The 57280-nt window shown below is 76.3% G+C and carries 51 protein-coding genes, 1 pseudogene and 2 riboswitches (1 of these 54 cut by a window edge); of the genes and pseudogenes, 15 read left to right on the forward strand and 37 right to left on the reverse strand.

Annotation, left to right across the window (positions count from 1 at the left end; translation table 11 throughout):
• Positions 1-192: 192 nt before the first annotated feature.
• Together rsmH and mraZ are read right to left on the reverse strand one after the other, a co-directional pair.
• Positions 193-1161, reverse strand: a complete 969-nt coding sequence (gene rsmH, locus LG943_RS13595) for a 16S rRNA (cytosine(1402)-N(4))-methyltransferase RsmH (protein WP_270072628.1) — start codon at positions 1159-1161, stop codon at positions 193-195.
• A 389-nt stretch (positions 1162-1550) separates the two neighbouring features.
• A complete protein-coding gene (gene mraZ, locus LG943_RS13600; RefSeq protein ID WP_179766484.1) occupies positions 1551-1982 on the reverse strand; it encodes a division/cell wall cluster transcriptional repressor MraZ in 432 nt (143 codons plus the stop codon).
• Between the two features lie 372 nt (positions 1983-2354).
• Between mraZ and LG943_RS13605 the strand changes: the two genes are divergently transcribed.
• From LG943_RS13605 to LG943_RS13615, 3 genes are all read left to right on the forward strand, one after another.
• Positions 2355-3344, forward strand: a complete 990-nt coding sequence (locus tag LG943_RS13605) for an AAA family ATPase (RefSeq protein WP_270072629.1) — start codon at positions 2355-2357, stop codon at positions 3342-3344.
• A 17-nt stretch (positions 3345-3361) separates the two neighbouring features.
• Positions 3362-4597, forward strand: coding sequence for a DUF58 domain-containing protein (locus LG943_RS13610; protein WP_270072630.1), 1236 nt, complete (start codon positions 3362-3364; stop codon positions 4595-4597).
• 159 nt (positions 4598-4756) lie between these two features.
• Positions 4757-7099: a transglutaminase family protein gene (locus LG943_RS13615; RefSeq protein ID WP_270072631.1), complete on the forward strand. Its 2343-nt coding sequence runs from the start codon at positions 4757-4759 to the stop codon at positions 7097-7099.
• 124 nt (positions 7100-7223) lie between these two features.
• Here LG943_RS13615 and LG943_RS13620 read toward each other — a convergent pair whose 3' ends face one another.
• From LG943_RS13620 to aroC, 8 genes are all read right to left on the reverse strand, one after another.
• Positions 7224-7625 carry a DUF3040 domain-containing protein gene (locus LG943_RS13620; protein ID WP_270072632.1) on the reverse strand — a complete coding sequence of 134 codons (402 nt, stop codon included), beginning with the start codon at positions 7623-7625 and terminating at the stop codon, positions 7224-7226.
• 299 nt (positions 7626-7924) lie between these two features.
• Positions 7925-9199, reverse strand: coding sequence for a DNA polymerase IV (locus tag LG943_RS13625; protein ID WP_408648590.1), 1275 nt, complete (start codon positions 9197-9199; stop codon positions 7925-7927).
• Between the two features lie 319 nt (positions 9200-9518).
• Complete coding sequence (locus LG943_RS13630) at positions 9519-10340, reverse strand: methyltransferase domain-containing protein (protein WP_270072633.1); 822 nt, start codon at positions 10338-10340, stop codon at positions 9519-9521.
• An 82-nt stretch (positions 10341-10422) separates the two neighbouring features.
• Positions 10423-10839 carry a transcription antitermination factor NusB gene (gene nusB, locus LG943_RS13635; protein WP_270072634.1) on the reverse strand — a complete coding sequence of 139 codons (417 nt, stop codon included), beginning with the start codon at positions 10837-10839 and terminating at the stop codon, positions 10423-10425.
• A gap of 55 nt (positions 10840-10894) precedes the next feature.
• Positions 10895-11458: an elongation factor P gene (gene efp / locus LG943_RS13640; protein ID WP_270072635.1), complete on the reverse strand. Its 564-nt coding sequence runs from the start codon at positions 11456-11458 to the stop codon at positions 10895-10897.
• 258 nt (positions 11459-11716) lie between these two features.
• Positions 11717-12796, reverse strand: a complete 1080-nt coding sequence (gene aroB, locus LG943_RS13645) for a 3-dehydroquinate synthase (protein ID WP_270072636.1) — start codon at positions 12794-12796, stop codon at positions 11717-11719.
• Positions 12793-13317, reverse strand: a complete 525-nt coding sequence (locus LG943_RS13650; protein ID WP_270072637.1) for a shikimate kinase — start codon at positions 13315-13317, stop codon at positions 12793-12795. The genes aroB and LG943_RS13650 overlap by 4 nt, the downstream gene beginning before the upstream one ends.
• Positions 13318-13427: 110 nt before the next feature.
• The gene (aroC, locus tag LG943_RS13655; protein WP_270072638.1) at positions 13428-14606 is read right to left on the reverse strand and encodes a chorismate synthase; all 1179 of its coding nucleotides are present in this window, start codon (positions 14604-14606) and stop codon (positions 13428-13430) included.
• Between the two features lie 346 nt (positions 14607-14952).
• Here aroC and LG943_RS13660 point away from each other — a divergent pair.
• A pseudogene (locus LG943_RS13660) lies at positions 14953-15354 on the forward strand (DedA family protein); the annotation flags it as partial.
• Between the two features lie 156 nt (positions 15355-15510).
• Here the strand turns inward: LG943_RS13660 and LG943_RS13665 are convergent.
• Positions 15511-16416: a prepilin peptidase gene (locus LG943_RS13665; protein ID WP_270072639.1), complete on the reverse strand. Its 906-nt coding sequence runs from the start codon at positions 16414-16416 to the stop codon at positions 15511-15513.
• Positions 16417-16517: 101 nt separating this feature from the next.
• Positions 16518-17222, reverse strand: coding sequence for an SseB family protein (locus tag LG943_RS13670; RefSeq protein ID WP_270072640.1), 705 nt, complete (start codon positions 17220-17222; stop codon positions 16518-16520).
• Between the two features lie 214 nt (positions 17223-17436).
• Between LG943_RS13670 and LG943_RS13675 the strand changes: the two genes are divergently transcribed.
• The 4 genes from LG943_RS13675 (at position 17437) to LG943_RS13690 (ending at position 22359) form a co-directional block, all read left to right on the forward strand.
• On the forward strand, positions 17437-17982 hold the full coding sequence (locus LG943_RS13675) for a YceI family protein (RefSeq protein WP_270072641.1): 546 nt from the start codon (positions 17437-17439) through the stop codon (positions 17980-17982).
• Positions 17983-18093: 111 nt separating this feature from the next.
• The gene (locus LG943_RS13680) at positions 18094-18423 is read left to right on the forward strand and encodes a DUF2470 domain-containing protein (protein ID WP_270072642.1); all 330 of its coding nucleotides are present in this window, start codon (positions 18094-18096) and stop codon (positions 18421-18423) included.
• Positions 18424-18610: 187 nt separating this feature from the next.
• Positions 18611-21310: a protein kinase domain-containing protein gene (locus tag LG943_RS13685; protein WP_270072643.1), complete on the forward strand. Its 2700-nt coding sequence runs from the start codon at positions 18611-18613 to the stop codon at positions 21308-21310.
• A gap of 134 nt (positions 21311-21444) precedes the next feature.
• Entirely contained in the window at positions 21445-22359 is a 915-nt protein-coding gene (locus LG943_RS13690) for an aldose 1-epimerase family protein (RefSeq protein WP_270072644.1), read from the forward strand.
• A 116-nt stretch (positions 22360-22475) separates the two neighbouring features.
• Here LG943_RS13690 and LG943_RS13695 read toward each other — a convergent pair whose 3' ends face one another.
• The 12 genes from LG943_RS13695 to fmt all read right to left on the reverse strand — a co-directional run bounded on the left by LG943_RS13695 (position 22476) and on the right by fmt (position 34605).
• Positions 22476-23117: a nucleotidyltransferase family protein gene (locus LG943_RS13695; RefSeq protein WP_270072645.1), complete on the reverse strand. Its 642-nt coding sequence runs from the start codon at positions 23115-23117 to the stop codon at positions 22476-22478.
• A 231-nt stretch (positions 23118-23348) separates the two neighbouring features.
• Complete coding sequence (locus LG943_RS13700) at positions 23349-24515, reverse strand: XdhC family protein (protein ID WP_270072646.1); 1167 nt, start codon at positions 24513-24515, stop codon at positions 23349-23351.
• Positions 24516-24853: 338 nt separating this feature from the next.
• The gene (locus tag LG943_RS13705; RefSeq protein WP_270072647.1) at positions 24854-25606 is read right to left on the reverse strand and encodes a hypothetical protein; all 753 of its coding nucleotides are present in this window, start codon (positions 25604-25606) and stop codon (positions 24854-24856) included.
• Positions 25607-25726: 120 nt separating this feature from the next.
• Positions 25727-26146, reverse strand: coding sequence for a hypothetical protein (locus LG943_RS13710; protein WP_270072648.1), 420 nt, complete (start codon positions 26144-26146; stop codon positions 25727-25729).
• A 403-nt stretch (positions 26147-26549) separates the two neighbouring features.
• The gene (locus LG943_RS13715; RefSeq protein ID WP_270072649.1) at positions 26550-27023 is read right to left on the reverse strand and encodes a PH domain-containing protein; all 474 of its coding nucleotides are present in this window, start codon (positions 27021-27023) and stop codon (positions 26550-26552) included.
• A gap of 76 nt (positions 27024-27099) precedes the next feature.
• Positions 27100-27597 carry a 6,7-dimethyl-8-ribityllumazine synthase gene (ribH, locus tag LG943_RS13720; protein WP_270072650.1) on the reverse strand — a complete coding sequence of 166 codons (498 nt, stop codon included), beginning with the start codon at positions 27595-27597 and terminating at the stop codon, positions 27100-27102.
• Between the two features lie 134 nt (positions 27598-27731).
• Positions 27732-29030, reverse strand: coding sequence for a bifunctional 3,4-dihydroxy-2-butanone-4-phosphate synthase/GTP cyclohydrolase II (locus tag LG943_RS13725; protein ID WP_270072651.1), 1299 nt, complete (start codon positions 29028-29030; stop codon positions 27732-27734).
• A 116-nt stretch (positions 29031-29146) separates the two neighbouring features.
• Entirely contained in the window at positions 29147-29761 is a 615-nt protein-coding gene (locus LG943_RS13730) for a riboflavin synthase (RefSeq protein WP_270072652.1), read from the reverse strand.
• A 120-nt stretch (positions 29762-29881) separates the two neighbouring features.
• A riboswitch (FMN riboswitch) is annotated at positions 29882-30012 on the reverse strand.
• Positions 30013-30049: 37 nt separating this feature from the next.
• Positions 30050-31069, reverse strand: coding sequence for a phosphatase PAP2 family protein (locus LG943_RS13735; RefSeq protein ID WP_270072653.1), 1020 nt, complete (start codon positions 31067-31069; stop codon positions 30050-30052).
• Positions 31070-31295: 226 nt separating this feature from the next.
• Positions 31296-31970 (reverse strand): ribulose-phosphate 3-epimerase, encoded by a 675-nt coding sequence (gene rpe / locus LG943_RS13740; RefSeq protein ID WP_270072654.1) that lies wholly within the window; start codon positions 31968-31970, stop codon positions 31296-31298.
• Positions 31971-32045: 75 nt separating this feature from the next.
• Entirely contained in the window at positions 32046-33503 is a 1458-nt protein-coding gene (locus LG943_RS13745) for an RsmB/NOP family class I SAM-dependent RNA methyltransferase (RefSeq protein ID WP_270072655.1), read from the reverse strand.
• Positions 33504-33675: 172 nt separating this feature from the next.
• Positions 33676-34605: a methionyl-tRNA formyltransferase gene (gene fmt / locus LG943_RS13750; RefSeq protein WP_270072656.1), complete on the reverse strand. Its 930-nt coding sequence runs from the start codon at positions 34603-34605 to the stop codon at positions 33676-33678.
• 135 nt (positions 34606-34740) lie between these two features.
• On the opposite strand from fmt, the gene LG943_RS13755 reads away from it, so the two are divergent.
• Together LG943_RS13755 and LG943_RS13760 are read left to right on the forward strand one after the other, a co-directional pair.
• Positions 34741-37515 carry a primosomal protein N' family DNA-binding protein gene (locus tag LG943_RS13755; protein ID WP_270072657.1) on the forward strand — a complete coding sequence of 925 codons (2775 nt, stop codon included), beginning with the start codon at positions 34741-34743 and terminating at the stop codon, positions 37513-37515.
• A gap of 156 nt (positions 37516-37671) precedes the next feature.
• Positions 37672-38250, forward strand: coding sequence for a Uma2 family endonuclease (locus LG943_RS13760; RefSeq protein WP_270072658.1), 579 nt, complete (start codon positions 37672-37674; stop codon positions 38248-38250).
• A gap of 16 nt (positions 38251-38266) precedes the next feature.
• Here the strand turns inward: LG943_RS13760 and LG943_RS13765 are convergent, their stop codons facing one another.
• From LG943_RS13765 to LG943_RS13775, 3 genes are all read right to left on the reverse strand, one after another.
• Complete coding sequence (locus tag LG943_RS13765) at positions 38267-38833, reverse strand: DinB family protein (RefSeq protein WP_270072659.1); 567 nt, start codon at positions 38831-38833, stop codon at positions 38267-38269.
• A 62-nt stretch (positions 38834-38895) separates the two neighbouring features.
• A complete protein-coding gene (locus tag LG943_RS13770) occupies positions 38896-39654 on the reverse strand; it encodes an SAM-dependent methyltransferase (RefSeq protein ID WP_270072660.1) in 759 nt (252 codons plus the stop codon).
• A gap of 186 nt (positions 39655-39840) precedes the next feature.
• Complete coding sequence (locus tag LG943_RS13775) at positions 39841-41193, reverse strand: aminotransferase class V-fold PLP-dependent enzyme (protein ID WP_408648591.1); 1353 nt, start codon at positions 41191-41193, stop codon at positions 39841-39843.
• 84 nt (positions 41194-41277) lie between these two features.
• Positions 41278-41401, reverse strand: a riboswitch (SAM riboswitch).
• 799 nt (positions 41402-42200) lie between these two features.
• Here LG943_RS13775 and LG943_RS13780 point away from each other — a divergent pair.
• The 5 genes from LG943_RS13780 to LG943_RS13800 all read left to right on the forward strand — a co-directional run bounded on the left by LG943_RS13780 (position 42201) and on the right by LG943_RS13800 (position 47397).
• On the forward strand, positions 42201-42629 hold the full coding sequence (locus LG943_RS13780; RefSeq protein WP_408648592.1) for a DUF3870 domain-containing protein: 429 nt from the start codon (positions 42201-42203) through the stop codon (positions 42627-42629).
• 77 nt (positions 42630-42706) lie between these two features.
• A complete protein-coding gene (locus LG943_RS13785; RefSeq protein ID WP_270072661.1) occupies positions 42707-44050 on the forward strand; it encodes a CaiB/BaiF CoA transferase family protein in 1344 nt (447 codons plus the stop codon).
• Positions 44051-44143: 93 nt separating this feature from the next.
• Positions 44144-45334 (forward strand): acyl-CoA dehydrogenase family protein, encoded by a 1191-nt coding sequence (locus LG943_RS13790; protein WP_270072662.1) that lies wholly within the window; start codon positions 44144-44146, stop codon positions 45332-45334.
• A gap of 66 nt (positions 45335-45400) precedes the next feature.
• Positions 45401-45865 carry a nitroreductase/quinone reductase family protein gene (locus LG943_RS13795; RefSeq protein ID WP_270072663.1) on the forward strand — a complete coding sequence of 155 codons (465 nt, stop codon included), beginning with the start codon at positions 45401-45403 and terminating at the stop codon, positions 45863-45865.
• Positions 45866-46023: 158 nt separating this feature from the next.
• Positions 46024-47397 carry a DUF418 domain-containing protein gene (locus LG943_RS13800; RefSeq protein WP_270072664.1) on the forward strand — a complete coding sequence of 458 codons (1374 nt, stop codon included), beginning with the start codon at positions 46024-46026 and terminating at the stop codon, positions 47395-47397.
• Between the two features lie 53 nt (positions 47398-47450).
• On the opposite strand, the gene LG943_RS13805 is transcribed toward LG943_RS13800, so the two are convergent.
• From LG943_RS13805 to LG943_RS13850, 10 genes are all read right to left on the reverse strand, one after another.
• Complete coding sequence (locus tag LG943_RS13805; RefSeq protein ID WP_270072665.1) at positions 47451-49016, reverse strand: OFA family MFS transporter; 1566 nt, start codon at positions 49014-49016, stop codon at positions 47451-47453.
• A gap of 109 nt (positions 49017-49125) precedes the next feature.
• A complete protein-coding gene (locus LG943_RS13810) occupies positions 49126-49764 on the reverse strand; it encodes a Uma2 family endonuclease (RefSeq protein ID WP_270072666.1) in 639 nt (212 codons plus the stop codon).
• Positions 49765-49966: 202 nt separating this feature from the next.
• The gene (gene metK / locus LG943_RS13815) at positions 49967-51160 is read right to left on the reverse strand and encodes a methionine adenosyltransferase (protein ID WP_270072667.1); all 1194 of its coding nucleotides are present in this window, start codon (positions 51158-51160) and stop codon (positions 49967-49969) included.
• Positions 51161-51589: 429 nt separating this feature from the next.
• Positions 51590-52816, reverse strand: a complete 1227-nt coding sequence (gene coaBC / locus LG943_RS13820) for a bifunctional phosphopantothenoylcysteine decarboxylase/phosphopantothenate--cysteine ligase CoaBC (RefSeq protein WP_270072668.1) — start codon at positions 52814-52816, stop codon at positions 51590-51592.
• Between the two features lie 65 nt (positions 52817-52881).
• On the reverse strand, positions 52882-53148 hold the full coding sequence (rpoZ, locus tag LG943_RS13825) for a DNA-directed RNA polymerase subunit omega (RefSeq protein WP_270072669.1): 267 nt from the start codon (positions 53146-53148) through the stop codon (positions 52882-52884).
• Positions 53149-53269: 121 nt separating this feature from the next.
• Positions 53270-53878 (reverse strand): guanylate kinase, encoded by a 609-nt coding sequence (gmk, locus tag LG943_RS13830; RefSeq protein ID WP_270072670.1) that lies wholly within the window; start codon positions 53876-53878, stop codon positions 53270-53272.
• A 548-nt stretch (positions 53879-54426) separates the two neighbouring features.
• Positions 54427-54747 (reverse strand): integration host factor, actinobacterial type, encoded by a 321-nt coding sequence (gene mihF, locus LG943_RS13835; RefSeq protein ID WP_179766524.1) that lies wholly within the window; start codon positions 54745-54747, stop codon positions 54427-54429.
• 500 nt (positions 54748-55247) lie between these two features.
• On the reverse strand, positions 55248-55949 hold the full coding sequence (gene pyrF, locus LG943_RS13840) for an orotidine-5'-phosphate decarboxylase (protein ID WP_270072671.1): 702 nt from the start codon (positions 55947-55949) through the stop codon (positions 55248-55250).
• A gap of 283 nt (positions 55950-56232) precedes the next feature.
• On the reverse strand, positions 56233-57192 hold the full coding sequence (locus LG943_RS13845; protein ID WP_270072672.1) for a dihydroorotate dehydrogenase: 960 nt from the start codon (positions 57190-57192) through the stop codon (positions 56233-56235).
• A protein-coding gene (locus LG943_RS13850) for a dihydroorotate dehydrogenase electron transfer subunit (protein WP_270072673.1) crosses the window boundary here: on the reverse strand, positions 57192-57280 show its 3' end. Its footprint extends 823 nt past the window's final position; only the last 89 of its 912 coding nucleotides appear in the window; its start codon lies beyond the right edge, outside the window — the gene reads right to left on this strand; the stop codon is at positions 57192-57194. Before LG943_RS13850 ends, LG943_RS13845 begins: the two co-directional genes overlap by 1 nt.

Consider the following 57280-nt stretch of genomic DNA (forward strand, 5'->3'; position numbering starts at 1 on the left):
GCCGGGCGCGCGGCGGCGCCGCCCGCGGGGGCCCTGCGGGCCGGGGCGGGCCGGGTGCGCGCGGGCGTGCGCGCCGGCGGGGCCTTGGCCGCTGCCCTGGCACCGCGGGTGCCGGGCTCGTGGGTGCCGGTGCTCATCTGGGTCCTCCCCGCTCGTGCGGTGCGCCGGTCGGTGCGGATGTCCGGGCGGCGGTCATGGTCGGCGGATGCGCTCGGCGGCCCGCAGCCGGGCCGAGGCCGCGCGCGGGTTGCGCTGGGTCTCGTCGTCGGAGGGGGATTCGGCGCCCCGGGTGAGCAGCCGGAACTCGGGGCTGGCGTCGGGCAGGGGCACGGGCAGGCCGGGGGGCGTGGTGTCGGTGCTCAGCGCGGCCAGGTGGCGCTTGGTCATGCGGTCCTCCAGGGAGTGGTAGGACAGCACGGCCAGGCGCCCGCCCACGGCCAGCCGGCCGGTGGCGGCGGGCAGGGTGCGGCGCAGGATGTCGAGTTCGGCGTTGACCTCGATGCGCAGCGCCTGGAAGGTGCGCTTGGCGGGGTTGCCGCCGGTGCGGCGGGTGGCCGCGGGGATGGCCTCGCGCACGAGGTCGGCGAGTTCGCGGGTGGAGGACAGCGGCCGCTGGGCGCGGCGGCGCACGATCGCCTGGGCGACGCGGCCGGCGAAGCGCTCCTCGCCGTAGTCGCGCAGGATGCGGGTGAGGTCGGCCGCGGAGTAGGTGTTGAGGACGTCGGCGGCGGTGCGCGGCTGGGAGCGGTCCATGCGCATGTCGAGCGGGGCGTCGTGGGAGTAGGCGAAGCCGCGCTCGGTCTCGTCCAACTGGGGGGAGGACACGCCGAGGTCGAGCAGGACGGCGTCGGCCTCGGTGCGGCCGAGGCGGTCGAGGGCGCCGGGGATGTCGTCGTACTCGGCGTGGACGAGGTCGAGCCGGTCGGCGAAGGGCGCGAGCCGGCGCCGGCTGCGGTCCAGGGCGGTGGTGTCGCGGTCGATGCCGATGGCGTGCAGGCCGGGGTGGGCGGCCAGCAGGGCCTCGGTGTGCCCGCCCAGGCCCAGGGTGCCGTCGACGAACACGGCGCCGGGGCGGGAGAGCGCGGGGGACAGCAGTTCGACCACGCGGTCGAGCATGACCGGGATGTGGGCCGCCCCGGCCTGGCTTTCGGTGTCCCCCATGAGCACTGCTGCCCTCTGCTTCCTGCTGTCGGCGGCGTGCCGGCGCGGCCGGGCCGGGTGGGCTCCGGACGCGTCCGGCCGTGGTGCGGCGTGGCCGCCGGATGGTCGGCCCGCCGGCGGCGGCACCCCCTCGCGCCGCCGCGCTCCGCGCGGTGCGCGGCCGTGTGCGGTGTCTGCTGCCGCCCCGCGCCCCGCCCGCGCGGGGCGGGGGCGTCGCGCTGTGCTGTCCGGACTGGCCTCCAGACGCGGCGGCCACCTGGCGCCGGGGAAGATGCGTCAGCTGGCTGCGGTCCGCGTCTGAAGGCCGGCGTCCGAACAGGGCTTAGACGGCGGTGGCTCGGCGGACCGGTGTGCGCGGGTGTCGGTTCCGGCACGTCGGTCGCGCGAAGTCACAGCACCCCCGGCAACACCTCCTCCGACAGATCCGCGAATGCCTGCTCCTGTTGGGCTTCGTAGTCGGCCCAGGCCGCGGCGGCCCAGATCTCCAGCCGGGTGTTGGCCCCGATCACGACGCAGTCCCGGTCGAGGCCCGCGTACCTGCGCAGGCCCGGCGGAATGGTGATGCGGCCCTGCTTGTCGGGGACCTCATCGGACGCGCTCGCGAAGAAGACGCGGCTGTAGTCGCGGACCGCCTTGGCGGTGACCGGTGCCGAGCGGAGGGCGTCGGTGATGCGCTGGAACTCGTCCATGGGAAAGACGTAGAGGCAGCGCTCCTGTCCCTTCGTGATCACCAGCCCCCCCGACAGTTCGTCGCGGTACTTCGCCGGAAGGAACAGGCGTCCCTTCTCGTCGAGGCGTGGCTCGTGGGTGCCGAGAAACATCGGCCCCACCTCCCCAGCCCCCAGTGGCGCGGTCTCCCGCTCCACGTTGCTCCACTCTACTCCACTCTTCCCCACGGTCAACAGTTTGAATCGCTGCTCGGGGGCGGTATCGGCCGGAAAACCGCAGGTCAACGATGGTGGTGTGGAGTGGAGCGCGCGGGGGGCCGCCGGGGACGGCCCGCGCCGCGCGCGGGAGCACAGGCCGCCGGCCGCTGTCAAGTCCGCGGGGCGCGTGCGGGCGCCGGAGGGGCCGCCGGGGCGCCGCCCGCCGCACCGCCGGGCACGTGCCGCACTTTCCCGGTTTTGATTTGCAATCGCCTGCTTTGGCCCTAGCCTCGAATCCGTCAGGTCCGGCTCCGGGAGAGGAAACACGTGTCACTGGGCACGCGCCACAGCACGCAGGGAGAAGACCTCCCCGAGGACGGCGGGGTCATCGCCGTGGCGGACCGGATCCGCCGGGCCGTCGAGACCGTCATCGAGGGCAAGCCGGAGGTCGTGCGGATCGCCCTGACCGTCCTGCTGGCCGAGGGCCACCTGCTCATCGAGGACATCCCGGGTGTGGGAAAGACCATGCTGGCCAAGTCGCTGGGCCGGGCGGTCGACTGCTCGGTGCAGCGGATCCAGTTCACGCCCGACCTGCTGCCCGCCGACATCACCGGGGTCAGCGTCTACCACCAGGACCGCCGGGAGTTCGAGTTCAACCCCGGCCCGGTGTTCGCCAACATCGTGCTGGGCGACGAGATCAACCGCGCCTCCCCCAAGACCCAGTCGGCGCTGCTGGAGTGCATGGAGGAGATGCAGGTCAGCGTCGACGGCCAGACCCGGCCGCTGGAGCGCCCCTTCATGGTGGTGGCCACGCAGAACCCCGCCGACATGGAGGGCACCTACCCGCTGCCCGAGGCCCAGCGCGACCGCTTCATGGCGCGCATCTCGGTGGGCTACCCCACCGCCCAGGCCGAACTCGACATGATCGACACCCACAGCGCCCGCTCGCCGCTGGCCGACCTGGCGCCGGTGGCCACCGCCGCCGACGTGCGCGCCATGGTCGAGCACGTGCACACCGTGCACGTGGCGCCCGGGGTGCGGCGCTACGCCGTGGACCTGGTGGGCGCCACCCGCACCTCCCCCGCGCTGCGGCTGGGCGCCTCGCCGCGCGCCACCCTGCACCTGGTCCGCGCCGCCCGCGCCTACGCCGCCCTGGAGGGCCGCGCCTACGTGGTGCCCGACGACCTCCAGACGCTGGCCGTGCCGGTGCTGGCGCACCGGCTGCTGCCCAGCCCCGAGGCCCGCATGGAGCGCCGCACCCCGGAGCAGGTCGTCTCCGAGATCGTCGCGCGGCTGCCGATCCCCAGCCCCCGCTGAGAACGGGGGGCACCGCCATGAGTCTGCTGCCGGCCTTCACCGTCCGGGGCTGGGGACTGCTCAGCGGCGGCGCCAGCCTGGCGGCCAGCGGGGTGATCATCGGCGAGCGCGACCTGGTGGCCCTGGGCGTGCTCGTCGTCGCGCTGCCGCTGCTGGCCGCCGCCACCCTGCTGGGCGCGCCCGGCCGCGTCGTCCACAGCCGCGCGCTGGAGCCCGCCCGCGCCGCCGCCGGCAGCGACGCCCGGGTGCTGGTGCGGGTGGCCAACGCCGCCACCGCACTGCCGGTCGCCGGCCTGCGCGTGGCCGACGAACTCCCCGACGACCTCGGCATCGCCCCCACGTTCAACGTGGGCTTCCTGGGGCCGCGCGCGGTGCGCGACGTCACCTACCGGGTGCGCCCCCGGATGCGCGGCGCCTACCCCATCGGCCCGCTGACCGCCTCCTTCGCCGACCCGCTGGACTGCCTGCGGGTGAGCCGGCGGGTGGGCGCGCCCATGACCCTGCTGGTCACCCCGCAGGTGGTGGCGCTGCCGACCGGGCCGCTGCCCGGCGCCGCCGCCGAGGGCGGCGACAGCACGGTGCGCACGCTCTCGGGCGGCACCGACGACGACCCGGTGCCGCGCGCCTACCGCCACGGCGACGACCTGCGGCGCGTGCACTGGCGCAGCACCGCCCGCCACGGCGAGCTGATGGTGCGCCGCGAGGAGCACCGCGTCAGCGACCGCAGCGCCGTGCTGGTGGACATGCGCGCCGCCGCGCACGCCGGCGCGGGCCCGGAGTCCTCCCAGGAGGTCGCGGTGAGCGCCGCCGCCTCGGTGGCGCTGCACCTCATCGGCCGGGGGCACGAGACCCGGCTGCACACCGAGAGCGGCGAGGTCGCCGCCTCGCGCCGCGACGCCCTGCTGGACGCGCTGGCGCTGGCCCGCTCCTCCGACGTCGCCGGGCTGGCCGGCGCGGCGGTGTCGGCGCGCGCCGCCGCCGTCAGCGGCCGGGGCCTGCTCGTGGCGGTGCTGGGCGCGCTGTCGGCCGCCGACGTGGCCGCGCTGAGCGCGCTGAGCGGCGCCCGCGACCACGCCTGCGTGGCCGTGCTGTGCCGGGGCGCCGCCTGGCCGGCCGCCGCGCCCGCCGCCGCCGGCGCCGCCGCGCTGCGCGGGGCCGGCTGGTCGGTGCTGGAGATCGGCACGCCCGACGACCTGCCGGCGGCCTGGCAGCACCTGGGCGCCGGCCGCGCGCACCCCGAGGCGCACCGGTGAGCACCGCACGCCCCGGGCGGGCCGGGCTGCCCGCCGCGGCCGCCGGCCACCACTCCCCCGCCGCGGCCCCCGTGGCCGCCCGTCGTCCGCTACCCCGGTAAGGAGGCAGGCCCGCACCCCCGCCGCCCCGCGCGGGCGCGGCGAGCGGGCCGACACCCGATGATCGCAAAGGCCGCGCTCACCCTGGCCTCGGCGGCGGCGCTGCTGCTGGCGATGCCGGCCCTGGGATCGGTGATCGCCGGGGGTGCCTGGTGGGGTCCCGCCGTCGTCGCCGTGGTGGCGGTCGCGCTGACCGGGCTCGGCCTGCGCGCCGCCCGGCTGACCGTCGTGGTGATCCCGCTGGTCCAGGCCCTGGTGCTGGTGTGCGTGCTGACGGGCGCGTTCGCCGCCCACGCCGCGCCGCTGGGGTTCGTGCCCACGCCCGCCGCGCTCGGCGAGCTGCTGCGGGTCTTCGCGGAGGGGCGCGGCCAGATCGGCCAGGAGACGACCCCCATCCCGGCCACCCCGGCGCTGGCGCTGATCGTGGCGGCCGCCCTGGGCGCGCTGGCGGTCGTCGGCGACTTCCTCACCGTCACGGCGCGCACGGCGGCGCTGATGGCGCTGCCGGTGGCCGGGCTGCTGGTGGTGCCGCTGCTGGTGGACGACCAGGGGCTGGACGCGTTCGCGTTCGCCGCGGCGGCGGTGGGCTACGTCGTGGTGCTGGCGGTGGACGGCGGGGTGCGCGCCGCCGGGTGGGGCGCGCCGGTGGCCCCGGGCGCCGACTCCGCCGCCCCGGTGCTGGGCGGGTTCCAGCGGGTGCTCACCACAGCGGGGGTGGCGGCGGTCGCCGTGGTGCTGGCGCTGCTGGTGCCGCTGGCGATCCCCGGGCTGTCCTCCAACGCGCTCTACGCGCTGGCCGACGGCAGCCGGCTGGGCGGCGACACCATCACCACCACCCACCCCCTGGTGACGCTGCGCCGCAACCTGAACTCCCCCTCCGACCGGCCGGTGCTCACCTACACCGCCGACACGGCCGACCCCGGCTACCTGCGGATGTACTCGCTGGACGTGTTCGACGGGCAGAACTGGACGATGTCGCGGCTGCGCGCCGAGGGCGACGGCGGCCTGGGCGGCGAACTGCTGCCCTCCCCGCCGGGGCAGACCGACATCGGCAGCGAGCGCGTGGTCACCGAGGTCGAACTGGCCGACGAGTTCGCCGCCGACTTCCTGCCGGCGCCCTACCCGCCGCACGAGGTCGACGTCTCCGGCCGGTGGTTCGCCGACGCCGACTCGCTGATGCTGTTCACCACCGGCTCCCCGGCCTCGGGCACCTCCTATGCGGTCACCAGCTTGGCGCCGCGCGCCGACGCCGACCTGCTCGTGGCCGACCTGCCGCCCGGCTCCGACCTGGACCAGCGCTACCTGGCCGTGCCCGACGGCGTGGACGAGCGCACGCGGGAGCTGGCCGAGGAGATCACCGCCGGCGCCGACACCGCCTACGAGCGCGCCCTGGCGCTCCAGGACTGGTTCGCGACCGAGGGGAGGTTCACCTACGACCTGACCCCGCCGCCGGTGCCCGAGGGCACCGACCCGCTGGCCTTCTTCCTGTTCGAGGACCGGGTGGGCTACTGCGAGCAGTTCGCGGCGGCCATGGCGCTGCTGGCCCGCCAGGCGGGGGTGCCCGCGCGGGTGGCCACCGGGTTCACCTCCGGCAGCCGGCTGCCCGACGGCACTTGGGAGGTCACCGAGTCCGACGCCCACGCCTGGCCGGAGCTGTACTTCGAGGGGGTGGGCTGGCTGCGGTTCGAGCCGACCCCCGCCGCCGAGGGCGGCCAGGGCACCGCCACCGTGCCCGACTACGCGCAGTCGCCCGTCCAGGCGCCTGCGGAACGCCCGGCGGGTGCGCAGCCCTCGCCCCAGGAGGACGGGACGCGGCCCTCCGGCGGCGCCGAGGCGCCCCAGGAGCCCAGCGCCGACCCGGAGAGCGCCGAGCCCAGCGCCGCGGAGGAGGCGGGCGGCGCGGCCGGCGGCGCCGGCGGCGTGCCCTGGCGGGGGCTGCTGGCGGGCGCCGCCGCGGTGGCGGCCGCCGTGGCGCTGGCGGTGGCGCTGCCGGCGCTGGCCCGGGTGCTGGTGCGGCGCGGGCGGTGGCTGCGCGCGGGCTCGGCGGCAGAGCGGGCGCACGCGGCCTGGCGGGAACTGCGGGACGACTGCCGCGACCTGGGGCTGGCCTGGAACCCGGCGGAGTCGCCGCGCGCGGTGGCCACGCGGCTGCCCGAGGAGCTGGGGCTGGCCGAGGACGCGCGGACGGCGCTGTGGCGGCTGGCGATGGCCGAGGAGAGCGCCCGCTACGCGCCCCGGCCGGGCGAGGCGGCGGCGCCCGAGGACGGCCGCCGGGTGCGCGCGGCCCTGCGGGCGGCCCGGGGGCGCGGGGCGGCGCTGCGGGCGGTGCTGCTGCCGAGGTCGCTGCTGCGCGCGCCGGCCGCCGCGCGGCGGGCCTACCGCCCCGACCCGGCGGCGGGGTAGCACCCGCCCGCGCACACGAGAACGCGCCCATCGGGAGGGATCCGGTGGGCGCGTTCTCGTGTGTGTGCCGTCGGGCCGCGCCCCGAGGGAGGCGGGCCGCCCGGCCGCAGGGCCGGGCAGGGTGTTAGCTGTTCTCGCCCTCCTGGCGACGGCGCCACCGCTCCTCGAAGCGGTGCATCATTCCGGGGCGCTGCTGCCGGCGCTGCTTGGGCCGCGCGGCCTGCTGGGCGGGCGCGGGCTCGCCGCCGCTGCCGCCGGCGACCCGCCGCCACGCCGACAGCCCCCACAGCAGGCAGGCCAGCATGACGATGAAGCCGATGACACCGACCACGACCTGCTGGAAGATCGCGCCGCCCATGAGGAGTGAGATCCCGATGACGAACCCGATGGACGCCTTGACGATCCAGCGCTTGTAGTGGACGGCCGGGTTCGTCTGGCGCACGGTGTTGGCGAACTTCGGATCCTCGGCATACAGCGCCTGCTCGATCTGGTCGAGCATTCGCTGCTCGTGTTCAGAGAGCGGCACGGCGCCTCCCAATGACAGTCCCCGAGTGGGGTGACGGGTACTGAACAACAATCTGATGCCCAGTGATATGCCCAGAATAAGGTGCCTTAGCGCCTACTGAAAAGAAAAGATGCAAGTGCAGCTGGCCCACATGGGCCACATTACCCTCACCGTCTGACCGCAACACCGCTCGCTCGCCTTCTCCTGTCCCCTGCTCTGCCGGGGGCCGCGATCCGCGCGGGAGCGCGCCGCCCGTGCGGGGTGGGACGGGCGCGGAACCCCGTGGCTACAACGGACCGGGCGTCCGGAAAGTTGCCGTACTATACGTCATTCTCCGCACGCTTGGCCAAAGCCGCCGGACGGATGGCATCCGGGCCGAACCGCCGGGTGACCGCGTCCATGGCGCGCTCGGCCTCGCGCCAGCCCGTCTCGGGTTCGCCGATGCTGAGCTGGCGGTGCGCCTCGGCGGCCGGCAGCAGCCCCTCCACCCGCACGCCCACCAGCCGCAGCCGCACCCGCTCCAGGCCGGCGGCGGCGTAGAGCCCGCGCGCGGCGGCGTTGATCTCGCGGGCGACGTCGGTGGGCTCGGGCAGGGTGCGCGAGCGGGTGATGGTGGTGAAGTCGGCCCGCCGCAGCTTCACCACGACCGTGCGGCCGGCCTGCCCCGAGGCGCGCAGGCGCCGCGCCACCTTCTCCGACAGGCGCAGCAGCTCGCGGTGGATGAGGCCGGGGTCGTCGACGTCGCGGGGGAAGGTCTCCTCGGCGCCGATGCTCTTGTCGGGTGTGGTGGGCACCACGGGGCGGTCGTCGCGGCCGTGGGAGAGCGCGGCCAGGCGGTCGCCCAGAGCGGCGCCGAACTCGTGGCGCAGGGTCTGCGGCGAGATCCGGGCGACGTCGCCGACCGTGCGCAGGCCCAGCCGGGTCAGCGCCTGCTCGGTCTTGTCGCCGACCCCCCACAGCGCGCCCACCGGCAGCGGGTGCAGGAACGCGGTCACCTGGGCGGTGGGCACCAGCAGCAGGCCGTCGGGCTTGCACTGGGTGGAGGCGAGCTTGGCGACGAACTTGGTCGCGGCCACGCCCACCGAGCAGGTCAGCCGCTGCTCCTCGCGCACCCGGCGGCGGATCAGCTCGGCGATGCGCACGGGGCTGCCCAGCCGCCGCCGCGCGCCGGAGACGTCGAGGAACGCCTCGTCCAGCGACACCGGCTCCACCTCGGGGGTGACCGAGCGCAGGATGTCCATGACGGCCTCGGAGACCCTGCGGTAGGCGGGGCCGTCGGGCGGGAAGACCACGGCGTCGGGGCACAGCCGCAGCGCCCGCACCATGGGCATGGCCGAGTGCACGCCGTAGGAGCGGGCGATGTAGTCGGCCGAGGAGACCACCCCGCGCGGGCCGGTGCCGCCGACGATGATGGGCTTGCCTCGGGTTTCGGGGTGCTCCAGGCGCTCGACGCCGGCGAAGAACGCGTCCATGTCGATGTGCAGCACGGCGCAGTCGCGGTCGGCGTCGGAGTCGGGGCCGGGCAGCGGCTCGACCCCCCGGGGCCCGATCATCCCGCGCAGCGCCGCACCGCGCTCAAGCTGGCGTCGGCTCATGCCCCCAGTCTGCCGCCCCCGCCCCCACCTGCGCCAATCGGACCGACCGGGCCGACCCGCGCGGGCGTACCGATGGATCGGGGTGAGGGCGGGCGCTGGGGCCGGGTCGGGGTGAGCGGTCAACGGTTCCCAGGGCGAACGGCTGAGGCAGGCGACGGGACGGCGACGGCGGCGGCGGAACCCCACCCGACCTCGGTGCCTCGACGCCACCTCAGCCATCCGCCGCGCGCACCGATGAACGGGCGCCCCGGCCCGGCGCGGTGTTTCACCGCGCCTTCACCGCGTGCTTCCGGCTGCCCGTCAAGCAGAGCGGGGCGGCTCAGGCGGGGCGGCGGGCCAGCAGGTGGATCTGGGTGGCGATGCCTGACAGGGCGGGGTGCTCGGCGGCGGCGCGCTCCAGCTCCACCAGGTCGGCGCCGATCTGGGCGTCGCCGTCGATGACGCGGCCGGGCAGCAGGTCGGCGAACACCCGGACGCCCCGGATGGCGGTGTCGGTGAGCCCGGCGCCCTCGGCCAGCGCCACGAGCTGGTCGGCGGTGAAGCGGCGCGGCATGGGGTCGTTGGCGCCCCACCGGCCCTCGGGGTCGCCCAGCAGGCGGCGGGCCTCGGCGAGGTGGCCGCTCAGGGCGCGGTGCAGCACGCCGGCCACGGCGTTGGTGGCCAGCACGCTCACCGCGCCGCCGGGGCGGGTGAGCGCGGCGACCTCGGCGAGGGCCACGGCGGGGTCCTCGACGTACTCCAGCACGTTGTGCACCAGCACCAGGTGGGCGTGCTCGGGCGGCAGCAGGCCGGCGAGGTCGCCGGTCTCGCCCTGGAGGGCGCGCACCCGCACCCCGGCCTCGGCGGCGCGCCGCTCCAGCGCGGCCAGGGAGTCGGGGCTGGGGTCCACCACGGTGACGCGGTGGCCGAGTGCGGCCAGCGGCACGGCGGCGCCACCGGTGCCCCCGCCGGCGTCCACGATGTCCAGTGCGGTGTCGACGCCGTCGGCGCCCTGCCCGCCGGCCGGCGCCAGCTCCGCCAGCGCGCCGCGCAGGACGTCCCACACGACCTCGGTGCGCGCGGCGGTGGCCGCGCGGTGCGGGGCGCCCGTGCCGCCGGACGCGGGGCGCGGCGGGGTGGCGGGGTCGGAGGTGTCGCTCACACCGGTTCCCTTCGTGGTCGGCCCGGTGCCGGGACCGCCCGGCGCGGGCGCGCGGACGGCGCCCGTCGGGCGGGGCCTGGCCCTACAGCGCCAGCTCGGCCTTGTTCTCCATCAGCCGCGACAGCAGGCCGTTGATGAAGGACGGCGACTCGTCGGTGGACAGCTCCTTGGCGACCGCGACGGCCTCGGAGATCGCCACGCCGTCGGGGATGTCGTCGGCCCACAGCAGCTCGTAGGCGCCCATCCGCAGGATGTTGCGGTCCACGACCGGCATCCGCTCCAGGGTCCACCCGATGGCGAAGCGGTCGAGCAGTTCGTCGATGCGGTCGCGGCGCTCGTCGACGGCGAACGCGAGGTGCTCGGTGAACTCGTTGATGGGCGGCTCGGGCTGGGCGCGCCGGCGTTCGATCACCCGCTCGACGGTCACACCGCGGAGTTCGGACTCGTACAGGACCTCGACGGCGCGTCTGCGCGCCTTGCGCCGCGCGCCGCCGCTCACCGGGACCTCCGCCGGGCGCGGACCCGCCGGGACTGCTGAAGCGCGGTGTTCGCCATCAGTTGACGCGGCCGAGGTAGTCGCCGGTGCGGGTGTCGACCTTGACGCGCTCGCCGGTGGTGATGAACAGCGGGACCTGGATGGTGGCGCCGGTCTCGATGGTGGCGGGCTTGGTGCCGCCGGTGGAGCGGTCGCCCTGCACGCCGGGGTCGGTCTGGGAGATCTCGACCTCGACGGCGGCGGGCAGCTCGATGTAGAGCGGGTTGCCGTCGTTGACGGCCACGGTGACCATGGCCGACTCCAGGAGGTAGTCGGCGTTCTTGCCGACGACCTGGCTGGGCACCGAGAGCTGGTCGTAGGTCTGGGTGTCCATGAAGATGTAGGAGTCGCCGTCGGAGTAGAGGTACTGCATCTCGCGGCGGTCGACGTTGGCGAACTCGACCTTGGCGCCGGCGTTGAAGGTCTTGTCGACGACCTTGCCCGAGGTGACGTTCTTCAGCTTGGTGCGGACGAACGCGCCGCCCTTGCCGGGCTTGACGTGCTGGAACTCAACGACGCTCCAGAGTTCACCGCCGTCGAGCTTCAGGGTCGTGCCGTTTTTGAGGTCGTTCGTCGTGGCCACTTCGGTCGTCTCTCCCAGAGGTTCCGGCTCGGTCGGTGACGGTCGCGGCGCGGCGGGTGGGCCGCTGGTGTGCCGCGGGCCGCCGGGTGGGTGCGGCACCGCCGTCGTATCCGCAGTCTAGTGGGTCTGGCCGGTGCGGGCGTTCAGGTGCCGGGCGGGTGCCCAGCCGCCGCACGGTCGTTCACGTGCCGCTCGGGCACGCATGCACCGCTGGGGCGCTCACGTACCCGCCCGGCCGGTCCCGCGCCGCGCGGCCGCTCACGTGCTGACGGCGGCGTAGGCGGCGCCGAGCAGGTCGGCGGAGGGGCCGGTGAGGACGGCCGGCGCGGCCAGGGAGTCGAGCACGATGAACCGCAGGGTGGCGCCGCGGGCCTTCTTGTCCACGCGCATGGCCTCGTGCAGGCCGGGCCAGGCTTCGGCGGCGTAGCCGGTGGGCAGCCCGACCGAGGTGAGGATGTCGCGGTGGCGCGCCACGAGCGCGGTGTCGATGCGGCCGTCGAGGCGGGCGAGTTCGGCGGCGAAGACCATGCCGATGGCCACCGCGTAGCCGTGCCGGAAGGTGTAGTTCTCGGCGCGCTCGATGGCGTGGCCCAGGGTGTGGCCGTAGTTGAGGATCTCGCGGCGCCCGCTCTCGCGCAGGTCGGAGGAGACGACCTCGGCCTTGACGGCGATGGCGCGCTCGATCAGCTCGCGGGTGTGGGCGCCCTCGGGGCGGGTGGCGCCCTCGGGGTCGGCCTCGACCAGGTCGAGGATGGCTGGGTCGGCGATGAACCCGGCCTTGATGATCTCGGCCAGGCCGCCGATGTAGTCGGCGGTGGGCAGGCTCGGCAGGGTGGCGAGGTCGCACAGCACGCCCGCGGGCGGGTGGAAGGCGCCGACCAGGTTCTTGCCCTCGGCGGTGTTGATGCCGGTCTTGCCGCCCACGGCGGCGTCGACCATGCCCAGCAGGGTGGTGGGCACCAGGACGGCGCGCACGCCGCGCAGCCAGGTGGCGGCGACGAACCCGGCGAGGTCGGTGACCGCGCCGCCGCCCACGCCCACCACGGCGTCGGTGCGGGTGAACCCGGCCTGGCCCAGGCGCGCCCACAGCGACGCGGCGACCTCGGCGGTCTTGGCGGCCTCGCCGTCGGGCACGGGCAGGGAGTGGGCGGTGTAGCCGGCGGCCTTGAGCGCGCCCAGCGCCGGGCGGGCGAGTTCGCCCAGGTGCTCGGGGTGGATCACGGCGACCTGCTCGGCGCGCGGGCCGACGAGTTCGGGGAGTTCGGCGAAGACCCCGGTGCCCACGACGACGTCGTAGGGGGCCGAGGTGCCGCCCACGCCGATGCGGGTGGCGGTCACAGCGCGCGCTCGCGGCGCTCGGGAAGGCCGGCGACGATCACGTCCACGATCTCCTCGGGGTGGTAGCCGCTGGTGGGCACGGTGACGCTGGCCAGTCCCTCGTAGACGGGCAGGCGCTCCTCCAGCAGGCGCTTGAGCTTGGCGCGGGGGTTGCCGGCCAGCAGCGGGCGGGGGGTGTCGAGGCCGACGCGCTTGGCGGCGTCGGCGAACTCCACCTGGAGGTAGACCACGTGGTGGTCGGCCAGCGCGGCGGCGGTGCCGGGGTCGAGCACGGCGCCGCCGCCCACCGAGACCACGCCGGGCCAGCCGGACAGGGCCTCGGCGACGACCGCGCGCTCCAGTTCGCGGAAGGCGGGTTCGCCGTCCTCGATGAAGATGTCGGCCACGGGCTTGCCGGCGCGCGCCTCGATCTCCAGGTCGGTGTCGAGCAACTCGACGCCGATCCGGTCGGCCAGGGCGCGGCCGACGGTGGTCTTGCCGGCACCGGGCGAGCCGATCAGGACCGCGACCGGGGTGCTCATCGGTGTCTCCGTCATGTCGATGCGGGTGCGGCCGCGGGTCGCGGCCGCCGGGTGGGGCCGCGCGGTGCCGCCGGGCGGCCTGGGCGGGCCGTGCGGCACCGGCGGCGCGGCTAGCGGATCTCCAGCGTATCGAGGTAGGCGCGGGCGTTGCGGGCGGTCTCGGCGAGGGAGTCGCCGCCGAACTTCTCGACCACGGCCTCGGCCAGGACGAGGGCGACCATGGCCTCGGCGACCACACCCGCCGCCGGCACGGCGGTGACGTCGCTGCGCTGGTGGTGGGCCTGGGCGGGTTCGCCGGTGGTGACGTCGACGGTGTCCAGGGCGCGCGGCACGGTGGCGATGGGCTTCATGGCCGCGCGCACCCGCAGGGGCTCGCCGGTGGTCATGCCGCCCTCGACGCCGCCGGCGCGGTTGCTGCGCCGGCGCACGCGGTCGGTGCCGGGTTCGATCTCGTCGTGGGCGGCCGAGCCGCGGCGGGCGGCGGTGCGGAAGCCGTCGCCGACCTCGACGCCCTTGATGGCCTGGATGCCCATGAGGGCGCCGGCCAGGCGGGAGTCGAGCCGGCGGTCCCAGTGGACGTGGCTGCCCAGGCCGGGCGGCAGGCCGTAGGCCAGCACCTCGACGACGCCGCCGAGGGTGTCGCCGGCCTTCTTGGTGTCGTCGACCTCGGCGACCATGCGGGCGCTGGTCTCGGGGTCGAAGCAGCGGACGGGGTCGGCGTCGACGGCGGGGAGGTCGCCGGGGCCGGGCAGGACGGTGTCGGGCACGCTGATCTCGCCCATGGACACCACGTGGCTGAGGATCTCGACGCCCAGGGCCTGGCGGCAGAACAGGCGGGCGACCTCGCCGATGGCCACGCGGGCGGCGGTCTCGCGGGCGCTGGCGCGCTCCAGCACCGGCCGGGCCTCGGAGAAGGCGTACTTCTGCATGCCGACGAGGTCGGCGTGGCCGGGGCGGGGGCGGGTGAGGGGGGCGTTGCGGGCGACGTCGGCCAGTTCCTCGGGCGGCACGGGGTCGGCCGCCATGACCTTCTCCCACTTGGGCCACTCGGAGTTGGCGACCTCGATGGCCACGGGACCGCCCAGGGTGCGGCCGTGGCGGATGCCCCCGACCAGGGTCACCCTGTCCTGCTCGAACTTCATCCGGGCGCCCCGGCCGTACCCCGCGCGCCTGCGGACCAGCGCGGCGGCGATGTCGTCGGAGGTGACGGCGACACCGGCCGGAAGGCCTTCCAGGATCGCGACGAGTGCCGGGCCGTGGGACTCCCCTGCGGTCAGCCAGCGCATCATGCCCTGATCATCCCACGGGCGGCGGGGTGGCGGCACATCGCGTCCACAGGCCGGATCAGGTCGGGCGGCGCGGAGGGCGGGCGCGCGGGAGGCGGAAGCCTGACGCGCGGGACACGAAAGCCGGACGCGCGGGACGCGGGGACCGGGCGTGCGGGGCGCGGGAACCGGCCGCGCGGGGGTTGGGGACGGGACGGCGGCCGCGCTGCGGAGGGCCGATACGGCGCCGCGGCGGCGCGGTCGAGGCGGGGTGGGGCACAATCCGGTGATGGCCTCTTCCACCCAGAGCGTGCTCGACGCGCTCACCGGGCTGCCCGCACCCGCGATCGCGCTGGCGGTGCTGGTGTTCATGGCCCTGGAGACGACCGCGCTCATCGGGCTGTTCGCCCCCGGCGACCCCGTCGTGCTGTTCGCCGGGGCCACGGTGACCGACGCGGGCGGCTTCGCGCTCATGTGCGCGGCGACCCTGGCCGGCGCGCTGGTCGGCGAGACCGCCGGCTATGCCATCGGGCGGGTGGGCGGCGACCGGTTCCGCCGCAGCCGGATGGGCCGCTGGATCGGCGAGGACCGCTGGCTGCACGCCGAGGAGGTGCTGGCCCGCCCGCGCGGCGGCCTGGCCATCATCGGCTCGCGCTTCGTGGCGGTGGTGCACGCGATCGTCCCGGTGCTGGCCGGCACGGTCGGCATGCCCTACCGGCGGTTCATCGGGTGGGCGATGGCGGGCAGCGCGCTGTGGGCGCTGGTGCACATCGGGATCGGGGCGGCGTTCCGGGCGGCCGTGGGCCCCGACGGCGGCGGGCTGGGCGCGGTGACCGCCGTGGTGCTGGTGTGCGGGGCGGTGCTGATGCTGCTGAGCGGGCGGCGCCCGCGCGCGGCGCGCGCCGCGGCGAAGGCGGCGCGCGCGGCCTCACAGCAGCAGGCGGGAGGGGTCGCCGACGAGCAGGACGAGCAGCGCCCCGCCGAGCATGAACGGGCCGAAGGGGATCTGGGTGCGGCGGGTGGCACGGCCGAGCAGGACCATCACCAGCCCGTAGGCGGCCGACCCCAGGAACGCGGCGAAGGTGGCGGAGAACACCGCGCCGAAGCCCAGGCCGCCCAGGTACAGGCCGACCAGCCCGGCGAGCTTGACGTCGCCCCAGCCCATGCCGGCCGGGTGGATGAACCACAGCAGCCAGTAGAAGGCGCTTAGCCCGGCCATCCCGGCCAAAGGTCCGACCGCTCCGGCGAGGTCCACCGGCGCCGGCCCGGCCGCCGGGTCGGTGAGGGGCGCCAGCAGCGCCGCGCCGCCCACCAGGGCCACCGCCAGGGGGTAGGCGGTCAGGACGAGCGCGTTGGGCAGCCGGTGCACGCGGATGTCCACGGCGCTGAGCAGCACGCTCAGGGCGGCCAGGAGCAGCAGCGCGGCCAGCCACAGCGGCGCGCGGGCGGCGCCCTCGACGCCCAGGCCCAGCCCCGTCGCGGCGAACAGCGCGGCGGTGGCCGCGCTCAGGCCGGGCGGCGCCGCCAGGCGGGCGGCGCAGGAGGGGCAGCGCCCGCGCAGCGGCACGGCGCCCGCCCGGGGCGCGGGCAGCAGCCGGTGGAACGGCACGGTCCGCAGGCAGTGGGGGCAGGTGGGCGGCGGCGGGGGCGTGTCGTCGTCGGGGCCGGGGTCGTGCCGGGCGAACAGCGGCACCGCGCGCGCGGCGGCGGCGCCCGCCAGCGCGCCCAGGGCCGCCAGGGCGGCGGCCAGCAGCAGGTCGGCGGGGCCGGTCTGGGCCCACGGCGCGGCGGGGGCGGCGGCCAGGGCGGGGAGGCCGGTGAGGAAGGCGGGCATGGCCGGAACCTAGCCGACCGCGCCGGTGGGCGGTGCGGCGGCGTCCACAGGCGGGGTCCGGTGCGGTGCGGGGGCGGGCGGAGGGGCGGGCCGGGGCGGGCTCAGTCGCCGCGGCTGGCGCGGACCACGGCGCTCAACTCGACGCCGCCGGGCAGCATCGGCGCGAGCTGGGTGGACAGGCGCTCGGCCACGCGGCGCAGGGACTCGTCGTCGCGCCGGTCCAGTTCCAGGCGGATGCCGATGTCGGCGCGCTCGGAGTCGTGGACGCGCACCCGGCCGATGCCGAACTCGGTGTGGGTGACGCGGTAGATGACGGCGAGGACCTGGGGGTCCTCCGTGGGAGCGGGCACGGTGCCCTGCTCGGCCAGGGTGGTGAGGAACCGGCCCTGGACGGCGTAGGTGACGGGTCCGGCGACGTCGACCACCACGGCGTCGGCGCCCTCCTCCAGCGCGGCCTGGCACGCCTCGACTGCGGTGACCGGCACCGGGCGGGCGTCCTCGCGCCAGGCGCGGGCGGCGGCCACGCTGGTGAAGGCGAGCACGCCCCGGCGGCCGTCCTTGCCGATCATCAGCGGCAGCGCGATGTCGCTGGTCTTCTCGCGGGTGCGCCCGGCGGAGTCGCGCTCGACCTCGGCGGCGACGGCCACCACCGGCACCAGCAGGCGCGAGGGGCCGAGGGCGGCGAGCACCTGGCGGTCGCCGGCCTCGCCCTGGGAGTAGGCGGCGAGCCGGGAGGCGAGTTCGGGGTCGGCGGAGCCGTCGTCGTCGCGGAAGCGCTGCGCGCCGAAGATGCTGGGGCGGGTCACGACGGGTTCGGCTCCTGGGTTTCGGGGCGGATCCGCCCCTGTCGGGATGTCCGCGGACCAGCTTAGCCAACGGTGGGGGGCGGTCCGGGCGGGCGGCGGCGGGCGGCGACGCCGTCCACAGGCGCCCATGTCGATCGTCGCATTCCGGATCCGTTCAACTACCCTGGGTCATGTCGGTTGTCGTGGGACAAGCCCGCCCAACTCAGGGGGAGACATGTCGGAACAGCACCTCAAGCCCGGTACCTGGCGGATCGACACCGCCCACTCCGTGATCGGGTTCTCGGTGCGGCACATGATGGTCAGCCGCGTCCGGGGGCGGTTCGAGTCCTTCGACGCCGTCCTCACCGTGCCCGAGAACCCCATGGAGGCGTCGGTGCGCGCCACCATCGACGCCGGCTCGCTCAACACCGACAACGCCGACCGCGACAACCACGTGCGCTCCGCCGACTTTTTCGACGTCACCCACCACCCGCAGTGGACCTTCGCCTCCACCGGGATCGGCACCCAGGGCGAGGACTTCCTGCTGCGCGGCGACCTCACCGTCAAGGGCAACACCCGCCCCGTCGAACTCCGCCTGGAGTACAACGGCGTCACCCTGGACCCCTACGGCCTCACCCGCGCCGGGTTCCACGCCGAGACCGAGATCAGCCGCAAGGAGTTCGGCGTCGACATCGAGATGCCCATGGACGGCGGCGGGGTGGTGGTGGCCGACCGCATCAAGATCGACATCGACGCGGAGTTCACCCACCAGGGCGAGTGACGCTCCGCGCGGCGGCCGCCGGGCCGCCCGGCCGCGGCCGGCGGGGCGGGCCTGGGTATCCTCGCCGCAGTCCCGCCGGCCCGCACCGCCCCACCCGCGCCAGGAGCGTCCATGGAGCCCGATCCCGCCGCCACGCCGTTCACCCCCGAGGTCGTCCGCGCCGTCACCGCCCACATGAACGACGACCACCCCCGCGAGACCCTGATCATCTGCCGGGCCCTGGGCGGGCACCCCGACGCCGCGTCCGCGCGCATGGTCGGCCTCGACACCGAGGGCGGCGACTACCGCGCGGTGGTCGGCGGCGCCGAGGTCGCGGTGCGCATCCCCTGGTCGCGCCCGCTGACCGAACGCGCCCAGGTCCGCGCCGAGGTCGTGCGCATGTACCGGGAGTCCTGCGACCTGCTGGGCGTCTCCCCCGGCGCCGACCCCGGCCGGCACTGACCCGCCCCGACCCACCCCGCGCGCGGAGCCGCCCCCGGCCCCCGCGCGCATATCAGGGACGATTCGGGGTCGCCGGCAGCGGCGGCGGCCCGGTGCCCTCGCCTAGTCTGGAGGGGCCGCCCCTGCCCCGGGCGGTGCCAGCGCAACAGCCGACCGCCGCAAGGCCACGAGGGACACCGCCGCCACGATGGTCCACCCCGAGTCCTCCGACCCCGACTCTCCCACCCGCAAGGTCGAGCCGGTCGCCGCGACCACCCGGCTCGACCCCCGGCGCGCCCGCACCCGCTGGGTCACCCGCATCCTGCGCCCCGGGGGCGAGCGCGCCGGCGCCGACCCCGCCGAGGCGCCCACCACCCCCCACACCCCCGCCGGGGCGTCCGGGGGCGCCACCCGGGTGCTGCGCGCCGCCACCCGCACCCTGCGGCGCCCCGCCGCGCCCGGCGTCCCCGGGCCGGCTGGGGCGTCCGGCTCCGCCGCCGGCCCCGCGCCGTGGTGGCGCCGGCTGCTGGCGCCGCTGGTGTCGTGGTTCCCCCGGCTGATCGCGCGGGTGGTGGTGGGACCGGCGGGCGAGATCGACTACGCGGTGCCCGCGCAACTGCGCCGCGACTACCGCGTGCTGAGCCACATCGGCGCCGGCGGCGAGGCGGTGGTCTACCTGGCCGAGCCCCTGGGCGGCGAGGGCGCGCCCGCGCGCGTGGCGCTGAAGGTCTACCGCCCCGGCCACGACGTCAACCGGGAGCTGCTGGACCGGCTGCGCGCCCGCGGCGCCGCCGACCCCCACACCCCCGCCATCCACGGCTACGGCCGGGCGCGCAGCGCCTGGGGCGAGGACGTCGCCTGGGAGGCCCAGGAGTACTTCGCCGAGGGGTCGCTGCGCACGGTGCTGGAGAAGGGCCCGGTCGATGAGGCGCGCGCCCGCGCGATCGTGGCGGGGATCGCCGAGTGCCTGCACCACTGGCAGGAGACCCTCCAGCACAACCACACCGACGTCAAGCCCGAGAACCTGCTGATCCGCTCCCTGGATCCCCCGGTCTTCGCCCTCACCGACTTCGGCGGCGCCGTGCGCGCCACCATGAGCCGGGTCTACGGCGGCCTGGCCATCACCGAGGACTACGCCGCCCCCGAGGTCATCGAGGGCCGCCGCGAGGCGCCCGCCGCCTGGTGGTCGCTGGGCGTCATGGTGCACGAACTGGTCACCGGGCGCCGCCCCGAGCGCGGCGAGAACTGGCTGACGGCGCGCACCACCGAGGTCGACGTGTCGGCCATCGCCGACGAGTCGTGGCGGCTGCTGGCGCGCGGCCTGCTCACCCCCGCCCCCTCGGCGCGCTGGGGCCACTCCGAGGTGGTCCAGTGGCTGGCCGGCGAGCGCCCCCGGATCGTCACGCCGCACAGCCACGCGCCCATCCGCTTCGCCGACGCCTCCCACGACGACCCGCCGAGCCTGGCGTTCGACCTGCTGGACCGCTGGGACCGCGGCGAGGTCTGGCTGCGCACGCACTGGCCGACCCTGCGCACCTGGCTGGACCGCGAGGTCAACGACTACACCTTCGACCGCTCTTACCTCACCGACCTGGACGCCCACCCCGAGCGGGTGCACCTGGCCATCAGCGCGCTGGCCGCGCGCTACGTGCCGGGCATGCCGCCCCGCTACCGGGGTCTGGAGGTCAGCGCCGAGGGCGTGCTGGCCCTGGCCCAGGGCGACCGCAGCCGCCACGGGGTGCTGCGCGAGGCGCTGGAGATGGGCGCGCTGACGCTGGCCGCCCGCCACTGGTGCGGCCATCCCGGCTGCCGCGCCGAGGGGTCGGGGCGCTGCGCCCTGCTGGAGCACGTCCAGCACGAGGCCCCGCTGATCATGCGCCAGGTGCGGGCCACGGTGGACCACCTGGCGGCCGGCCCGGCGGGTGCGGCGGGCGCGGCCGACCTGCCCGAGCACGCCTGGGACGGCGCCTGGGCGCAGGCGGTGGAGCTGGTGCTGGACCCCGAGGCCGGCGGGCGGGCCCGGCGGCTGCTGCGCGCCCAGTCCTGGCACCCGCGCCACCGCAGCCCCGCGCCGCTGGTGGACTGGTGGCGCGAGCAGCGCGACACCGGGCTGCGCCGCCGCTCCACCGAGACCGCCACGCACGCGGCGCTGGTGTCCGCCAACCTGCTGCTGCCGGTCGCCGTGCGGCTGGGCGAGGTCCAGCGCGAGCGCGACCGGCGGGACAGCCGCTCGCGCCGCCGCGACCGCTGGGCGGCGGTGTCGGGCGCCGCCGCCGACCGCTGGGAGCGGGTGCGCGAGCGGCTCAACGCCGGGGTGCCCGGCCCGCACGATCCCTCCCGACCCGGCGCGCAGCGCGGGCCGTGGGGCACCGCGCCCTACGGCGCGCCGCTGAGCGAGGCCGACCGCGCCCGCGCCCGCCGCCGCGAGGAGGCCGAGCGGCGCCGCGTGGACCGGGGCATGCAGCAGATCGAGCGGGCGATGGGCGCCGGCCGCGCCCGCCGCTTCGCCTACCCGGCGGCGGTGGTGGGGCTGGTCGACGGGCTGGGCCGGGCGCTGCGCGCCGACGGCTTCTACCCCGACCCCGGCGGCCCGTTCGCCGGCGCCTACGAGTCCATGGTGGAGTTCACCCGCACCCCGCTGGTGACGGCGGTGGCCGACGCCGCCGGCGCGGTGGTGGGCCTGGTGCCCGGCGTGACCGAGGCGCGGTGGTGGCCGCCGGTGGTGCTGGCGGTCGTGCTGCTGGTCCTGGGCCGCGTCTCGGCGGGCAAGGCGCGCGCCCGCGTCCGGCTGACCGCCTACCGCCTGGCGGTGGCCGGGTCGGTGCTGATGGCGGTCGTGGCGCTGTCCACGGGCCTGCTGACCCCCGCGGCCGGTGTGCTGATCCCGCTCTACAACATCTTCGGCTGAAGTCTACGGCCGAAGTCTCGGACCGTCCGCGCCGCCCGCGCCGCACCGGCGGCGCGGGCGCGGCGCCGGACCGGGGCCGCGGCGGGCAGACTATGATCGCCCGGGATCGACAACGGAGCGGGAGGCGGTCTGCGGTGGGCGATGCGATCGAGTTGGCGGCGGGCGGCTACCGCGCCGTCGTCAGCCGCCGCGGGGCGGCCCTGTGCGGTCTGACGTGCGCGGACCAGGAACTGGTCTGGGGGTACGCGCCGGAGGAGGGACCCGCCTCCTACCAGGGGCAACTGCTGGCGCCCTGGCCCAACCGGGTCGCCGACGGCCGCTACCGCTTCGGCGGGCGCGAGCACCGGCTGGCGGTCACCGAGCCCGAACGCGGCACGGCCCTGCACGGCCTGGTGCACGCGGCGCCGTGGCTGCCGGTGGAGATCGCCGGGGACCGCGCGACGCTGACCCACGTGCTCGACGGCGCCGAGGGCTACCCGTTCCGGCTCGCGCTGAGCGTCACCTACACCCTGGACCCGGTGGCCGGGCTGGAGGTCGCGGTCGAGGCGCGCAACACCGGCGACGGCCCGGCGCCCTACGGCGTGGGCGCCCACCCCTACCTGCGGGTGCCGCTGCCGCTGGACGACGCGGTGCTGCGCCTGCCCGCGGGTAAGCGGTTGCCGGTGGACGGCCGGCTGCTGCCCGCCGGTCCGCCCGAGCCGGTGGCGGGCACCGAGCACGACTTCCGCACGCCCCGGCGCATCGGCACGACCGCCTTCGACACCGCGTTCACGGATCTGGAGCGCGATGCCGAAGGGCGGGCGTGGACGGTGCTGGCCGCGCAGGGGCGCGCCGTGGGCGTGTGGGCCGACCGCTCCTACGGCTGGCTCCAGGTCTTCAGCGCCGAGGGTCTGCCCGGCGGCCTGGCGCGCAGCGCGTTCGCGGTGGAGCCCATGACGTGCCCGCCGGACGCGTTCAACTCGGGGACTGATCTGCTGGTGCTGGAGCCCGGTGCCGAGGCCGTGCGGTCGCGGTTCGGCATCCGCGCGGTGGACCCGGGCGAGGCGTAGGCCCCGGCCCCGCGAACCGGGGTGGTCCCGCCCGGGGCGGCGGTGTCGGCGGTGGTCGGTGGCGGAGCCGGCGGGCGCGGCGGGGTTTGGGCACGCCCGAAACGGCAGGACGGGGGTCAGCCCGGCTGGTGCGGCGCCGCCTGGGGCGTGTCGAGGGAGTGGCTGAGGCGGGCGAGGTCTTCGGGGGTGTCGATGTCGTCGGGGCTCGCGACGTCGTCGCAGGGGACCGTGGTCACCAGGTGGGAATAGGCCCGCAGGAACGGCCGGGCGCCGACGTCGCCCTCGGCGAGGGCGTGCACGCTCGGCCAGTGCTCGCGGCCCAGCAGGACCGGGTTGCGCAGGTTGCCCGAGTAGGTGGCGGCGGCCGCACGGGCGCCGTCGCCGTAGGCGTCGAGCAGCCGGCGCACCGCCGCGGTGGTCACCAGCGGCTGGTCGGCCAGTGCCACGACGACCGCGTCGACCTCCTCGGGCATGGCGTCCAGGCCGGTGCGCAGCGAGGACCCCATGCCTGAGTCCCAGTCGGGGTTGTGCACCGGGGTGGCGTGCTCGACCTCCACCTCGGCGGCACCCGTCACGACGTAGACCGGTGCGCACCCCGCGTCGCGCAGGAGCCGCACCCCACGGTCGACCAGCCGCTCCCCGGCCACCTTGATCAGCGCCTTGGGACGGCCCAGCCGACTCCCCTCCCCCGCGGCCAGCAACAGCCCGGCGATCGACGTGCCGTCGGTGCCGTTCGTGCTCTGCTCGCGTGTGGTCATGACGTGATGATGCCACGCCCGCTGCCGCCGGGGACGGGGAGTTCGCGCTCCCTTCCGCCGGCTGCGGGCCGAAATCCGGTGACTCCGGGAGGATCTGGGCGAACGATCGAGGGCGTTACCGGACAGGGTGACCGGTTCCGGCCGTCTGCGCCCCCGCGCTCGGGCGTGTCAGGGCGGGGCGGCGGTGCCGCGCGCGGCGCGGGGGCCGGGCGGGGCGCCGCCGCCCGATGGTCAGCGGGTGCCCGCCGGCCGGCGCGCGGCCTCGGCGAGCGGGCCGCCGCGCCCGGAGGCGGGCGGGTCGATGTGGATGCGGCCCTCGGTGCCCGACAGGGGGCGGCCGCTGCCACCCCAGCGGGTCTGGATGAGTTCGGCGGCGATGGAGACGGCGGTCTCCTCGGGTGTGCGGGCGCCGAGGTCCAGCCCGATGGGCGAGCGCAGGCGCGCCAGGCGGTCCTCGGGGATGCCGGCCTCGCGCAGTCGGGCCAGGCGGTCGTCGTGGGTGCGGCGGCTGCCCATGGCCCCGATGTAGCCGGCCGGCGTGCGCAGGGCGACCTCCAGCACCGGGACGTCGAACTTGGGGTCGTGGGTGAGGACGCAGATGGCGGTGCGCTCGTCGATCTGGGCCTCGATCTCGGCGAGGAAGACGTGCGGCCACTTCACGACGACCTCGTCGGCCTTGGGGAACCGCTTGGCGGTGGCGAAGACCGGGCGGGCGTCGCACACGGTCACGCGGTAGCCCAGGTAGGCGCCGATGTCGGTGACGGCCGCCGCGAAGTCGATGGCGCCGAACACCAGCATGCGGGGCGCGGGCGCGAAGGACTGGACGAACACCTCCAGGTCGTCGCCGCGCCGCTCGCCCCGGGCGCCGTAGCGCAGGATGCCGGTGCTGCCCTGGGCGAGCATGCCGCGCGCGTCGTCGTCGACGGCGGCCTCCAGGCGGCTGCCGCCGAGGTCGCCCTCGGCGCGGTCGGGCCAGATGACGCGGCGGGCGCCCAGCCGCCCGGGGCCGCCGGCGACGGTGGCCACGGCCACCGGGCGGTGCGCCTGGATGTCGGCGATGACCTCGCCCAGGTGGGGGTGGCGGGCGGGGTCGACCGGCTCGACCAGGACGTGCAGGGTGCCGCCGCAGGTCAGGCCGACCGCGAAGGCGTCGTCGTCGCTGACGCCGTAGGTGGCTCTGCGGGCGCGGCCCTCGGCGATGACCTCCTGGGCGAGTTCGTAGACGGCGCCCTCGACGCAGCCGCCGGAGACGCTTCCGGCGACTTCGCCGGTGGGGGCGACGGCCATGGCCGCGCCGGGTTCGCGCGGGGAGCTGCGGTAGGTGTCGATGACGGTCGCCAGGGCGAAGGTGTCGCCCGAGGCGTACAGTTCGGCGACGGCCGTGCGGATGTCACGCACGGGCACTCCTTTCCAGGACCCGCCCGCCGGTGGCGGCGAGGGCGGGTGGTTGCGGCGTGTCCGGCCGGCCCGGACACGGGGCCGCCGGCGGCGCGGGCGCCCCCGGCCGCGGCGGGCCGGGGCGGGTTCGGCGCCCGTGCGGCGCGGGAGGGGAAGGAGCGGGGCACCGGAGCGCCCGGCGGCGGCCGCGTGCGCGGCGCCGCCGGGCGGCGGCGGACGTGTGCGCCATGGCCCGGCCTCCCCCCTCGTTCCCTGGTGGCCAGGCTAGTTGGTTGAAGGCGCGCACACAGCGGTGTCCACAGGTGCTTTCCCGCCCGCCGGGAGCGGCGGGCGGCGGGTCAGGCGGACAGCAGCCCGATGAGGTCGACGATGACGATGCCCAGCAGGGCCGCCCAGATCAGGGCGGCGACAACGGTGATGCGGGGACGCCGGTGGTGGGACGACCCCTGTCGCGTGCGCTCGGTGCGCCGGGTGTCGGTGTCCATACCCTTATGACGCACCGGTGGCGCTCCGTGTTCAACCGATTTTCCCGCGCCCGGGGCGGAGGCGCGAAGGCGCGGACCCCGCACCCCGGCCCACAGCACCAGCCCCGCCCCCAGCGTGAGGAACAGCGCCATGGCGACGACCGCCTGGGTGCCGTCGGCGAACCAGCCGGTGGCGAACTGGGGCACGTGGTCGTCGCCGCGTCCGGGCGGGCGGCCCACCACGACCAGCAGGATCCCGGGCGCGGCCGCCAGGCAGCGCAGCGCGCGGGTCATGCCCGGCAGGCAGTACCACAGGCTCAGCGCGATGTAGCCGGCCGCGGTCGCGGCCAGGGCGAACCAGAGTCCGTGCGCGGCCGGCGGCACGGTGACCGCCACCATGCTCAGCGGCGTCTGGTTCACCGCGACCAGCGCCGCCAGCGCCGCGCCCAGGCACAGTGTGGTGAAGGCGGCGCGCCCGGCGCGCTCGCCCGGGGTCCGCCGGGGCGGCGGGAGCCGCCAGGTGCCGTCGCGCCGGCGCGGATCGCCGGAGACGTGGTGGCGCCGCCGCGCCCGGCGGCCGCGCGGGGGCGGTTCTCCCCCGGTGCGCCAGGGCGGGCGCCGACTCACGGGCGGGCTCCGGCGCGCGGCCGGCGGCGCGGGCGGAAAGGAAGGCGCGGGGGGATGGCGTCCATGGCGTGCGGTACACCACAGTGCCCCGCCCGGCGGCGCCCCGGCGCGGCGGGCGGATCAGCGCCGTCGGGCGCGCAGGCGGCCGACCAGGGGGGCGATGCCGAGCGCGAAGAAGCCGGCGCCGATGGCGCAGATGACGACGCCGCTGACGACCGCGCCGGCCGGGGAGTCGATCCGCTCGCTGGTGGACGCGGCGTCCACGGGGTCCAGCGCGGCGGCCGCCCCCATCACCGCGATCGCGGCGCCCGGCACCCAGGCGACGTAGCGCAGCCGGCGGGTGAGCCGGGGCACCCACGCCGACAGCCCCAGCACGGTCCCGGCGGCGAACATCGCCGCGCAGGCGAACGCGGCGGCTAACTCGTGGAGGGCCAGGGTCCCGGGCTCCCCCCGCAGCCGGGCGGCCGCGTCGGGCACGAGCGCGACCAGGGCCGCGGCCAGCAGCAGCGCGCAGAAGGCGGCGAGCAGCGCGGGGCCCACGCGGTCGGGGACCCGGCGATGGGGCGGCAGGCCCCGGCGCCGCGGGTCGCCGGAGAGCCCTTGGCGGCGCCGCCGACGCTCTCGGACACGGTTGCGCGAACGGGGGCTCACCGGCGGTCCCCTCGCGAGGGACCGGGCGCGCTGCCCGGCGCGGGGCGCCGCGCGTGGTCAGAGCCGGGACGCGGCGGGCGGCGCGACGCGTGCTCAAAACCGGGACGCGACACGCGATGCGACGCGCACCCCGGACTCGACGCGCGATACGGCGCGTGCCCGCCTCTTGGCGGCGCCGCGCCGCCTCCGGCCGCGCCCGCCGCGTGCGCGCGGCCGCGGTCCTGCGGGCGCCGCCCTCCCGCGCCGCCCCGCGAGGGGCGGCCGCAGAGGGCGCGCGCCGGGCGGCCGCGCCTCACGCCGGGCGGGGCGGCTCCTGGGCCTCGCCCCGGTGGCGCAGCAGCGCCTGGAACTGGGCGAGGTTGGCCCGCGCCAGGTCGCCGTCGTTGCTCTGGACGCCCATCACGGCCAGCGTGGACCCGTCGGTGAGGTCGAGGCTGGGCCAGGGCTCGCCCACCGGCATGCGGGCGTCCACGATCTCGGGCCACTCCAGCACGTGGGTGCGGATGCTGTTCACCACGGTGACCCGGGTCTCGGTGGCGGTGAGGCGGGGCCGGGCCAGCAGGTGCATCACGCCCACGCCGACCAGGCCGAGCGCGACCAGGCCGAGCCGGTCGGCCAGCCGCCAGTCCGCCGGCAGGACGACCGCCAGCGCCACCATGGTCGCCATGATCACCGCGGCGAGCCCGTAGCCGACGATCCGCATGTTGCGGGGCCGCCATGTCACCGGCAGGTCCGGGACCGGCACCTCGGCGGCGTCGTCCACCATGTCGTCTTCTTTCGCGTCTCCAGGCCGCACGCGGCGCCCTTCTCCTCGGGTGGTGCAACGGGGTCGGCGCGCGGACTCAGCCCGCGGCGGCGGCGCCCGCGCCCTCGCGCAGGCGGCGCAGCACCACGGCGGTGTCCACGGCCGCGATCGCGGCCTCCCAGCCCTTGTCCTCGCTGCTGCCGGGCAGGCCGGCGCGGTCGCGCGCCTGCTCCTGGGTATCACAGGTCAGCACGCCGTTGCCGATGGGGGTGGACTCCCGCAGCGCGGCCTCGGTCAGGCCGTGGGTGACCGACTGGCAGACGTAGTCGAAGTGCGGGGTGCCGCCGCGGATGACCGCGCCCAGCGCCACCACCGCGTCGTGGGTGCGGGCGAGTTGCTGGGCCACGACGGGGATCTCCACCGCGCCGGCCACGTGCACGACGACGGGCTCGGCGGCGCCGGTGTGGGCGAGCGCCGCGCGGGCGCGCTCGACCATGGGCGCCACGACCTCGGCGTTCCAGCGGGTGGCGACGACGGCCACGCGCAGCCCGGTGGCGTCGACGGTGTGCTCGGCGGGGCGGCCTGTTCCGCTCATGGGTCTGTGCTTCCTTGGTGAGGCGCCGCGGGCGCGGCGGTGACGGCGGGGACCGGGGCGGTGCGGGCGCGGCGCGACCGGGTGGCCGGGTGGCCGGGTGGCCGGGTGGCCGGGCCGCGCCGCGCGCCGGCGGTTCAGGTGGCGGCGGCGATCCCGGGCAGGTCGTGGCCCATCCGGTCGCGCTTGGTCTGGAGGTAGCGCAGGTTGTCGGGGGTGACGGCGGTGGGCATCGCGATCCGCTCGGCGACCGCGATGCCGTGGGTGAGCAGGCCCTCGGTCTTGGCGGGGTTGTTGCTGAGCAGCCGCACCGAGGTGACGCCAAGGTCGGCCAGGATGTGGGCGCCGGCGGTGAAGTCGCGGGCGTCGGCGGGCAGGCCCAGCTCCAGGTTGGCGTCGACGGTGTCGGCGCCGCGGTCCTGGAGGCGGTAGGCGCGCAGCTTGTGCAGCAGGCCGATCCCGCGCCCCTCGTGGCCGCGCAGGTAGACCAGCACGCCGCGGCCCTCGGCGGCGATGGCCGCCATGGCGGCCTCCAACTGCGGGCCGCAGTCGCAGCGTTGGGAGCCGAACGCGTCGCCGGTCAGGCACTCCGAGTGCAGCCGCGCCAGCACCTCGGCGCCGTCGCCGAGGTCGCCGAACACCAGGGCGACGTACTCGGTGCCGTCGGCGGTGCCCCGGTAGCCCACCGCGCGCCACTCGCCGTGGCCGTTGGGCAGCCGGGTCTCGACCACGCGCTCCACCGCCGGGCCGGTGGCGGGGTCGGCGGCGATGCGGGGCGCGCCGGCCGCCAGGTCGCGGAGGTGGGCCACGAGCTGCTCGATGGAGACCACGCGCAGGCCGTGCTCGTCGGCGAAGGCGCGCAACTGCGGCAGGCGGGCCATGGTGCCGTCGTCGTTGACGACCTCGGCGATGACCGCCGCCGGGCGCATCCCGGCCAGGCGGGCGAGGTCGACCGACGCCTCGGTGTGGCCGCGCCGGGCGAGCACGCCGCCGGCGCGGTAGCGCAGCGGCAGCACGTGGCCGGGGCGCACGAGGTCGGCGGGGCCGGTGGCGGCGTCGGCGAGCAGCGCCACGGTGCGGGCGCGGTCGGCGGCGGAGATGCCGGTGGTGATCCCGGAGGCGGCGTCGACGGTGACCGTGTAGGCGGTGCGCATGCCCTCGCGGTTGTCGGTGGTCATCAGCGGCAGCCGGAGGCGGTCCAGGTCCTCGCCCAGCATCGGCACGCAGACGAGCCCGGAGGTGTGGCGCACCATGAACGCCATCAGCTCGGGGGTGGCGGCCTCGGCGGCGAAGACGAGGTCGCCCTCGTTCTCGCGGTCCTCGTCGTCCACGACGACCACCGGGCGTCCGGCGGCGATGTCGGCGATCGCGTCGGCGATGTCGTCCAGGACGCCGGCGCGGGCGGGTGCGGGCTGCTCGGTGGTGGTGCTGGTCATCGCTTCTGCTGCTCCTTGGCCTGCGGTGCGGTGCGGAACGGGGGGCGCGGCGGGGAAGGGCCGGCGGGGATGGCGGGGGGCGCGGGGGCCGCGCCCGGCGCCGGCGGGGCCGGCCATCAGGCGCCCGCCCGGCCGGCCGACACCAGGCGCTCGACGTACTTGGCGATGACGTCGACCTCCAGGTTCACCGGCGCGCCGATGCCCTTGCGGCCCAGCGTGGTGAGGTCGAGGGTGGTGGGGATGAGGCTGACGGTGAAGTTGTCGGCGCCCACGGTGGCCACGGTCAGGCTGACGCCGTCGACGGCGACGGAGCCCTTCTCGACCACGTAGCGGGCGAGGTCGGCGGGCAGGGAGAAGCGCAGGGTCTCCGCGCGGGAGCCGGTGACGCGCTCCAGCACCTCGGCGGTGCCGTCGACGTGGCCCTGCACGATGTGGCCGCCCAGCCGGTCGGAGACCCGGGCGGCGCGCTCCAGGTTGACCGGGGACCCGGGCACCAGCGCGCCGAGGCTGGAGCGGTCCAGGGTCTCCTTCATCACGTCGGCGCGGAAGGCGCCGTCGGCGGAGTCGACCACGGTCAGGCACACGCCGTTGACCGCGATGGAGTCGCCGTGCGCGGCGTCGGCGGTCACGAGGGGGCCGCGGACGGTGAGCCGCACGGCCTCGCCGGGGGAGTCGCCCGCCTGCTCGATCGCGGCGACCTCGCCCAGTTCTTCGACAATCCCGGTGAACACCTGCCACCCCACCCCTTCGCCTGCTCAAGGCTCCGGGGGTGTGGACAGGCGGACCGGTCCGGTCGAGGGCGGCGGCCGGGGCCGGGGCGTGTCAACGGCGCGCCGGGCTCGGCCGAGCCCACGCGTACTGCCTCCCATCCGGACTTTCACCGTCGGTACCGGAATTCCACCGGTTCAACCGGCCGATGGATTCGGCCGGGTCGCGGACTGTCACCGCCGGTTCGGACTTGCACCGACCCCGGAGCACGCGTTTGCTCAACGTCTTTGGCAACAGTGTGCCATGCGGGGTCATTCCCGGCGCGCGGCGGGGTCCCCGGCGCGGGGGGCGCGCTCGGGGTCGGGCCGGCGGGCCAGGCCGGTCAGCACGAACAGCTCGGGCGCGCCCAGCGCGCTCCACAGGGCCACGACCGCGAAGGACGCGAAGTCCAGCGCCGCGCCGGCCGCGCCGCCCGCCTCGGGCAGGGCGACTTGCATCACGACGAGCAGCAGCACGATCCCCGAGACGCCGATCACATAGCGCGCCACGCGGGAGACGACCGGGCCGGCGGCGCTGTACCAGCCCCGCGCGGCGAGCACGGAGAACCCCGCCAGGCCGCCGAACAGGCCGCCGGCGACGCGGGCGACGTGCTCGACCGAGCCGTCGCCCAGCCCGCCCGGCACCGCGCCGGTCCAGTCCTCAGGAGCGCGCCAGTCGGCGTGCACCAGGGTCTCCCAGCCCTGGGCCAGCAGCAGCGGCCCGGCCGACACCGCCAGCGCCAGCGCGATCTGCGCGGCCAGGCCCAGGCGCAGCCACCACGCGCGCAGGGCGTCCTCGCAGCGCACGGCCGCCCACAGCATGGCGGCGCCCACCAGCCAGCCCAGCAGGATGTCGGTGAGGAAGTGCGCGCCCAGGTAGAGGCGGGTGACGGCGACGGCCAGGACGATCGCCGCGGCGGCCCACCAGGCCCACCGGCGCGACAGCTTCAGCGCGAGGTAGCCCCACAGCATGAGGGAGTTCTGGGCGTGGCCGGAGGGCGCCCCGAAGGTGTGGGAGGACGACAGGGAGCGCACGCCGTGGTGGTACCAGGAGGGGCGGGCGCCGTGCAGGGCGAACTTCAGCAGGCCGTTGACGACGCCGCCGGCGGCGGCCACGAGGTAGGTGCGGGCGCCCAGGCCGGCGCTGACGCTCCAGAACACCAGCGGGACGAACACCACGAACAGCACCTGGGAGCCCAGGAGGCTGACGGCCTCCATCGGGGCCAGCAGCCAGGCGCCCCAGCCCTGGATCCACGCCACCAGGGTGATCTCCGTGTCCCACACCGCGTCCATGCCCACCTCGCGAAGGTCGAGGGTTGAGGGTCGAGGGCCAGGATCGTGCCCGCCGGCGCGGCCCTCAAACGGCCCCCGCCGCCGCCCGGTCCCGCTGACACGGGCCGAGGATAGGCGGCGCGGGGCCGGTCACCCCAACGTCCGGGGCGGGCACCCGCCGCCGCACCCGCCGCACCCGCCGCCGCGCGGGCCGCCCGGGGCCGCGCGCGCGGCGGTCAGGCGGCGGTCAGCCGGCCTGCCCGGCGGCCTTTTCGGCCTGGGCGCGCAGCGCGTCGACGGCGGCGGCGGGGTCGTCGGCGCCGTAGACGGCCGACCCGGCGACGAACACGTCGGCGCCGGCGGCGGCGGCGCGCTCCACGGTCTCCTGGCTGACGCCGCCGTCGACCTGGAGCCACACCGAGCCGCCGCTGCGCGCGATCAGCTCGCGGGCGGCGCGGATCTTGGGCAGGACGAGGTCGAGGAAGCGCTGGCCGCCGAACCCGGGCTCGACGGTCATCAGCAGCAGCATGTCGACCTCGCCGACCAGGTCGGCGTAGGCGTCCAGCGCGGTGGCCGGGTTCAGCGCCAGCCCGGCGCGGGCGCCCTGGGCGCGGATCTCGCGCAGGGTGCGCACGGGCGCGCGGGCGGCCTCGGCGTGGACGGTGACGCTCTGCGCGCCGGCCTCGGCGTAGGCGGGCGCCCAGCGGTCGGGGTCCTCGATCATCAGGTGGCAGTCCAGGGGGATGCTGACCGCCTTCAGCAGGGACTCCACGACAGGCAGGCCCAACGTGAGGTTGGGGACGAAATGGTTGTCCATGACGTCGACGTGCAGCCAGTCGGCGGAGCCGGCGACCGCCTCGGCCTGCTCGGCCAGGCGGGAGAAGTCGGCGGAGAGGATGCTGGGTGAGATCTGGATTGCCACGCCGCCGAGTCTAGTGGCGGCCCGGCGGGCGGCTGCGGAGGCCGGTGCGGTGGGCCGCACGGGCGGCCGCGCCGGTCAGCGCCTGCGCAGCAGCGCCAGGAACATGGCGTCGGTGCCGTGGCGGTGCGGCCAGAACTGCGCGTACGCGCCGTCGGGGCCGGCCGCGGCGTCGGGGACCTCGGGCAGGTACTCGGCGGCGCGCAGCGGCTCGGCGTCGGCGCGGTCGGCGAGCACCGCGGCGACGATCCCGGCGGTCTCGGGCAGGTGCGGCGAGCAGGTCACGTAGGCCACCACGCCGCCGGGGCGGGCGGCGTCCAGCGCGCGGTCCAGCAGGGCGCGTTGCAGCGGCGCGAGCCCGGCGGCGGTCTCAGGGGTGCGCCGCCAGCGCGACTCGGGGCGGCGGCGCAGCGCGCCCAGGCCGGTGCAGGGGGCGTCGACCAGGACCCGGTCGAACGCGCCGTCGCGCCAGGCCGGGCGGGTGGAGTCGGCCACGACGGCGCGCCCGGCGTCGCGCACGGAGCGCTCGACCGCCTGGGCGACGAGTCCGGCGCGGGCGGGCTGGACCTCGGCGACCAGCAGCCGGGCCTCGCGCTTGCCCGCCAGCCCGGCCAGCAGCCCGGCCTTGCCGCCGGGGCCGGCGCAGGCGTCCAGCCAGCGCGCGTCGGAGCCCTCCACGGGCACCCGGGACAGCGCCAGCGCGACGAGCTGGCTGGCCTCGTCCTGCACGGCGGCGCGGCGCTGGCGGACCTCGCGCAGCGCGGCGGGGTCGCCTTCGGTGAGGTAGGCGGCGTAGGGCGAGTAGCGGGCCGCGGTGGCGCCGCCCGCCACCAGGTCGGCGACGGCGGCGCGGCCCGGTTTGGCCACCAGGGTGACCTGGGGGCGCTCGTTGTGGGCGGCCAGCAGGCGCTCGGTCTCGTCGAGCGCGCCGGGGCCGGCCGCGGGGTCCTCGCCCAGGGCGGCCGCCAGCGCCGCCACGATCCAGCGGGGGTGGCTGTGCACGACGGCGAGGTGGCCGAGCGGGTCGGCGGTGCGGTCGGGGGCCACCACCTCCAGCCAGGCGGCCAGGTCGCGGGCGGCGACCTTGCGCAGCACGGCGTTGGCGAACCGGCTGCGGTGGTGGCCGATCACGCGGCGGGCGAGGTCGACGGTGGCGCTGACGGCGGCGTGCGGCGGGATGTTGGTGGACAGCAACTGGTGGGCGCCCAGCCGCAGCACGGGCAGGACCTCGGAGTCCACCGACTTCAGCGAGCGGTCGACGCAGGCGTCCAGGATGGCGTCGTAGGTGCCCTGGCGGCGCAGCGCGCCGTAGGTCAGCTCGGTGGCCAGCGCGGCGTCGCGCCCGCTGATGCCGCGTTCGCGCAGCGTGGCGGGCAGCAGCAGGTTGGCGTAGGCGTCGCGGTCGTGGACGGCCCGCAGGACGTCGTAGGCGGCCCGGCGGGCGGGGTCCTTGGGCTGCGGGGGCGCGTTCCGGGCACCGCCACCGCCGGTGGTGCGGCGGGTCGAACGGTAGGGCGAACGGGAACGGTCACTCACGTTGGAATCAGCCTTCAGCCTCGCGCCGGGGATGGTGTGCCAAGGACCCGGCCACCGCCGGGTCCGCACCCGATGCGGAGCGTGGCGGTTCGGGCGGGCCGGTTACCGAGGATACTCACCGCCGCCGCCGCGCACGGCCCACTCCCGCGACCGGCCCCTCCCCCTCCGCCGCTCAGGCGCCCAGCACGTCGGCCTCGGTGGGGCGCACGCCGCGTGCCCAGTCGGCGGCGGGCATGGGGCGCTTGCCCTGCGGCTGGACCTCGCCCAGCTCCACCGGGTGGGTGGCGGTCCCGGCGAATACGCCCTCGCGGGTGGCGGCCAGGGTGCCCGGCGGCAGCGCGTCGGCGTCGGTGCGGGGGCGCACCGGCCCCAGCTTGAGGCGTTCGCCGCGGAAGGTGGTCCAGGCGCCCGGCGCGGGGGTGCAGGCGCGGATCCGGCGGTCCACGCGCATGGCGGGCGCGGTGAAGTCGACCTCGGCGTCGGCGGAGGTGAGCTTGGGCGCGAAGGAGACGCCGTCGGCGCTTTGGGGGCGGGGGGCCAGCGTGCCCGCCTCGATGCCGTCGAGGGTGCGCAGCAGCAGCCCGGCGCCGGTCTCGGCGAGGCGGGCCAGCAGGTCGCCGCTGGTGTCGCGGGGGCCGATGGGCTCGACCACGGTGCCGAACACCGGGCCGGAGTCCAGGTCGGGCTCGATGAGGAAGGTGGCGGCGCCGGTGAGGTCGTCGCCGTGCAGCACGGCGTGCTGCACGGGCGCGGCCCCGCGCCACTGCGGCAGCAGCGAGAAGTGCAGGTTGACCCAGCCGTGGGCGGGGATGTCGAGGGCCTCCTGGCGCAGCAGCGCGCCGTAGGCGACGACGGGGCAGCAGTCGGGGCCGATGGCGCGCAGCCGCGCCAGGAACTCGGGCTCGGCGGCCTTCTGGGGCTTGAGCACCTCCACACCGGCGTCGGCGGCGACCTGGGCCACCGGGCTGGGCGCGACCTTGCGCCCGCGCCCGGCGCGGGCGTCGGGTCGGGTGACCACGGCCGCGACCTCGTGGCGCGAGGCCAGCAGGGTCTTGAGCGACGGCACCGCCGCCTCGGGGGTTCCTGCGAAGACGAGCTTCATATCTGCTGGGCACTTCCTCACTGACCGCTTGCTACCGCGTCCTGTCTACCAGGACGGCGGCGCCAACACGCGGCGTCGGGGCGGCACGGCGCGCGCGGCGCGGGGGTGTCGGCGGGCTCTGGTAAACCTGTTCTGATGACCGCCCAGCCCGATCCCGACAAGGGGCTCCTCTTCGACCTGCCGCGTCCGGCCGCCGCCGGATCCCCGGCGGACTCCGGGGCCACCGCCGGGCGGGGAGCCGCCAAGGCCCCCAAGGGCGCGGCCGGCAAGGCCGGCCCCAAGCCGCGCCGCCCGGCCGAGCGGGATCCCGTGGCGCGGGTGGTGGTCGACACCCCGCTGCCGCACCTGGACCGCCTGTTCGACTACCAGGTGCCCGAGTCCATGGACGACGCGGCGGTGCCGGGGTGCCGGGTGCGGGTGCCGTTCCACGGCCAACTGCTGTCGGGGTTCCTGCTGGAGCGCTGCGCGACGTCGGAGTTCCCGGGGCGGCTGGCCTACCTGCACCAGGTGGTGTCGCCCGAGCCCGTGCTCACCCCCGAGATCGCGGCCCTGGCCCGGGCCGTGGCCGACCGCTACGCGGGCACCCTCAGCGACGTCCTGCGCCTGGCCGTGCCCCCGCGCCACGCCCGCGTCGAGAAGGAGGACCCGGGAGCGGCGTCGCCGCCCCCCGGGAACGACGCGAAAGCGCCGAAGGACGGGACCGCGACCGCCCACGGCACCGAGCCGGGCGCCGAAGGCGCCCCAGCCCACCCGCCGACCGAGGCTCTGGAGGAGGATTCCCCCGCCCCGGAGGCCGATAAGGGCGCCGCCGAATACCCGGCTGCCGCCGACGGGGTCGCGGCCCCGTCGGAAGAGGCGCTGGAGGCCGTCGAGACCGCAGGGCACGACCACTCCGCCCGCGCGCAGGAGGGTGCGCAGGAGGCTCCCGACCGGGACGGCGCACGGACGCCGGAAGGCGACCGGGGTGCCCAAGGAACGGCGCCGGACAGCGGAGACGCGCCCGCGACCGCACCCGCCGAAGGATCCCCGTCCGGCGCGGCCGCCGCGCACGGCCGGTCGGACTCCGGCCGGGGCGGGGGCGCGGGAGTCGCGCGCCCGGCGGGCGAAACGCCCGTGTCCGCGAGCGCGGGCACGGCCGCCGGCCCCGACGCGCCACCCGGTGCCGACGCCGTCCTCTCCCCCACCGCCGCCTCCCCCGGCGCCGCAGGCCACGGCCCTGCGGCCGTCGATGAGGGCGGCGCGGTGGTTCCCGGCAGCGGCGGCGCCGACTCCCCCGGCCCGAGCGCGCCGTCCGGTCTCCCACCCGACGCCGCGTCGGCCGAAGCCGCTCCTCCGCCGCCCGAGCCCGGGCCGTGGGCGGACTACCCGGCCGGGCCGTCGTTCGTGGCGGCGCTGGCCTCGGGCGGCGCGCCGCGCGCGGTGTGGAGCGCCCTTCCCGGGCCGCAGTGGGCCGACGCGATCGCCGTCGCCGTCGCCGCCGCGCTGTCGGCCGGCAGGGGCGCGGTCGTGGTGGTCCCCGACGGCCGCGACGTGGCCGCCGTCGACTCGGCCCTGACCCGCCACCTGGGCGAGGGCCGCCACGTCGCGCTGACCGCCGGCCTCGGCCCGGCCGAGCGCTACCGCCGCTGGCTGCGCGTGCTGCGCGGCACGGTCCGCGCGGTGGTGGGCACGCGGGCGGCGGCGTTCGCGCCCGTGCGCGACCTCGGCCTGGTGGCCATCTGGGACGACGGCGACGACGTCCACTCCGAGCCGCACGCCCCCTACCCCCACGCCCGCACCGTGCTGTCGATGCGCGCGCACCGGGCGAACGCGGGGGCGCTCATCGGCGGGTTCACCCGCACGACCGAGGCCGCCCAGCTCGTGGAGTCGGGCTGGGCGCACCCGCTGGCCGCCGACCGCGCCCTGCTGCGCGAGCGGGCGCCCCGCGTGCGCGCCACCGGCGACGACAGCGAACTGGCCCGCGACGAGGCCGCCCGCACCGCCCGCATCCCCCACCTGGCGCTGCGCGTGGCCCGCGAGGCCGCCCAGAGGGGCCCGGTGCTGGTGCAGGTCCCCCGGCGCGGCTACCTGTTCTCGCTGGGCTGCGCCTCCTGCCGCGCCCCCGCCCGGTGCGGGGCCTGCCAGGGGCCGCTGGCTTTGCGCGGCGCCCACGCCATGCCCTACTGCCGGTGGTGCGGCCGCATCGCGGGCGAGTGGCGCTGCGCGGAGTGCGGCGGCACCCGGCTGCGCGCCGGCGTGGTGGGCGCGCGGCGCACCGCCGAGGAGCTGGGCCGGGCGTTCCCGTCGCTGACCGTGCGCACCTCGGGCCGCGACGACGTGCTGACCGAGGTCTCCGAGCGCCCGGCGCTGGTGGTCGCCACCCCGGGGGCCGAACCCGCCGCGCGGGGCGGCTACGCGGCGGCGGTGCTGCTGGACGGCTGGGCGCTGCTGGGCCGCGCCGACCTGCGCGCCGCCGAGGAGGCGCTGCGGCGGTGGTGCAACGCCGCAGCGCTGGTGCGCCCGGCCGACGAGGGCGGGCAGGTCGTGGTGGTGGCCGAGGCCGCGCTGCCGGCCGTGCAGGCGCTGGTGCGCTGGGACCCCGGCGGGTTCGCCGAGCGCGAACTGGCCGAGCGCCGCGAACTGGGGTTCCCCCCGGCGGTGGCGATGGCGTCGGTGACGGGCGAGGCGGCGCACGTGCGCGAACTGCTGGAGGGGGTGCGGCTGCCGGAGTCGGCGCAGGTCCTGGGGCCGGTGCCGGTGAACGCGGGCGCCTCGGGCCCCGAGGCCGCCCCCGAGCGCGCCCTGCTGCGGGTGCCGCGCCCCGACATCCATCTGCTCGCCGCCGCGTTGAAGGCGGCGGCCTCGGCCCGCAGCGCCCGCAAGGAGGAGCACGCCGCCCAGGTCCGCGTGGACCCGCTGGAGGTCGTGTAGGAGGCGCGGGACGCGGGCGGCGCCGCGCCGTGGCCGGCGCGGGTTTCGCCGTTTCCGCACGCGGCGGGCCGCGCCTTCGGATACTTGTCCTCATGAGGGCAAGAGGGCTTGATGACGGGTGAGGGCGGGCGGACGCGGGCACCGCGGTCACGACAGGTGACCGTGGCCGGCCTGGCGCGGACGCCGGACGACGGCAGGCGCTACGAACTGGTGGGCGGGCGGCTCGTGGTGTCCCCGGCGCCGCTCTTCCCCCACACCGTCATCGCCGACCGGCTTCTTCTGGTACTGCACCCGCAGACACCGCGTGGGCACAACGTCTCCGCAGCCGCCGGGATCGATTTCACCGCTGATCGGACGCATCACCGGATCCCCGACCTGTGCGTCATCCCCCGCGCCGACCGCTCGGCGGGCCACCTCACCCGGCCGCCGCTGCTGGCCGTGGAGGTGGTGTCGGCGTCGACCGCGTTCACCGACCACCACGCCAAGCGCGCGGAGTACGCCAGGTTCGGCATCGGGTCCTACTGGATCGTCGATCCCACCCGCGAGGAGGTCGGGATCGTGGAACTCCGGCTGGAGAGGGGCCGGTACCGCACCGCGAATCAGGCGTCTGGCCGCGCGCCGTTCCGGACCGACGCGCCCTTCCCCTACCGGCTGGTGCCGCACTGGCTGCTCGCCGACTGCGACGACTGGGAGGACCACGTCCTCGGCGGCGAGGCTCCCGGCGCCGGAGGGTGAGGCGCGGCCGCGCCCTTCACAGCGCGTCGGCGTGGGCGGCCGGGCGGGCGCGGTAGAGGTCGCGGAGCAGGGCCACCTCGGCGTGGTGGTGGATGATCTCGCGGTTGACGTGCAGGGCCAGCGTGACGAACGGGAACTCCGCCCACTGCGGCGGTTCGGCCGCGCCCACCGGGGCGGCGAAGTCGGCGTCGTCCAGCCGGCGCAGCTCGGTGATCCAGCGCCCGTAGGCGGCGCGCAGCCGGTCGAGGGCCTCGGCGGCGCCGCCGGGCCAGCGGACGTCGGCGAGGTCCAGGCGGCGCTCGCCGAAGTGGTGGTCGATGCGCATCTCCAGCACCATCACCACGACGTGGCTGAGCCGCCAGGCGATGGTGGTCACCGGCGGCGGCTCGGGCGCCGGATAGGCGTAGTCGGGGACGAACGTGCCGTCGGGGCGGGGCCGCACCGACCAGCAGCCGTCCACCGGCTCCCAGAAGTACTCGTCGTCGTCCAGTCCCTCCAGGCGCGGCCACATGGTGGTGTCCCAGTGGAACTCCAACTGGTCGGCGACCTCCGCGCCCCAGCGGGGGCCGGCGGATGCGGCCATGGCGTCCTTTCGCCGGTGCGGTGCGGCGGCCGGTCCGCCGCCGGTTGGTGTGGGCGCCGGGGTCAGTCGCGGCGGCCGACGCCGGCGAGGACGCCGGTGGGCTCGGCGCTGACCTCCTCGTCGGGGTAGGGCCACCACGCCATGTCGGCCAGGCCCGGCTCGATCAGCGTGAACGGCGCGAACACCGCCGCAGCGGCCTCGCGGCGGTGGGGGTCGGCGGTGTCGGGGGCGGGCTGGGCGACGGCGATGTGCGCCCCCGGGCTCAGCGCGGCGTGCAGCGCGCGGACCAGGTCGCGGACGGGCGCGCCGTCGCGGTCGGGGGCGGCGGCGTCGGTCAGCAGCACGCCGACGGGTTCGGCGAGGTCGACCAGGCCGCGGCCGCTCAACGCGGCCAGCAGGTGGTCGGGGTCCATGCGCTCCACGGCCAGCACCGCCGCGCCGTGGTCGCCGGCGCCCGAGCCGCCGGGCAGCGCGGCGGTGGACTCGGCGTGGACGTAGACGACGCGGGAGCCCGGCGCGTACTCGGCGGCGGCGCGCCCGATGCCCTCGCCCACGGGCAGGCGCGAGCCGAGGTCCACGAACTGGCGCACGCCGGCGTCGGCGGCGAGGTAGCCCACGGCGCGCCGCAGGAAGCCCCGCCGGGCGGTGCGAAGGCGGTCGGTGCCGGGGTCGCGGGGGCGGGGCGGCGGCGCCGGGCGGGCAGGCGCGGCGGGTCCGGAGGCGCGCGCCAGCCGCTCGCTGATGTGCACGACGCGCGGATCGGGGATCGCGGCCACGGCCTGGTCGCCGTCGATGTGGACTGCACGCCCGTTGTCGGTCACGATCGCGCCCCCCGAGCCGTCGGCCGGTGCCGAGGGTCGACCGGGCGCCCCCGGAGGGGTGCTCCGGGGCCGGTGACCCACCGCACTTCGTTAGCGCCCGATGGTACCTGGTGTGAGGTACGTCATTCACCCGGGGAGAAATTCACGCGTTCTTCCGCCGCGCCGCGCCCGCCGCGCGGACGCCGCTCAGCCGTGGTCGGGCACGAGGTGGCCGATGGACTCGTCCAGGCGGTAGCGCAGCCGGGGGCCGCGCCGGGCCAGCTCGCCGACGGCCCGTACCAGCCGGTCCACGTGCTCGGCGGTGGTGCCCAGGCCGATGCTGGCCCGCACCGCGCTGCCGTGGCCCTCGGGCAGCAGGCGGCGGGTCAGCGGGTGGGCGCAGAACAGCCCGTCGCGCACGCCGATGCCGTACTCCGCCGACAGCGCGGCGGCCACGACGTCGGCGGGCAGGGTGTCCACCACGAAGGAGGAGATGCCCACGCGCGGATGGTCGGCGGCCCACAGGCGCAGCTCGGTGACACCGGGGACGTCGGCCAGGCCGGTGCGCAGCCGGCCCAGCAGCTCCTGCTCGCGGGCGTGGAGGCGGTCCTGGCCGGCGTCGGCGAGGGTGTCGCAGGCGGCGGCCAGCGCCACCGCGCCCAGCACGTTGGGGCTGCCCGCCTCGTGCCGGGCCGGCAGGTCGTTCCAGCGCACGTCGGTGTCGGTGACGGCGGCGGTGGCGCCGCCCCCGGCGAGGTAGGGCGCCGCCGCGCGCAGCCAGTCGGTGCGGCCGGCGAGCACGCCGGTGCCGAAGGGCGCGTAGAGCTTGTGCGCGGAGAAGGCGACGTAGTCGGCGCCGGAGCGGCTGAGGCTGAACGCCTGGTGCGGCAGCAGTTGGGCGGCGTCCACGCAGATGCGGGCGCCCTCCTCGTGGGCCACGGCCGCGAGTTCGGCGACGGGCCAGACCTCGCCGGTGACGTTGGAGGCGGCCGTCACGCACAGCAGGCGCGGCCCCTCGGGCGCGGCGCGCAGCGCGGCGCGGGCGGCCGCGACGGCGGCGTCGGGGTTGGGCGGCAGCGGCAGGCGGGCCACCGACCCGGCGCGGCTGCCCCGGTGCTGCCAGGGCAGCAGGGAGGCGTGGTGCTCGGCGGCGAAGACCACCACCGCGCAGCCCTCGGGCAGGGAGCGGGCCAGCAGGTTCAGCGCGTCGGTGGTGCCGCGGACGAACACGACGGCGTCGCTGCCGCGCGCGCCCACGAAGCGGGCCACCGAGGCGCGGGCGCGCTCGTAGGCGCGCGTGGTGATCTGGGAGTGGAGCCCGGCGCCCCGGTGCACGCTGGCGTAGGTGGGCAGCGCGGCGGCGACGGCGTCGCTCACGGCGGCCAGGCACGGCGCGCTGGCGGCGTGGTCGAGGTTGGCGTACTCGGCGTGCCCGCCGGTGGCGAGTTCGACGCGGGCGCCGGCGCCGACCACGGCGGGCACGGCACACGGGTCGGCGGGCGGCACGGCGAGCGCGGCGGCGGGACGGGCGGTGTGGGCGGGAGCGGCAGTGGTAGTCACAGTGGCACCTCCAGGGGCCGTCAGGGACCCCTGGGACGCACCGCCCCGCTGCCGTCGCGGTGGCCGCGCGCATGGAACCTCGGGGGTCCGCGCTTGCCTGACACGGTCGAAACGGTCGTGTCCTGACCTGGTCCTCACCCGGGGCACCCCACCGCGGAAGGAGGGTTGCCGGCCAGCTAGCCGGGGCTTGACGCTGGCACTCATGACCTGGGCACGACTATAGCCCATGGCCCTATGGCGACCGCAACCCGGTTCCCGGGTCGCCCGGGTATCGCCCGGGACGACCCGACCGCAGGCCGACGCGCCGGAAGGCCCCAGCCGCGTCGCGTCGGCAGGACCGTCCGGGGCGGTACCCCCCGGCGGCGGGGGCCGGACCGCCGTCCACCACGGGAAGGGCAGGTGGCACCACGACGCACGCCCGCGGCCACGAAGACGGGCGTCTCCGGAACCACAGCGATCCCGGACGTGGCTGCCCTCCGCGCGGGCGGCCCGGACCTGCGACAGGGGTCGCGGCGCCCGGCCGCGCGGACCGCCACACCAGCATCCGTGAACCGCATCCGGCGCGGCGACCCGGTGGTGCCGCGTCCGGAGCCGCCTGGGGCGATCCTCGGCGCCGCATCGGCCCCGCACGACGGCCGCGTTCCGCGCGAGCGGTCAGCGAGGCGCCCGGCGAGCCTCCCGGCCCACGTGGGTCCGGACCAGCAGTGGGGGTCGCCGCGCCCCGGTCCGGCCGAGGGCGGAAGCGGCCGATCCGCCCCTCCGCGCGCCGACCGCCCGGCCGGCGCGCGGAGGGCGTCCGTGCCCGATGACCGCCCCCGGCGTGGGGCCGCGCCCCTGGTGCGCGCAGCCCCGCGTCGGCCTCCCGGGCGGCGATGCCGTGGCGGGTTGTTGACAGGCGGCGGCGGGGGTCGGGGATACTGAGTGCCGACTGCCCTCCCGCTGAGGGCGCCCGGCGTCCCCCGGTCGTCCCGCCAGGCGTGAGACTCCAGCACCCCCGGAGTTTCCGCATGCCCAACGGAGGGAGCACCGTGCCCGTACCCGAGCGGATCCGCCCGCTGCTGGAGGATCCCGGCGTCGTCCTGGTCTCAGGCTACGCCCGCCTGCCCGACGCCGTGGCGAGCCACTCCCAGTACGAGCGCCTGGGCGTCGTCCTGGCCGTGGACCTCGCCGACGGGCGGATCGTCGCCGCCGACACCACGCTGCTCACCGACCTCGCCAAGGAGTTCTTCCGCGCCCTGGTCGAGGGCCTGTCGGTGACCGAGGACATCACCGAGATCGCCGAGCGGGTCCAGCGCCGCTACGCGGGCCAGTCCGGGGGCGCGCTGGCCACCGCGCTGCGCCGCTGCCTGGAGACGTTTCACCAGGTGCGGGCCGCGCGCGCTGCCGAGGAGGCCGACCCGGCCGGTTCCCGAGGCACCGGGCCGGCGCGCGGGTGAGCGCGGCACGGGCACCACGAAGCGGACGGGGCGCCGCGCGGCCGCCCCGGGGCGGCGGTGAAGGGAGCGCGGACGGCATGGCCGAAGGCACCAGGGACGGCACGGCGGACGGCGCAGCGGGCACCCCGGCGGGCGCGGACCCCGGCCCCTCCCCCGGCGGCACCGGCGGCGCGGCGCCGGCCGGGCGGCCGCTGGCCGGGGTGCGGGTGGTCGACCTCTCGCGGGTCCTGGCCGGGCCCTACGCCACCATGCTGCTGGCCGACCTGGGCGCCGACGTGGTCAAGGTCGAGCACCCCGGACGCGGCGACGACACCCGCGCGTGGGGACCGCCCTGGGCCGGCGGCGAAGCGGGCTACTTCCTGGCGGTCAACCGCGGCAAGCGCAGCCTGGCCGTCGACCTCAAGGACCCCGAAGGGCTGGCCGCGGTCCGGGACCTCTGCGCCGCCGCCGACGTGGTGGTGCAGAACTTCCGCCCCGGCGTGGCCGACCGCCTCGGGCTGGGCCACGCGGCCGTGCGGGCGCGCAACCCCGCCGCGGTCTACTGCTCCATCAGCGGCTTCGGGCCCGAGCACGACCCGCCCGGCCGCCCCGGGTTCGACCTCATCGTGCAGGCCGAGAGCGGGTTCATGGCCTCCACCGGCTCCCCCGGCGGACCGCCCACCAAGACCGGCGTGGCCATCACCGACGTGCTCACCGGCCTCAACGCCGCCGTGGCGATCCTCGGCGCGCTGGTGCGGGCGCGCGCCTGCGGGCAGGGCGAGCACGTCAGCGTCTCGCTGGTCAACTCCGCGCTGTCGGGGCTGGCCAATCTCACCCAGCAGGCCCTGCTCACCGATGCCGAGCCCGAGCGCGCGGGCAACGCCCACGGCTCGATCGTGCCCTACCAGTCCTTCCCCACGGCCGACTCCGAGATCGTCGTGGCGGCCGGCAACGACTCGCTGTTCCGGCGGCTGTGCGCGGTGCTGGAGCGCCCCGACCTCGCCGAGGACCCCCGCTACGCCACCAACCCGCTGCGCGTGGCCCACCGCGCCGACCTGGTCGCCGAGATCTCCGCCGCGCTGCGCGCCCGCCCCGCCGCCGACTGGGTGCGCGACCTGCTGGAGGCGGGCGTGCCGGTGGGGCGGGTGCGCGGCGTGCTCGACGCCGTGCGCACCGCCCAGGCCGCAGGCGACGACGTGCTGCTCCACACCGTCCACCCCGCCGCCGGGCCGCTGGAGCTGGTCCGCGCCGGGTTCCGGCTCGGCTCGGCCCCGGCCGCCGGGGACCGCACCCCTGCCGCCCCGCCGCCGCTGCTGGGCGAGCACTCCGCCCGGGTGCTGGCCGAGGCGGGGCTGGCCCCCGAGCGGATCGCCGCCCTTGTCGAACGCGGCGCCGTCCACCAGGCCGACCCGCCCCACCCGGCCGACCCGCCCGCCACCTAGCCCGCCGCGCCCCGGCCGCCGGCCCCGCGCCGCCGCCCGGGTCGCCCGACGCCGCCCCCACCCCAGACCGCCCGCAGCAGAAGGGACCGCGCCATGACCGACCGCAACCGCCCCCCGGCGCCCGACCCGCTCGACTTCCTCGCCCTGGACGCCACCCTGGCCGAGGAGGAGCGCGACATCCGCGACACCGTGCGGGACTACGCCTCCCGTGAGCTGCTGCCGCACGTCGCCGAGTGGTTCGAGGCCGGCACCATCCCCGACCCGCGCGGCCTGGCCAAGGCGTTCGGTGACCTCGGCGTCTTCGGCATGCACCTGGAGGGCTACGGCTGCGCCGGCGCGAGCGCGGTGGCCTACGGCCTGGCCTGCCGCGAACTGGAGGCGGTGGACTCCGGCCTGCGCAGCTTCGTCTCGGTGCAGGGGTCGCTGGCCATGGCCGCGATCCACAAGTTCGGCTCCGAGGAGCAGAAGAGGGCCTGGCTGCCGCGCCTGGCCGCCGGCGAGGCCATCGGCTGCTTCGGCCTGACCGAGCCCGACTCCGGCAGCGACCCCGGGTCGATGCGCACCCGCGCCCGCCGCGACGGCCCCGACTGGGTTCTGGACGGCACGAAGATGTGGATCACCAACGGCTCGGTCGCCGACGTGGCCGTGGTGTGGGCGGCCACCGACGACGGCATCCGCGGCTTCCTGGTGCCCACCGACACGCCCGGGTTCCAGGCCAACACGATCCACCGCAAGCTGTCGCTGCGCGCCTCGATCACCTCCGAACTGGTGCTGGAGGGCGTGCGGCTGCCCGGCGGCGCCCTGCTACCGGGCTCCTCGGGCCTGGGTTCGCCGCTCTCCTGCCTCAACGAGGCGCGCTACGGCATCGTGTGGGGCGTGGTGGGCGCCGCGCGCGCCTGCTACGCCGCCGCGCTGGACTACGCGGCCACCCGGGAGCAGTTCGGCGGCCCCATCGCCGCCTTCCAGCTCACCCAGCGCAAGCTCGCCGAGATGGTCCTCGACGTCAACCAGGCCGGGCTCACCGCGCTGCGCGTCGGCCGCCTGAAGGACGCCGGCGCCTGCCACCACAACCACGTGAGCCTGGGCAAGTTCGGCAACGTGGCCGCCGCCCAGCGGGTGGCGCGCGCCGCGCGGTCGCTGCACGGCGCCAACGGGATCACCCTGGAGTACCCGGTCATGCGGCACATGGTGAACCTGGAGACGGTCGCCACCTACGAGGGCACCGAGGAGATCCACGCGCTGAGCATCGGGCAGGCCGTCACGGGCGTATCGGCGTTCCGCTAGCGCTGCGAGGTGCGTGGGACGGGCGAAAACCGCCACAATGGTGGGAGCCGAGTAAGGGAGAGGTCGATGGGCAACGACGCCGGGCGATTCCGCCGGACACGGGTGAGGCGCACAGCGAACGCCGTGATCGGGGGATTCATCAGTTTCGGGCTCGCCCCCTCCGACCTGCGGCTGCTGACCACCCGCGGCGCCAAGTCCGGGTTCCTGCGCACCACGCCCGTCAGCCTGGTCGAGAACACCCAGGGCCGGTTCCTCGTCGGCGCTTACGGCGAGACCGGGTGGGTGCGCAACCTGCGAAAGGACGGCTTCGGCACGCTGCGCCACGGCGGGTGGATCGAACTGGTCAGCGTGGTCGAGGTCGGGCCCGAGCGCGCGGCCCCCGTGCTCAAGGAGTACCTGGACCACCCGCGCGCGGTGATGGTGTCCGCCCAGTTCACCGCGGCCCCCGACTCCCCGGTCGAGGGCTTCGCGCAGGAGGCCGCCACCCACCCGGTCTTCGAGATCGTGCGCAGCACCACCGTGCGCCTGTAGCGCGGCGGAGTCGTACACGCTCCGTACAACTTAAGCAGCACCCGAATTCGGCAGCGCGCAGGACGCGCGGCGCCCCGGCGGTCGGGGAGCCTGGTTCCATGACGGGGCCGCACCGGGCGGCTCCGCTCCGTGACCGGCCGAACGGGGGCTGAACGATCATGGAACCGAGCACCGACGGCGACAGGACCGCACCCGCCGCGGATTCCCGCGGCGGGGGGCGGCTGCCGCTGCTGGACGTCCTGCGCGGGGTGGCCATCCTCGGCACGCTGGCGACCAACATCTGGATCTTCGCGGCGCCGGGCGCCGAGTGGGCGGTGCTGTCGAGCACCACCGGCGGCGCACCCGAGAGCGCCGTGGAGGGCGCCGGCGCCGCCGCGGGCGCCGCGCTGGAGGCGGCGCTGCGCTTCGCCGCCAACGGCAAGTTCCTGGCCCTGCTCACCCTGCTGTTCGGGGTGGGCCTGGCGATCCAGTTCCGCTCGGCGGCCAGGCGCGGCAGCCGCTGGCCCGGCCGCTACAAGTGGCGGGCGCTGCTGCTGTTCGCCGAGGGCACCCTGCACTTCGTCCTGGTGTTCGCCTGGGACGTGCTGATGGGCTACGCGGTCACCGCGCTGCTGGTGGCCTGGCTGCTGACGCGCTCGCGGCGGGCCCAGCGCGTCGCGCTGTGGGTGAGCGCGGGGGCGCACGTGCTGCTGATGGCGCTGCTCACAGCCGGGCTGATGGCCCTGGAGCGCATGGCGCCGCCGCAGCGCCAGGGCGACACCGACGCCGCCGCCGAGGTGGTCCGCCTCTACGCCGAGGGCGGGTACCTGGAGCAGGTGGCGTTCCGCCTGGAGAACCTCCCCATGCTGCGCATCGAACCGGTGCTGTCCTTCGCACTGCTGGTTTTCCTCTTCCTGCTGGGCGTGCGGCTGTTCCGCGCCGGGGCGTTCGCCCCCGACGCCGCGGGCCGGGCGATCCGCACCCGGCTGCTGCTGTGGGGCCTGGGCGTGGGGCTCCCGCTGAACCTGGCGACCACGCTGGCCGGGGGCAGCCTGTTCCTCGTCGACCGCTACATCGCGGCGCCGGTGGTGGCGCTGGGCCTGATCGGGCTGGTGGGGCGGCTGATGGACGCGATGACGGCGCACGGGCGCGCGCCCGGGATCGTGACCACGGCGTTCTCCTCGCTGGGCCGCACCGCGCTGTCGGGCTACGTCCTCCAGAACGTGCTGGCGATGCTGGCCTGCTACGGCATCGGCCTGGGCCTGGCGGCCCGGCTGGAGCACACCGGCCCCTGGTGGGTGATGGGCCTGTGGGCGGCCATCTGCCTGGTGCTGCTGACCGGCTCCACCCTGTGGCTGCGCCGGTTCGACAACGGGCCGCTGGAGGCGGGGCAGAAGTGGGTGCTGGCCCGGATCCCGGAGAAGCCGGCGCGCGGCGGCGGTGCCGCCACCGGGTCCGCGCCCGGTGCCGGTTCCGCGCTCGGGGCAGGTTCCGCGCCCGGGGCCGCTCCCGAGGGCGGCCCGGCGGCGCGCACGGTGCCCGGGTCCCGCTGACCATCCCCGCGCGCGGGCGCGCCGCCCGGCGGGGGGGGCGCGCCCGCGCCGGGCTATCCGGTGAACAGTTGCGCGGCCCGGGCGGTGTTCAGGCTGTCGGCGTATCCCAGCAGGACGGCCACCACCGCCCAGGAGACCACCAGCCACACGCCGCCGCCCCGGGGCACCGAGGTGGAACCGGCGGCCGCCGGCGCACCGGCGGCGCCCTCGGGCGCGGCGGGGGCGGGCCGGGCGGCGGGCTCGGGGGCGGAGGGCTCCTGGAAGCGCTCGGCCACCGGGCGGATCAGCAGGTTGGCGGCGAACCCCACCACCAGCAGGCCGACCATGGTGAACAGCGGCGCCTGGTAGGCCGACTGGGTCAGCGTGCCGGGTTCGCCCTGGGCGTCGAGGAAGGCGTTGATGATGAGCGGCCCGGCGATCCCGGCGGCCGACCAGGCGGTGAGCAGCCGCCCGTGGATCGCGCCGACCTGGTAGGTGCCGAACAGGTCGCGCAGGTAGGCGGGCACGGTGGCGAACCCGCCGCCGTAGAAGGAGATGATGATGCCCGCCGTGGCGGCGAACACGACCGTGGAGGTGCCGCCGACGGTGGCCATGAGCAGGTAGAGCACGGCGCCGGCGCCCAGGTAGAACATGTAGATCGGCTTGCGCCCGACCAGGTCGGAGGTCGAGGACCACACGAACCGGCCGGCCATGTTGAACAGCGACAGCATCCCGACGAACCCGCCGGCCGCGGCCGCCGTGACGGCGCTGGCGCCGCCGCCGTCGCGGAAGAAGTCCTGGATGAGCGGGCTGGCGTGCTCCAGGATGCCGATCCCGGCGGTGACGTTGGTGAACAACACCACCCACAGCAGCCAGAACTGGGGCGTGCGCACCGCGTTGGCGGCCGAGACCCCGCGCGTGGCCATCATCCGGGCGCCGGCGTGGGCGGTGGCGGGGTCGTAGCCGGCGGGCCGCCACCCCTCGGGCGGCACCCGGATCAGCCAGACACCCATCATCATCAGCACCAGGTAGGCCAGCCCGAGGGTGACGAACAGCCCCACCACCGCCCCACCGGAGGCCACCGAGCCGGCGGCCGAGGCGTCGTAGGCGGGGTCGTAGAAGGCCATGAGCTGGTTGGAGACCGGGGTCGCCACCAGCGCGCCGCCGCCGAAGCCCATGATGGCCATGCCGGTGGCCAGCCCGGGGCGGTCGGGGAACCACTTCATCAGGGTGGAGACGGGCGAGATGTAGCCGATGCCCAGCCCGATCCCGCCGAGCACGCCGTAGCCCAGGTAGAGCAGCCACAGCCACCCCAGGGCGATCCCCAGCGCGCCGACGAGGAACCCGCCGCTCCAGAACAGCGCGGAGACCAGCATGGCCTTGCGCGGGCCGGCACGCTCCACCCACGTGCCGCCCACCGCCGCCGACAGGCCCAACATCACGATGGCGATGGAGAAGATGACCCCGATCTGGGTCTGGCCGGTGTCGAAGTGCTCGACCAGGGAGTTCTTGTAGACGCTGGTGGCGTACGCCTGCCCGATCGACAGGTGCACCGCCAGCGCGGCGGGCGGGACCAGCCACCGGTTGTAGGACCAGGCGGCCACCGACCTCTCCCGGTCCAGCACGCGCAACGCGGACATCCGGCCCCCTCACCGCACACAGGTTCGCATACCGCATACAGCCGACCGGCGACATGATGCCACGCGTTCGCTACGGAGGGAACCCGCCCGCGCACAGGCGAGCGGGCGGTCAGTTCTCGTAGCGCGGGAACTCCGACGTCTCGATGCGAAGGCCCTCAAGCGGAGGAACCAGCTCCACGACGTCGCCGAAGCGCAGGCGGCGCAGGCGCCCGTACCCGCCCGAGGCGGTTCCGCGCGGTTCGGAGTAGAGCGCGATCTCCCCCTTCCGGGGATCCACGACCAGGTACATCGGAATGCTCCACTCCGCGTACAGGTCGGGCAGGACCTCCAAGTCCTTGTAGGGATTGTTTCGGGAGACCACCTCGCCGACGAGGTCGATCTCGCCGGCGGGGATGAGGGGTTCCATCCTGTTCATGGCGGCCCGGCTGGCGACGATGAGGTCGGGGATGGCGAAATCGCCCTTCTCCACATCGCGCGCGATGCCGTAGCCGGCGTTCGAGGGGCGCCTGTCCCCCGCCAGCTTGCCGAGCAACCGCTCCACCATCAGGTCGGTGATGAAATTGTGCCGGGGCACGGGCGCAGCAGACACGTAGATGCGTCCTCCGAGAATCTCCACTTTGAAGCCCTCGGGAACGTCAAGCCGTGCTTCGACTATCTCCCGCAACAGGTCGGTCTTGGGGGGGACAGTCGTCTGCGGGCGCTCGCATAGTTCCATGGTCACGGGCATTCCCTTCTTCGACGGGATCACGCTAGAGAAGTCCACATCAGCCCGTGGTCACTTTAGGCGACTGTCCACATGCGGACAGTTGTACGATGCGTGCCGCAGCCCACGGCAAGCGATGGTAGAGCGCGCGTGCTCGTCACGAGTCCACAGCTTGCCCTCCCGTACGCGTCCGGCCGCGACCCATGGTGGGGCGCGGCCGGGCGGATGGTGCGGGGAAAGGGGCGGGTCAGGCGCCCACGGCGGACTTCAGGGCGGCGGCGCGGTCGGTCTGCTCCCAGGTGAAGTCGGCGTGCTCGCGGCCGAAGTGACCGTAGGCGGCCGTGTGGGAGTAGATCGGGCGCAGCAGGTCCAGGTCGCGGACGATCGCGGCGGGGCGGAGGTCGAAGACCTCCTTGACGGCCTTCTCGATGACGTCGGGGGCCACCTGCTCGGTGCCGAAGGTCTCGATGAAGATGCCCACCGGGTGCGCCTTGCCGATCGCGTAGGCCACCTGGACCTCGGCGCGGTCGGCCAGGCCGGCGGCGACGATGTTCTTGGCGACCCAGCGCGTGGCGTAGGCGGCCGAGCGGTCGACCTTGGAGGGGTCCTTGCCCGAGAAGGCACCGCCGCCGTGGCGGGCGTAGCCGCCGTAGGTGTCGACGATGATCTTGCGGCCGGTGAGCCCGGCGTCGCCCATCGGGCCGCCGATCTCGAAGCGGCCGGTGGGATTGACCAGCAGCCGGTAGTTGTCGGCCTCAAGCCCGTAGCTCGCCACCACCGGGGCGATCACGTGCTCCTTGATGTCGGGGGTCAGCAGCTCGTCCATGTCGATGTCGGGAGCGTGCTGGCTGGAGACCACCACGGTGTTCAGGCGCACCGGCTGGAGGCCGTCGTACTCGACGGTGACCTGGGTCTTGCCGTCGGGCCGCAGGTAGGGCACGGTGCCGTCGTGGCGGACCGCCGCGAGCCGCTGGGAGAGCGCGTGGGCCAGCTTGATCGGCAGCGGCATCAGCTCGGGGGTCTCGCGGTTGGCGTAGCCGAACATCAGGCCCTGGTCGCCCGCGCCCTGGAGGTCGAGGGCGTCGGCGCCCTTCTCGACCCGCGCCTCGTAGGCGGTGTCGACACCCTGGGCGATGTCGGGGGACTGCGCGTCGATCGAGACCGAGACCCCGCAGGACTGGCCGTCGAAGCCCTTGGCGGAGGAGTCGTAGCCGATTTCCAGGATCTTCTGCCGCACGATGGCGGGGATGTCGACGTAGGTCTTGGTGGTGACCTCACCGGCCACGTGTACCTGTCCGGTGGTGATCAGGGTCTCTACGGCGACCCGGCTGGCGGGGTCGTCCTGGAGCATCGCGTCGAGGATCGCGTCACTGATCTGGTCGGCCATCTTGTCGGGGTGGCCTTCGGTGACCGACTCGGAGGTGAAAAGGCGACGGGACACGTTGAGTGACTCCTTGCAGCGGCTGCTGGCTGACAGTTGTCGGCTCGGCTCGGCCTCCGCCGCGGGTGGGGGGCCACGACGAAACCGACCGACGCGGTTGGTTTTCTTTCGTCCACTGTAGTGGGGCGTTGTCCGCAACGCTCGGGCGACCGGCCCCGATAGGTCAAGTACGCCGCCGTGCTGCGGGTGCGGCGCCGTGGCGCGGGGGTGCGGATGCCCTTTTCAGGCGGTACCCCAGTCGGTGTGACGCACGACACAGACGAATTTCCGGATGTGCGGTGATCATGCCGCTGTGCTGCGGTTTCCCGTAGCGTACAGCGAAACCGGACGCTGCACGCGCAACAGGGCGGACCGCCCCGGGCGCCCGCGCGCCCGGCGGGGCACGGCGGGGCGCGGCGCGCCGGGCGCCGCACCCGCGCCGGCGGGTCTTCAGGGCCGCGGCCCGGCGGGCGCCAGGCGGGCGGCCACCAGGTCCCACACCCGGTCGGCCAGGTGCTCCTTGGGGCCGTGCGGGATGTCGGTGGCCGAGCCGTCGGCGCCCAGCACCACCGCCTGGTTGTCCTCGGTGCCGAAGGCCCGGCCGGCGCCGACCTGGTTGACCACGAGCAGGTCGCAGCCCTTGCGCTCCAGCTTGGCCCGCCCGTGCTCCAGCACGTGGTCGGTCTCGGCGGCGAAGCCCACGACCACCTGGCCGGGGCGCGGGCGCTCGCGCGACAGCTCCAGCAGGATGTCGGGGTTCTCGACGAGGTCGATGACCGGCGGGCCGCCGTCGCCCTTCTTGATCTTGCCGTCGGCGACCTCGGCCGGGCGGAAGTCGGCCACGGCGGCGGTCATCACCACCGCGTCGGCCTCGGCCCGGTGCGCCAGCACCGCCTCGCGCAGTTCGCGGGCGGTGCCCACCCGGGTGATGTCGGCGCCGGCCGGGTCGGGCAGCTCCACGTTGGCCGCGATGAGGCTGACCCGCGCGCCGCGCGCCAGCGCGGTGGCGGCCAGCGCGTAGCCCTGCCGCCCCGAGGACCGGTTGCCCAGGTAGCGCACGGGGTCCAGCGGCTCGCGGGTGCCCCCGGCGGTGACCAGCACACGCCGCCCGGCCAGGTCGGCCGGCAGCGTGCCGCGCGCCAGGACGCGGCGGGCGGCGGCGAACAGGTCGGCGGGCTCGGGCAGCCGCCCCTTGCCGGTGTCGGCGCCGGTGAGGCGGCCCACGGCCGGCTCCAGCACCACCGCGCCGCGCGCCCGCAGGGTGGCGACGTTGGCGCGGGTGGCCGGGTGCTCCCACATCTCGGTGTGCATGGCGGGCGCGAACACGACGGGGCAGCGCGCCGTCAGCAGGGTGTTGGTGAGCAGGTCGTCGGCGATGCCGTGGGCGGCCTTGGCCAGCAGGTCGGCGGTTGCGGGGGCGACGAACACGAGGTCGGCCACGCGCCCGATGCGCACGTGGGGGACCTCGTGGACGGACTCCCACACCCCCGTGGCCACGGGCCGGCCCGAGAGCGCGGCCCAGGTGGGCTCACCCACGAACCGCAGCGCGTCGGCGGTGGGGACGACGGTGACGCTGTGCCCGGACTCGGTGAGGCGGCGGAGCAGCTCGCAGACCTTGTAGGCGGCGATGCCGGCCCCCACCCCCAGGACGATCTCGGGACGGTGCTCGGTGTTCACGACACGATCTCAGCAGACGCCGCCGCGCGGGCGCGGACCGGCCCCCGGGTGCGGCGGCGTGCGGGTCAGGCGCCCTCGTAGGGCTCGGCGGTCAGCAGGCCGCCCTTGATCTCGCGCAGGGCGATGGACAGCGCCTTCTCCTGGACCTGGGTCTCGACCAGCGGGCCGACGTACTCCAGCAGGCCCTCGCCCAACTGGGCGTAGTAGGCGTTGATCTGGCGCGCCCGCTTGGAGGCCATGGTGACCAGGCTGTACTTGCTGTCGACGGTCTCCAGGAGATCGTCGATGGGCGGGTTGGTGATGCCTTCGGCGACGGGCTCGGTGCCTGCCACGTGCGTCCCCCTGGAAATCGGTGTCTTCGGTGTCAAAGGCCCCGGAGGGGACCTGCGAAAGCGGACTCACGCCAGGATAGTCGCTGGACTCGGCGGATCCGCCGGTGCTGTGCCGCGGATATCACACCTGCGGCGCGAGGATCAACGCTAGCAGCTCGTCGCGGACCGCGCTCACCGACGTGTTGACGAGGGTGGTGTCGAACTCGCTCTCGGCGGCGAGTTCGACGCGCGCGGCGTCGAGGCGGCGGCGGATCACCTCGGGCGGCTCGGTGCCGCGCCCGGTGAGCCGGCGCACCAGCTCCTCCCACGACGGCGGGGCCAGGAACACCTGGAGCGCCTCGGGCATGGTGGCGCGGACCTGGCGGGCGCCCTGGAGGTCGATTTCCAGCAGCACGGGCTCGCCCTTGGCCAGCCGCTCCTCGACGGGGCCGCGCGGGGTGCCGTAGCGGTTGCCCGCGAACTCCGCCCACTCCAGCAGCTCGCCCTGGGCGACCATGCGGTCGAACCCGGCGTCGTCGGTGAAGTGGTACTCCACGCCGTCGGTCTCGCCGGGGCGGGGCGCGCGGGTGGTCGCCGACACCGACAGCCACACCTCGGGGTGGTGGGCGCGGATCTCGCGCACGACGGTGCTCTTGCCGACGCCCGAGGGCCCGGAGAGCACGGTCAGGCGGCGGGCCGGGCCGGTGCGCGGTGCGCCGGGTGCGGGCGGCGCCGCGGAGTGGTTGGGCACGGGCGAATCAGACTCTCGAAAGCCGAGGGCGAACGTGGAGGCGCGGCACGGTGGCCGCCGGCCGCCGCGCCGCAGCGGGCGGCGGCGCGGGCGCGGCCCGCGCGAGCGGGCGGCGGCGCCGGTTGGTCTTTTATACCACCGCGCCGCGGCGCGCCCCGTGCGCACGCCCCCGAAGGGGCGCCGCCGGGGCACGGCCGCGGCGCGGGTCGTGCCTGGTCGTGCGGTGCCGGACCGAGGTCCGGGGCGTCGGGGGCGGCTGAGGGGCCGCCCTACCGAACGCGGCGGGCGTTCGCCCGGGGGTGGCGCGGAACCCACCCGCCGACCGGTCCGGAGTCTCCGAGAGCGCTCGCGCGGCGCCGCATGTCCACGCGGTCTGCCGCGTCAGCGCAGGTGGGGGCTTTCCCAGTCCGGTACCGCCCGGTGTCCGACACACCGCCGACACCGCCACCGCGGGGCTGCGGCGACACGGCATCGGCGGTCGCACTCACCCGGCCGCCCGGGGGACGGCCGGAAGTCGCCGTGAAAAACGGCACATCCGCCTTTGAACGCTACTCGGCTCCGCCGAATTCACGCTCCAGAGCCGCGCGCTGGTTGGCACCCAGCCCGCGGACACGGCGGGACTCGGCAATGTTCAGCCGCTCCATGATCTGCTTGGCGCGGACTTTGCCGACACCGGGCAGGGATTCCAGGAGAGCCGAGACCTTCATCTTGCCGATGACGTCGTCGGTCTGGCCGTCGGCGAGAACCTCCGACAGCGAGACGCCGCCGTGCTTCAGGCGGTTCTTGACTTCCGCGCGCTCTTTTCTGGCCTTCGCGGCTTTCTCCAGAGCCGCGGCGCGCTGTTCGGGTGTGAGGGGAGGAAGGGCCACGCCGGGTCACCTCGGTTTTCTCTCGTTTGTAGAGGGCGGACGCCTGCGCAAGTTAGTAGGTTCCGACCCCGTTCGGCAACGCAAAGTGGCCTTTCAAGCGCCATTTCATCAAAGTAATTACTCTGGGTAATGGAACGATTGCTCAGCGCCGCCGAATTCGGGACTTTTGGCCCGGTTGGATCGACCGCCCAGCGTACTCGCCCGACGACGCTCCGGCGGCTCACGCAGGTCAGGACGGGGCACCGAAACCGGGTTTCGGCCGTGCCCAATCGCACACGCTCAGTTGGCCGCAATCGGTCACGCGACGCGGGCCGCGCGGCGTGTCCGCGCGGCCGGGGCGCGCACCGCGCCCGGCCACCCGGTCGGCGCCTCACGGCGCGGCCCGCGCCGCCTCCGCACGGCGCGGACCAGCCGGCACCGCCGGCACCGCCGGCGGGCGCGGATGCCGGGCGGACCCGGAACGGCCCCCGGGCGGCCCGCCGGCGCGGCGGGGCCGCCGCTCAGGCCGAGGGCGCCTCGACGCGCCGCAGCGCCGCCGCGATCTTGGCCGCCGCCGCGCCGGGGTCGGCGGCGCGGGTGATCGGGCGCCCGATCACGAGCAGGTCGGCGCCGGCGGCGAGCGCCTCCTCAGGGGTGGCCACCCGCGCCTGGTCGCCGCGGTCGGCGCCGGCCGGGCGCACGCCCGGGGTGATGAGCATGACGTCGGGCCCCACCTCGGCGCGCAGCGAGGCGACCTCGTGGGGCGAGCACACCAGCGCCCGCGCGCCCGCCTCGACGGCCAGCACGGCCAGCCGCCGGGCGGCGTCGCCTGCGGGGCCGGCCAGGCCGATCTCGCCCAGCGTGGCGTCGTCCAGCGAGGTCAGCACGGTCACGGCCGCGATGGTGGTCTGCGGCGCGGCCTCCACCGCCGCGGCGATCATGTCGCGCCCGCCGGCGGCGTGCACGGTCAGGATGGAGGGCTTGAGGCGCGCCACGTTGCGCGCGGCGCCGGCGACGGTGGCGGGGATGTCGTGCAGCTTCAGGTCCAAGAAGACCGAGGTCTTGGTGCCGCCGCGCAGCGTGCCCACCACCTCCGGTCCGTAGCGCAGGTAGAGCTCCAGCCCCACCTTCACCGTGCTCACGTGGGGGGCGACCTCGGACGCCCAGCGAGCGGCGGTCTCGATGTCGGGTGCGTCGATGGCGACGGCGATGGGCGCGGCCACGGTTGGTCTCCTTTGGGGTCACTCGACACGGGCTGGGCGGGCGGACGCCCGCTCGGGGGACGCGGCTCGGCCCGCGCACGGGCCGGCCCGGTCGGCCGGCGGCCGAGCGGGCTCGGGCACTGTCCGGAGCGGTTCCCCCCGAACGCCCGCTTCATGCGTCTAAGCGGTGAGACGTCCGCCGGTGCGGCTCAAACGGCCGTAGCGGCGCTTTCCGACCCCGGGGGTAGGCGGTACATCCCCCGGCACCGCTGGCAGCCTACAGGCCGCCTCAACGCATTTCGCGTCATCGGCCCAGCACAGCTCCGAGCGGGGCGCCGGCGGGCCGGTGGGCGGCGCCCACGACGTCGGAGACGCGGTCGGCGCCGCGCTCCTCCAGCAGTTCCTCCAGCTCCCGCAGGATCCGCACGCACGCCGAGGGATCGGAGAACGTGACGGTTCCCACGCCCACCGCCGAGGCGCCCGCCGCCAGCAGCTCCAGGGCGTCGGCGCCGGTGCGCACCCCGCCCATGCCGATCAGCGGGACCTCCGGCAGGGCCGCGTGCACCCGGTAGACGCTGGCCACCGCGATGGGACGGATGGCCGGCCCCGACAGCCCGCCCACGCCCCCGGCCACCGCCGGGCGCAGCGTGCGGGGGTCCACCGCCATGGCGCGCACGCTGTTGATCAGCGACAGGCCGTCGGCGCGGGCCTCAACGCACGCCCGCGCCAGCGCCACCAGGTCGGGCACGTCGGCGGCGAGCTTGGCGAAGACGGGGATGTCGGAGCGGGTGTGGGAGCGCACCGCGTGCACCACGCGCGCCGCCTCGGCGGGGTCGTCGGCGAAGTCCAGGCCGCCGCCCGCCGGGTTGGGGCAGGACAGGTTGACCTCGATCATCTCCACGCCCTCGGCCGCCGACAGCCGCCGCGCCAGTTCGGCGTACTCCCCCGCCCCGGCGCCCGCCACCGACGCCACGGCCCGCCCGCCGCGCGAGAGCAGCCACGGCAGGTCGCGCTGGAGGAACACCTCCACGCCCGGCCCCTGGAGCCCGATGGCGCTGAGCATGCCGCTGGGGGTCTCGGCCACGCGGGGGGCCGGGCGCCCGGCGCGCGGCTCCAGCATGACCGACTTGGTGACCACGGCGCCGATGCGGGCGATGTCGAAGAACTGGGCCAGCTCGCGGCCGGTGCCCGCGCAGCCGGCCGCCGCCATCACGGGGTTGGGCAGTTCGCGGCCCGCCAGCCGGGTGCGCATGTCGGTGGTCATCAGCCCGCCTCCCGGTCGGCGACCCCGCTTTGGGGGTCGGCGGAGTCCTCGCCGCGCGCCTTCCAGCCGGGCGCGCCCAGCGCGTCGA

The sequence above is a fragment of the Streptomonospora mangrovi genome (genome assembly GCF_027604915.1).
Lineage (GTDB): Bacteria > Actinomycetota > Actinomycetes > Streptosporangiales > Streptosporangiaceae > Streptomonospora > Streptomonospora mangrovi.

Excerpts from the sequence above, each read along its gene's own strand:
- LG943_RS13695 (WP_270072645.1), bottom strand. The coding sequence starts at position 23,117 with ATGACCACACGCGAGCAGAGCACGAACGGCACCGACGGCACGTCGATC.
- LG943_RS13610 (WP_270072630.1), top strand. The coding sequence starts at position 3,362 with ATGAGTCTGCTGCCGGCCTTCACCGTCCGGGGCTGGGGACTGCTCAGC.
- rsmH (WP_270072628.1), bottom strand. The coding sequence starts at position 1,161 with ATGGGGGACACCGAAAGCCAGGCCGGGGCGGCCCACATCCCGGTCATG.
- mraZ (WP_179766484.1), bottom strand. The coding sequence starts at position 1,982 with ATGTTTCTCGGCACCCACGAGCCACGCCTCGACGAGAAGGGACGCCTG.
- LG943_RS13755 (WP_270072657.1), top strand. The coding sequence starts at position 34,741 with ATGACCGCCCAGCCCGATCCCGACAAGGGGCTCCTCTTCGACCTGCCG.
- LG943_RS13845 (WP_270072672.1), bottom strand. The coding sequence starts at position 57,192 with ATGACCACCGACATGCGCACCCGGCTGGCGGGCCGCGAACTGCCCAAC.
- LG943_RS13725 (WP_270072651.1), bottom strand. The coding sequence starts at position 29,030 with ATGACCAGCACCACCACCGAGCAGCCCGCACCCGCCCGCGCCGGCGTC.
- LG943_RS13625 (WP_408648590.1), bottom strand. The coding sequence starts at position 9,199 with ATGAGCCGACGCCAGCTTGAGCGCGGTGCGGCGCTGCGCGGGATGATC.
- LG943_RS13685 (WP_270072643.1), top strand. The coding sequence starts at position 18,611 with ATGGTCCACCCCGAGTCCTCCGACCCCGACTCTCCCACCCGCAAGGTC.
- LG943_RS13735 (WP_270072653.1), bottom strand. The coding sequence starts at position 31,069 with ATGGACGCGGTGTGGGACACGGAGATCACCCTGGTGGCGTGGATCCAG.
- LG943_RS13715 (WP_270072649.1), bottom strand. The coding sequence starts at position 27,023 with ATGGTGGACGACGCCGCCGAGGTGCCGGTCCCGGACCTGCCGGTGACA.
- LG943_RS13805 (WP_270072665.1), bottom strand. The coding sequence starts at position 49,016 with ATGTCCGCGTTGCGCGTGCTGGACCGGGAGAGGTCGGTGGCCGCCTGG.
- LG943_RS13795 (WP_270072663.1), top strand. The coding sequence starts at position 45,401 with ATGGGCAACGACGCCGGGCGATTCCGCCGGACACGGGTGAGGCGCACA.
- LG943_RS13665 (WP_270072639.1), bottom strand. The coding sequence starts at position 16,416 with ATGCCCGCCTTCCTCACCGGCCTCCCCGCCCTGGCCGCCGCCCCCGCC.
- LG943_RS13785 (WP_270072661.1), top strand. The coding sequence starts at position 42,707 with ATGGCCGAAGGCACCAGGGACGGCACGGCGGACGGCGCAGCGGGCACC.
- LG943_RS13680 (WP_270072642.1), top strand. The coding sequence starts at position 18,094 with ATGGAGCCCGATCCCGCCGCCACGCCGTTCACCCCCGAGGTCGTCCGC.
- LG943_RS13800 (WP_270072664.1), top strand. The coding sequence starts at position 46,024 with ATGGAACCGAGCACCGACGGCGACAGGACCGCACCCGCCGCGGATTCC.
- aroC (WP_270072638.1), bottom strand. The coding sequence starts at position 14,606 with ATGATGCGCTGGCTGACCGCAGGGGAGTCCCACGGCCCGGCACTCGTC.
- LG943_RS13650 (WP_270072637.1), bottom strand. The coding sequence starts at position 13,317 with ATGAGCACCCCGGTCGCGGTCCTGATCGGCTCGCCCGGTGCCGGCAAG.
- ribH (WP_270072650.1), bottom strand. The coding sequence starts at position 27,597 with ATGAGCGGAACAGGCCGCCCCGCCGAGCACACCGTCGACGCCACCGGG.
- LG943_RS13675 (WP_270072641.1), top strand. The coding sequence starts at position 17,437 with ATGTCGGAACAGCACCTCAAGCCCGGTACCTGGCGGATCGACACCGCC.
- LG943_RS13780 (WP_408648592.1), top strand. The coding sequence starts at position 42,201 with ATGCCCAACGGAGGGAGCACCGTGCCCGTACCCGAGCGGATCCGCCCG.
- LG943_RS13615 (WP_270072631.1), top strand. The coding sequence starts at position 4,757 with ATGATCGCAAAGGCCGCGCTCACCCTGGCCTCGGCGGCGGCGCTGCTG.
- LG943_RS13765 (WP_270072659.1), bottom strand. The coding sequence starts at position 38,833 with ATGGCCGCATCCGCCGGCCCCCGCTGGGGCGCGGAGGTCGCCGACCAG.
- LG943_RS13790 (WP_270072662.1), top strand. The coding sequence starts at position 44,144 with ATGACCGACCGCAACCGCCCCCCGGCGCCCGACCCGCTCGACTTCCTC.
- fmt (WP_270072656.1), bottom strand. The coding sequence starts at position 34,605 with ATGAAGCTCGTCTTCGCAGGAACCCCCGAGGCGGCGGTGCCGTCGCTC.